This window comes from Demequina sp. B12 (genome assembly GCF_028823635.1).
GTDB lineage: Bacteria > Actinomycetota > Actinomycetes > Actinomycetales > Demequinaceae > Demequina.
On the sequence record NZ_JAPEHU010000001.1, the window covers coordinates 856,106 to 913,776 of the forward strand.

At 64.3% G+C, this 57,671-nt stretch carries 53 protein-coding genes (2 of these 53 running past the window's edge); 37 read left to right on the forward strand and 16 right to left on the reverse strand.

The genetic code is table 11. From position 1 onward, the window contains the following. Positions 1-412 carry the 5' portion of a MerR family transcriptional regulator gene (locus ON058_RS04180; protein WP_274667755.1) on the reverse strand. 362 nt of this gene lie to the left of the window's left edge, so the window shows 412 of its 774 coding nt (coding positions 1-412); the start codon lies at positions 410-412; the stop codon falls past the left edge of the window. Positions 413-439: 27 nt separating this feature from the next. After that, complete coding sequence (locus tag ON058_RS04185; protein ID WP_274667756.1) at positions 440-1,357, reverse strand: DUF2268 domain-containing protein; 918 nt, start codon at positions 1,355-1,357, stop codon at positions 440-442. A 145-nt stretch (positions 1,358-1,502) separates the two neighbouring features. Between ON058_RS04185 and ON058_RS04190 the strand changes: the two genes are divergently transcribed. Next, on the forward strand, positions 1,503-1,934 hold the full coding sequence (locus ON058_RS04190) for a VOC family protein (protein WP_274667757.1): 432 nt from the start codon (positions 1,503-1,505) through the stop codon (positions 1,932-1,934). Between the two features lie 8 nt (positions 1,935-1,942). Here the strand turns inward: ON058_RS04190 and ON058_RS04195 are convergent, their stop codons facing one another. The 3 genes from ON058_RS04195 to ON058_RS04205 form a co-directional block, all read right to left on the reverse strand. Next, entirely contained in the window at positions 1,943-2,854 is a 912-nt protein-coding gene (locus tag ON058_RS04195) for a pseudouridine synthase (RefSeq protein ID WP_274667758.1), read from the reverse strand. Positions 2,855-3,218: 364 nt separating this feature from the next. Then, positions 3,219-3,437, reverse strand: a complete 219-nt coding sequence (locus ON058_RS04200; protein ID WP_274667759.1) for a hypothetical protein — start codon at positions 3,435-3,437, stop codon at positions 3,219-3,221. 904 nt (positions 3,438-4,341) lie between these two features. After that, positions 4,342-4,560, reverse strand: a complete 219-nt coding sequence (locus tag ON058_RS04205) for an SCO4848 family membrane protein (protein ID WP_274667760.1) — start codon at positions 4,558-4,560, stop codon at positions 4,342-4,344. Positions 4,561-4,797: 237 nt separating this feature from the next. On the opposite strand from ON058_RS04205, the gene ON058_RS04210 reads away from it, so the two are divergent. Together ON058_RS04210 and ON058_RS04215 are read left to right on the forward strand one after the other, a co-directional pair. Further along, on the forward strand, positions 4,798-5,319 hold the full coding sequence (locus tag ON058_RS04210; protein WP_274667761.1) for a toxin-antitoxin system HicB family antitoxin: 522 nt from the start codon (positions 4,798-4,800) through the stop codon (positions 5,317-5,319). After that, positions 5,316-6,158, forward strand: coding sequence for a DUF4097 family beta strand repeat-containing protein (locus ON058_RS04215; protein WP_274667762.1), 843 nt, complete (start codon positions 5,316-5,318; stop codon positions 6,156-6,158). The genes ON058_RS04210 and ON058_RS04215 overlap by 4 nt, the downstream gene beginning before the upstream one ends. Before the next feature lie 7 nt (positions 6,159-6,165). Here the strand turns inward: ON058_RS04215 and ON058_RS04220 are convergent, their stop codons facing one another. Beyond that, positions 6,166-6,705 carry a CGNR zinc finger domain-containing protein gene (locus ON058_RS04220; protein WP_274667763.1) on the reverse strand — a complete coding sequence of 180 codons (540 nt, stop codon included), beginning with the start codon at positions 6,703-6,705 and terminating at the stop codon, positions 6,166-6,168. Between the two features lie 60 nt (positions 6,706-6,765). Here ON058_RS04220 and ON058_RS04225 point away from each other — a divergent pair, with 60 nt between their 5' ends. After that, the gene (locus ON058_RS04225; RefSeq protein WP_274667764.1) at positions 6,766-7,818 is read left to right on the forward strand and encodes a DMT family transporter; all 1,053 of its coding nucleotides are present in this window, start codon (positions 6,766-6,768) and stop codon (positions 7,816-7,818) included. Between the two features lie 82 nt (positions 7,819-7,900). Here the strand turns inward: ON058_RS04225 and ON058_RS04230 are convergent, their stop codons facing one another. Continuing rightward, positions 7,901-8,251 (reverse strand): DUF952 domain-containing protein, encoded by a 351-nt coding sequence (locus ON058_RS04230; RefSeq protein WP_274667765.1) that lies wholly within the window; start codon positions 8,249-8,251, stop codon positions 7,901-7,903. A gap of 187 nt (positions 8,252-8,438) precedes the next feature. Here ON058_RS04230 and ON058_RS04235 point away from each other — a divergent pair, with 187 nt between their 5' ends. From ON058_RS04235 to ON058_RS04255, 5 genes are all read left to right on the forward strand, one after another. Then, on the forward strand, positions 8,439-11,291 hold the full coding sequence (locus ON058_RS04235) for a LuxR C-terminal-related transcriptional regulator (RefSeq protein ID WP_274667766.1): 2,853 nt from the start codon (positions 8,439-8,441) through the stop codon (positions 11,289-11,291). A 419-nt stretch (positions 11,292-11,710) separates the two neighbouring features. Continuing rightward, a complete protein-coding gene (locus ON058_RS04240) occupies positions 11,711-11,908 on the forward strand; it encodes a hypothetical protein (RefSeq protein ID WP_274667767.1) in 198 nt (65 codons plus the stop codon). A gap of 40 nt (positions 11,909-11,948) precedes the next feature. Beyond that, entirely contained in the window at positions 11,949-14,135 is a 2,187-nt protein-coding gene (locus tag ON058_RS04245) for a glycosyl hydrolase family 18 protein (protein WP_274667768.1), read from the forward strand. A gap of 190 nt (positions 14,136-14,325) precedes the next feature. Next, a complete protein-coding gene (locus tag ON058_RS04250) occupies positions 14,326-16,305 on the forward strand; it encodes a glycosyl hydrolase family 18 protein (protein ID WP_274667769.1) in 1,980 nt (659 codons plus the stop codon). Beyond that, positions 16,299-16,889 carry a hypothetical protein gene (locus ON058_RS04255; protein ID WP_274667770.1) on the forward strand — a complete coding sequence of 197 codons (591 nt, stop codon included), beginning with the start codon at positions 16,299-16,301 and terminating at the stop codon, positions 16,887-16,889. The genes ON058_RS04250 and ON058_RS04255 overlap by 7 nt, the downstream gene beginning before the upstream one ends. An 85-nt stretch (positions 16,890-16,974) precedes the next feature. Here ON058_RS04255 and ON058_RS04260 read toward each other — a convergent pair whose 3' ends face one another. Next, positions 16,975-18,807, reverse strand: coding sequence for a phosphoenolpyruvate carboxykinase (GTP) (locus tag ON058_RS04260; protein ID WP_274667771.1), 1,833 nt, complete (start codon positions 18,805-18,807; stop codon positions 16,975-16,977). A 115-nt stretch (positions 18,808-18,922) separates the two neighbouring features. On the opposite strand from ON058_RS04260, the gene ON058_RS04265 reads away from it, so the two are divergent. The 3 genes from ON058_RS04265 to ON058_RS04275 are packed head-to-tail and all read left to right on the forward strand — an operon-like array spanning position 18,923 to position 21,766. Then, positions 18,923-20,353 carry a helix-turn-helix transcriptional regulator gene (locus ON058_RS04265; RefSeq protein ID WP_274667772.1) on the forward strand — a complete coding sequence of 477 codons (1,431 nt, stop codon included), beginning with the start codon at positions 18,923-18,925 and terminating at the stop codon, positions 20,351-20,353. Beyond that, entirely contained in the window at positions 20,353-21,072 is a 720-nt protein-coding gene (locus tag ON058_RS04270) for a class I SAM-dependent methyltransferase (RefSeq protein ID WP_274667773.1), read from the forward strand. The genes ON058_RS04265 and ON058_RS04270 overlap by 1 nt, the downstream gene beginning before the upstream one ends. A 40-nt stretch (positions 21,073-21,112) precedes the next feature. Next, positions 21,113-21,766, forward strand: coding sequence for an FMN-binding negative transcriptional regulator (locus ON058_RS04275; RefSeq protein ID WP_274667774.1), 654 nt, complete (start codon positions 21,113-21,115; stop codon positions 21,764-21,766). Here the strand turns inward: ON058_RS04275 and ON058_RS04280 are convergent. Next, positions 21,716-22,315 carry a hypothetical protein gene (locus ON058_RS04280; RefSeq protein ID WP_274667775.1) on the reverse strand — a complete coding sequence of 200 codons (600 nt, stop codon included), beginning with the start codon at positions 22,313-22,315 and terminating at the stop codon, positions 21,716-21,718. The two genes, ON058_RS04275 and ON058_RS04280, sit on opposite strands and share 51 nt — an antisense overlap. 124 nt (positions 22,316-22,439) lie before the next feature. On the opposite strand from ON058_RS04280, the gene typA reads away from it, so the two are divergent. From typA to ON058_RS04310, 6 genes are all read left to right on the forward strand, one after another. Next, the gene (typA, locus tag ON058_RS04285; protein ID WP_274667776.1) at positions 22,440-24,341 is read left to right on the forward strand and encodes a translational GTPase TypA; all 1,902 of its coding nucleotides are present in this window, start codon (positions 22,440-22,442) and stop codon (positions 24,339-24,341) included. A 153-nt stretch (positions 24,342-24,494) separates the two neighbouring features. Continuing rightward, entirely contained in the window at positions 24,495-24,845 is a 351-nt protein-coding gene (locus ON058_RS04290) for a hypothetical protein (RefSeq protein WP_274667777.1), read from the forward strand. Positions 24,846-24,987: 142 nt separating this feature from the next. Beyond that, the gene (locus ON058_RS04295) at positions 24,988-27,012 is read left to right on the forward strand and encodes a VanW family protein (RefSeq protein ID WP_274667778.1); all 2,025 of its coding nucleotides are present in this window, start codon (positions 24,988-24,990) and stop codon (positions 27,010-27,012) included. Between the two features lie 69 nt (positions 27,013-27,081). Continuing rightward, positions 27,082-27,405, forward strand: coding sequence for a ferredoxin (fdxA, locus tag ON058_RS04300; protein WP_274667779.1), 324 nt, complete (start codon positions 27,082-27,084; stop codon positions 27,403-27,405). Positions 27,406-27,410: 5 nt separating this feature from the next. Beyond that, a complete protein-coding gene (gene dapC, locus ON058_RS04305; RefSeq protein WP_274667780.1) occupies positions 27,411-28,532 on the forward strand; it encodes a succinyldiaminopimelate transaminase in 1,122 nt (373 codons plus the stop codon). 57 nt (positions 28,533-28,589) lie between these two features. Further along, positions 28,590-29,879 carry a citrate synthase gene (locus tag ON058_RS04310; RefSeq protein ID WP_274667781.1) on the forward strand — a complete coding sequence of 430 codons (1,290 nt, stop codon included), beginning with the start codon at positions 28,590-28,592 and terminating at the stop codon, positions 29,877-29,879. 129 nt (positions 29,880-30,008) lie between these two features. Here ON058_RS04310 and ON058_RS04315 read toward each other — a convergent pair whose 3' ends face one another. Then, entirely contained in the window at positions 30,009-30,881 is an 873-nt protein-coding gene (locus ON058_RS04315) for a hypothetical protein (RefSeq protein ID WP_274667782.1), read from the reverse strand. A gap of 12 nt (positions 30,882-30,893) precedes the next feature. Beyond that, entirely contained in the window at positions 30,894-31,838 is a 945-nt protein-coding gene (gene dapD / locus ON058_RS04320) for a 2,3,4,5-tetrahydropyridine-2,6-dicarboxylate N-succinyltransferase (protein WP_274667783.1), read from the reverse strand. A 116-nt stretch (positions 31,839-31,954) separates the two neighbouring features. Here dapD and dapE point away from each other — a divergent pair, with 116 nt between their 5' ends. From dapE to ON058_RS04335, 3 genes are all read left to right on the forward strand, one after another. Next, entirely contained in the window at positions 31,955-33,070 is a 1,116-nt protein-coding gene (gene dapE / locus ON058_RS04325) for a succinyl-diaminopimelate desuccinylase (RefSeq protein ID WP_274667784.1), read from the forward strand. 84 nt (positions 33,071-33,154) lie between these two features. After that, positions 33,155-33,928, forward strand: a complete 774-nt coding sequence (locus ON058_RS04330) for a TIGR00730 family Rossman fold protein (RefSeq protein WP_274667785.1) — start codon at positions 33,155-33,157, stop codon at positions 33,926-33,928. Between the two features lie 172 nt (positions 33,929-34,100). Next, entirely contained in the window at positions 34,101-34,268 is a 168-nt protein-coding gene (locus ON058_RS04335; RefSeq protein ID WP_274667786.1) for a DUF3117 domain-containing protein, read from the forward strand. A 130-nt stretch (positions 34,269-34,398) separates the two neighbouring features. Here the strand turns inward: ON058_RS04335 and ON058_RS04340 are convergent, their stop codons facing one another. Continuing rightward, positions 34,399-35,031, reverse strand: a complete 633-nt coding sequence (locus ON058_RS04340) for an O-methyltransferase (protein WP_274667787.1) — start codon at positions 35,029-35,031, stop codon at positions 34,399-34,401. 80 nt (positions 35,032-35,111) lie between these two features. Between ON058_RS04340 and sigE the strand changes: the two genes are divergently transcribed. The 12 genes from sigE to ON058_RS04400 all read left to right on the forward strand — a co-directional run bounded on the left by sigE (position 35,112) and on the right by ON058_RS04400 (position 49,844). Beyond that, positions 35,112-35,756 (forward strand): RNA polymerase sigma factor SigE, encoded by a 645-nt coding sequence (gene sigE, locus ON058_RS04345; protein ID WP_274667788.1) that lies wholly within the window; start codon positions 35,112-35,114, stop codon positions 35,754-35,756. Beyond that, positions 35,753-36,628: an anti-sigma factor gene (locus tag ON058_RS04350; protein WP_274667789.1), complete on the forward strand. Its 876-nt coding sequence runs from the start codon at positions 35,753-35,755 to the stop codon at positions 36,626-36,628. The genes sigE and ON058_RS04350 overlap by 4 nt, the downstream gene beginning before the upstream one ends. Before the next feature lie 18 nt (positions 36,629-36,646). Then, positions 36,647-38,107, forward strand: a complete 1,461-nt coding sequence (locus ON058_RS04355; RefSeq protein ID WP_274667790.1) for a S1C family serine protease — start codon at positions 36,647-36,649, stop codon at positions 38,105-38,107. Between the two features lie 19 nt (positions 38,108-38,126). Then, the gene (locus ON058_RS04360) at positions 38,127-38,507 is read left to right on the forward strand and encodes a Sec-independent protein translocase TatB (RefSeq protein WP_274667791.1); all 381 of its coding nucleotides are present in this window, start codon (positions 38,127-38,129) and stop codon (positions 38,505-38,507) included. A 68-nt stretch (positions 38,508-38,575) separates the two neighbouring features. After that, positions 38,576-39,598 (forward strand): tryptophan--tRNA ligase, encoded by a 1,023-nt coding sequence (gene trpS / locus ON058_RS04365; RefSeq protein WP_274667792.1) that lies wholly within the window; start codon positions 38,576-38,578, stop codon positions 39,596-39,598. Between the two features lie 5 nt (positions 39,599-39,603). Next, positions 39,604-40,677 (forward strand): YihY/virulence factor BrkB family protein, encoded by a 1,074-nt coding sequence (locus ON058_RS04370; protein WP_274667793.1) that lies wholly within the window; start codon positions 39,604-39,606, stop codon positions 40,675-40,677. Positions 40,678-40,798: 121 nt separating this feature from the next. Next, positions 40,799-41,563 (forward strand): DUF4190 domain-containing protein, encoded by a 765-nt coding sequence (locus tag ON058_RS04375; protein ID WP_274667794.1) that lies wholly within the window; start codon positions 40,799-40,801, stop codon positions 41,561-41,563. A gap of 179 nt (positions 41,564-41,742) precedes the next feature. After that, on the forward strand, positions 41,743-42,813 hold the full coding sequence (locus ON058_RS04380) for a hypothetical protein (RefSeq protein WP_274667795.1): 1,071 nt from the start codon (positions 41,743-41,745) through the stop codon (positions 42,811-42,813). After that, entirely contained in the window at positions 42,803-44,554 is a 1,752-nt protein-coding gene (locus ON058_RS04385) for a hypothetical protein (protein ID WP_274667796.1), read from the forward strand. Before ON058_RS04380 ends, ON058_RS04385 begins: the two co-directional genes overlap by 11 nt. Next, the gene (locus ON058_RS04390) at positions 44,547-45,332 is read left to right on the forward strand and encodes an ABC transporter ATP-binding protein (protein ID WP_274667797.1); all 786 of its coding nucleotides are present in this window, start codon (positions 44,547-44,549) and stop codon (positions 45,330-45,332) included. The genes ON058_RS04385 and ON058_RS04390 overlap by 8 nt, the downstream gene beginning before the upstream one ends. A 5-nt stretch (positions 45,333-45,337) precedes the next feature. Further along, positions 45,338-46,555 carry an ABC transporter permease gene (locus ON058_RS04395; RefSeq protein ID WP_274667798.1) on the forward strand — a complete coding sequence of 406 codons (1,218 nt, stop codon included), beginning with the start codon at positions 45,338-45,340 and terminating at the stop codon, positions 46,553-46,555. 55 nt (positions 46,556-46,610) lie between these two features. Beyond that, on the forward strand, positions 46,611-49,844 hold the full coding sequence (locus ON058_RS04400; protein WP_274667799.1) for a glycoside hydrolase family 2 TIM barrel-domain containing protein: 3,234 nt from the start codon (positions 46,611-46,613) through the stop codon (positions 49,842-49,844). A gap of 88 nt (positions 49,845-49,932) precedes the next feature. Here ON058_RS04400 and ON058_RS04405 read toward each other — a convergent pair whose 3' ends face one another. The 4 genes from ON058_RS04405 to sdhC are packed head-to-tail and all read right to left on the reverse strand — an operon-like array spanning position 49,933 to position 53,315. After that, a complete protein-coding gene (locus tag ON058_RS04405) occupies positions 49,933-50,700 on the reverse strand; it encodes a succinate dehydrogenase iron-sulfur subunit (RefSeq protein ID WP_274667800.1) in 768 nt (255 codons plus the stop codon). Between the two features lie 15 nt (positions 50,701-50,715). Beyond that, on the reverse strand, positions 50,716-52,491 hold the full coding sequence (gene sdhA / locus ON058_RS04410; protein ID WP_274667801.1) for a succinate dehydrogenase flavoprotein subunit: 1,776 nt from the start codon (positions 52,489-52,491) through the stop codon (positions 50,716-50,718). Then, on the reverse strand, positions 52,492-52,941 hold the full coding sequence (locus ON058_RS04415) for a succinate dehydrogenase hydrophobic membrane anchor subunit (RefSeq protein ID WP_274667802.1): 450 nt from the start codon (positions 52,939-52,941) through the stop codon (positions 52,492-52,494). Next, positions 52,941-53,315, reverse strand: coding sequence for a succinate dehydrogenase, cytochrome b556 subunit (sdhC, locus tag ON058_RS04420; protein WP_274667803.1), 375 nt, complete (start codon positions 53,313-53,315; stop codon positions 52,941-52,943). The genes ON058_RS04415 and sdhC overlap by 1 nt, the downstream gene beginning before the upstream one ends. 52 nt (positions 53,316-53,367) lie before the next feature. Between sdhC and ON058_RS04425 the strand changes: the two genes are divergently transcribed. The 4 genes from ON058_RS04425 to ON058_RS04440 all read left to right on the forward strand — a co-directional run. Continuing rightward, entirely contained in the window at positions 53,368-54,456 is a 1,089-nt protein-coding gene (locus tag ON058_RS04425) for a mannose-1-phosphate guanylyltransferase (RefSeq protein ID WP_274667804.1), read from the forward strand. 207 nt (positions 54,457-54,663) lie between these two features. Further along, positions 54,664-55,749 (forward strand): BMP family protein, encoded by a 1,086-nt coding sequence (locus ON058_RS04430; RefSeq protein ID WP_274667805.1) that lies wholly within the window; start codon positions 54,664-54,666, stop codon positions 55,747-55,749. A gap of 128 nt (positions 55,750-55,877) precedes the next feature. Further along, positions 55,878-57,398 carry an ABC transporter ATP-binding protein gene (locus tag ON058_RS04435; RefSeq protein ID WP_274667806.1) on the forward strand — a complete coding sequence of 507 codons (1,521 nt, stop codon included), beginning with the start codon at positions 55,878-55,880 and terminating at the stop codon, positions 57,396-57,398. After that, on the forward strand, positions 57,395-57,671 hold the start of the coding sequence (locus ON058_RS04440) for an ABC transporter permease (RefSeq protein ID WP_274667807.1). Its footprint extends 953 nt past the window's final position; 277 of the gene's 1,230 nt are visible here — the first part of the coding sequence; it begins with the start codon at positions 57,395-57,397; its stop codon lies beyond the right edge, outside the window. Before ON058_RS04435 ends, ON058_RS04440 begins: the two co-directional genes overlap by 4 nt.

The following is a 57,671-nucleotide window of genomic DNA, read 5'->3' on the forward strand; positions in this document are numbered from 1 at the left end:
CCCATCGGTCCACGACCTCCGCTTCATAGCGGTCATTGAACCCATCGAGCATGACGTCCATGCGAGGTTCGCGTCCCTCTCGGCGCATCGCAAGAGCGTGTTCGACTGCGGCGATGCGCCGCGTCAACCTGTGGTGCGCTTCACGCAACTGGTCAAGGTGTGTGGCAATCGCATCGGCTTCCGCGTCAGGAGTGTCCGTGCGGTCCACCACCGCCGCGATATCAGCGAGCGTCATCCCAGTGTCGCGAAGAAGCAAGATGCGTTGCAGACGAGCCACCGCCGTGGGGCCGTAGTAGCGGTAGCCCTGATGGCCGATGCGGTCAGGCTCCAGCAGCCCAATCTGGTGGTAGTGGCGCAGGGTTCGCCCGCTGATACCGGCCCGCCCAGCGAGCTCGTGGACAGTCCACTCCACGCGTGCCTCCTGCAACTCGATGTGGAGTCAGTTTTCCAGAGACGTCAGCAATCCCTGAGGGCCACGTGCATGATCAATGATCTCTGAGGTTGCCACCGCAACATTCGCCGCTGCAGTTGAGCCGACGGCGTCCAAGTAGTCACGGACGATTCGCTCTCCAGCGGCGTACCCGGCACCTGTGGGAAGCCCCACCGGCTCAGGGCCAAACAGCCGTGCGCTCGCGTCTCCGTGGATCCATGCGGTGAAGTGCTGCATGCCCGTGATGTCTAGCCCGGTCGCGACCGTGGTGACCACCGCATCGTCCGCACGTGTGGCCGGACTGACAAAGTGCGTGAGTCCACGGTCTCCGTACAGTTCAGTTGCGAACACGTCCGCAAGACCCTCGGCGATCACTTGCTCGCCAACAGTCACCGTGGCTGGGTCCCACACCACCCCGCCAGGGGAGTAGCGGACGTTGTGATGCAGTTCATGAACGGCGATCGCTTCCAACCGGTCCAGAACCTCAGGCGTTGGCCACACTGTCATGACGATGAACCCGCTGATCCCGCCAAACGCAGACAGCCCGCGGATCTCTTCCATGAAGTGAGCATTGGTGTGATCGCCCAGCACCAGTAGCACTGTGATGTCAGGCACCGTGATCAGTGGCGCCGCGTCCCGCAGCGCGTGTGCGCCCGCGTCCAGAGCGGCGCTGATCCGCGCCCACGCATCGGCTTCCTCAAGCACCGCAAGTGCCGCAAGTGCCGACGCCACGGCATCGGCGCCCGCATCGGTCGTGAAACCCAGGCTTTGACGATGGACATCCGCCATGTCCACGCCGCCCGGAACAAAGCTGTACATGTTGGCCAGGGGAGCCCACATGTCGCGGAGCAGGTCACCACGTTCAGCATCAGGCGCCGCCAACGCGGCTCGCATCGCAGATGCGCTGTCAATCACGGTAAAGGTCATAGTGAGGGACGCTAGGCCTTGACGTAACGTCAAGGTCAAGTAGGGGTGTGGCGCAAGTTCGACCGGCCGATGCGGCGCGCGCCCCACGCCGTCGCCTTGAGCGGGTCGCGTGGCTAAGGTGGGCACGGACGAAAGGGAGTCACCGATGACCTCCAAACTGGGCAACATCACCATGTATGCGGACAACCCACAGCGCCTCGCGATGTTCTGGGCTGGAGTCTTTCATTACCCGCACCGGGACTGGGAGGAGCCCCTCAAGAGTCAGCTCCTGGCCTCCGGGCTTACGCCAGAAGACCTCGACAAGCGTGCCGTAGCTGAGCCTCCGGAAGGTGAGCCCGGCGTCAGGTTCTTCTTTCAGCACGCGGACCGCACCAAGACCGGACGCAACCGACTCCACCTCGACATCCACGCCACCCCAGGCCACCGGCCCACACGGGAAGAACTCGATGCGGAGAAGGACCGGCTTGTGGCGCTAGGCGCGGAGGTGGTGCGCTTCATCGACCAACAATGGGGCGACTCCACTGAGGTGTATTACCAACTACGCGACCCCGAAGGCAACGAGTTCTGCTTGCAGTAGGTGACCGGCTACGGCCACTGGAGTTCGCATCGGCTCTCAAAGTCGCGACGTTTCCCGTCAACGGGATCGGTGAACGACAGTTGCCGCGCCACTAGCTGCAAGGGCTCGCTGAAGTCATCCGCAGGAACCCCTCGCACGGTCGGATAGAACGCATCCCCCAGGATCGGAAGCCCCAACGACGCTAAATGAACACGGAGTTGGTGAGTCTTGCCCGTGATCGGTGTGAGGCGGTAAAGCGCCACCCCGCCGCGGTGCTGCGCGAGTTCAATGCGTGTTTCGGCATTCGGCTCTCCCGGCACCACACGCGCCTGAAGACTGCCCCGTTCCTTCTCGATCCGGTTCCTCACCGTGAGGGGGAACTCGAGCCCAGGGCCGTATGGTGCCAGTGCCTCATAGGTCTTCGCCGCGCGGCGTGACTGGAACACCCCTGCATACGCGCCCCTGAACTCGCGGCGGGTCGTGAACAACAGGAGCCCCGCCGTCGCGCGGTCAAGGCGGTGCGCGGGCGCAATCTCCGGTAGGTCCAGAAGCAGACGCAACTTGACTAGGGCGGTCTCCTGAACGTGCGCGCCACGGGGCATCGTCGCCATGAAGTGAGGCTTGTCCACCACCACATACCGGTCCGTGTGCTCGATCACGCGGATAGGGAAAGGTATCGGAGGTTCCGGTTCCAGCGGACGGTGAAACCACACATACGTGTGCGCCCGGTACGGCTCGTCGCCCGTCCACGGCTGCCCGTGCTGGTCAACGAACTCCCCAGCGGCCAGACGGTCCTGAACCTTAGCTTTGGCGGGCAACCGCGTCAGAAGAAAGTCGCGCATCGTCTCCCACGGAGGAGCGGTGCCAGACTCGATGCGTGGGGTGCGAATCCACGCCGCATCTAACCCGTGCTGTTGGGGCAGGGGAGAGCGGGGCGGCATGACAGGAATCGTATAGCGCGCACGGGGCGAGTGGACCCTGGAAAGACATTGACCTCAGCGCGCACTATGCGCCCTGACATCCATGTCCCTCCAGGGACCGCCGCGAGTCAGCGATGGCCTTGCGGGTCGCATCGGCCCTGCTCCTGGCCCGTTGAGTGCGGCTGTCCAGGTGGGGTTGTGCGGCGTTCGAGCGACGCTTTTCTTGCATCGCCTGATGCAACGCCTCGTTCCCCATGCCTGCGCCTCGAGCGCGAGATTTCCTTCGTTTACTTGCCATGACGGTGTCCTTGTCTGTCGACACTGGGGGATGGGGGCCGCAGCCCCGCCTGGGGTTGGGCCAGGCGGAGCCGCGTCAAGGGTGGCATTACGCCACCGTGGCGCCCGAGGCGTGGGCCTCAGCCCTCGCCTGAGCGGCGCGAGCACGGACGTACGCACGTCGCAGAGCCACGATGTAGGCGGCCCGCACGCGACGAGCAATCGTGCGGCGCAGCGAGTCCCGGCGAGCGGTGCCCACCGGAGTGATGAGTTGCCGGTGCTCGGCATGATGGACTTTGAGCATCGATTCGGGATCGATGGTGTGCATGAGTGTTCCTTGATGGGTGGTGCGAAAGAGGGGCCGATGCGTGGGTGCGCCGACGATTTTTGACGAACGCTGACGCACACTGACAAGGGCTAGCGACGCGACAATGTCGCGCTGATGGGCCTTCAGGCCGGGGCTGGTCCCTCGCTACACAGAGAGTGCGGGACCGGGGTCGGTAGCGTTAGCTACGACCGAGGGGCAGGCGCACGGCAATGGCCGCAACGGCGATTGATGTTTTCATCATGGTCATGCACCTCCTCATCCTCGTCAGTACGTCCAGCGGACGACTGGAACACGGCGACACTACGCCGAGCCGCCACTGCGGGCAAGTGCTCTTTGCCGAACTGTGACCAAAAGTAGGATTGGTGGCCACGCAAGGGCGTTTTCGCCCGCTACCAGCCACTCCACGTCACGTGTGGCCGGTAGGTTGCATGAGATGACTGACAACGCTCTGCGATCTCCGTACTCGTGACGGCCGCCTGTGATCGGACCTCCGCCCGTCAACTCCGCACTTGTGCCCCAGCAGTCATTGAGTGTCACATTCGCGCGGGGGATTCGATGGGTCATTGCAAAGGGGTTTGTTGCAACATCTCGTATGGGGTGGCGAGGTCGAGTCGTTCTCGGGGTCGGCAGCGATTGCCTGGTGCGCGTGTCCGCAACTGACTGAGATTTGGGAGCCGATGCGTGACTCGCCGGTGTGTTGCGGGTCCCGCGGGGTTCAGTTCAGTCACTTTGGGACGGCGGGGAGCGCACCGAGGACGGAACGCACGGGGAGTGCGGGGAGTGCGGGGAGTGCTGGGCCCTGGCAGTCATCAGATGTTGCAACGACCCCTAGAACCCGCCCGCGAAAGGTGACACCAGATTCCTGCCACCACGCTCGGCAAGGAGGGGTGCATGGGGCTGAGGGTTAGCCCAGGATGAATCCTACGGCGCCGCCCACGCCGGACAGGCCGGCAAGCACGTAGGCCATCAGGATGAGCTTGCGGTGGACCTTGTAGTACTGGGTGCGGTTGCCTTCTGCGTCGGTGGAGCGTTCGTCTCCGGCGATGCGCTTCATGAACGGGGGCCACACCATGAAGGCGAATGCGGCGTTGGTGAGGAGAAGGATCGAGAGCACGATAGTCACAGCGGCACCCTAGCCGAGTCTGTGGGGTCGCGGTGCGGGGCGCTGCAGGGATCCTGCTTCGCGGTGCGGCCACCGATGCGTGGTCCGGGGTGACGAGCCCCGGCGGCCGCACTCGCGTGCGTATTGGGACCAACGTCCCGTGTGTTCAGTCTATTCCGAGATTCGGGAACTTTTTTCACGGTCTTTCTTGCGCCCGCTCCTTGTGCGCTGGTGTCACAGTGGTGTCATACTGACATCATGGAACTTGAGCACTACACCGAAGAGCTTCAGCGGCAGCTCGCGATTGCCGCATCGGCCGGCACGCCTGAAACCCAAGAGGTGGCTGAGCGATTGGGTGCCGCCTTGGAGGCCGCCGCCCGCGTAGTCCTGGTGGAGGCCCTGTCGGAGGCGGCGGGAGAGATCTCTCGCGACTTGGCGCCCGGCTCTGTCGACGTTCGGGTGCGTGGCAAGGATGTGGACTTCGTCGTGGCGAATGTTGAGGCGGGCGGGGAGGTGAGCGCAGTCCCGATCCCGGTGAACAACGCGCCTGCCGCGCCTGAGGACGCGGCGCCCGTGGAAGGGGCCGATGACGCAGGCACGTCCCGTACGACGCTGCGGCTTCCTGATGGGCTCAAGCAGCGTGCTGAGACCATGGCGGCCGCTGAGGGTTTGTCGCTGAACACGTGGTTGGTGCGCGCGGTGACCGCGGCGACCCGGCCTGCCGGCCCACAGTCACGGCGGGGACGTGCGGCCGCTAGCTACACGGGGTGGGTCCGATGAGCGCCCCGGAGATTGCTGGAGTCCGAGTCGACATTCGGGCGGGGCGTGTGGAGGTCACCGCTGTCCCGGGTCGCACCGAGGTCTCCGTGGTGGTCAATCCTTCGAACCGTTCCCGCGCGGGTGACCGGGAAGCAGCGCAAAACGCCCATGTGGAGCGCGTGGGTGATCAGGTAGTCGTGACGGTTCCCACTGCCAAGACGTCGATGTTTGGACGGCCCGATGCTGTGGACGTGATCGTGGAGGGGCCGGAAGGTCTGGATGTGGATGCGAGCACCAAGTACGGCGAAGTGCGTCTGACGGGACCGCTCGGTGATGCCAAGGTCGCCGCCTCCTACGGGGCTGTGCGCGTGGAGTCTGTGCGTGCTCTTGAGGTGAGTGGCGGCCATGGTGCTGTGAACATCGGCCGCATTGAGGGCGAGGGCGTCGTGGCGTTGACGAACGGTGCGGCGCGTATCGCTGAGGCGCACGGTGCGCTGTCGTTGCGCGGAACGAACGGTGCGCTCGCGGTGGAGTGGTGTGGCGGCGGTGCCACGTTGGAGACCACGAATGGCGCCATCAAGGTGGGGACCGCGGACCGCGGGGTGGACGCCAAGACTGCGCACGGCTCCATCAAGGTGCGTGAACTGCGCGGCGGCGTGTCTCACATGGAGACCTCCATGGGGTCGGTGACGGTCGGGGTGGGGCGGGGTGCTCCGCTGTGGCTTGACGCTGCCTCAGATCATGGAGAGGTGCGCACGGACATGAGCGCTGACCATGGTCCGGTTGAGGGTGAGGTTCCTGTGGAACTCCATGTGCGGACGGGTTATGGCTCGGTGAAGGTGCACCGGGCTGTCGCGTAGTGCGCCTTTAGTCTTCGTCTTCTGCCTGGCGGGCTCGGTACGCCTGGACCGCCGCACGGTTGGTGCAGGTGGGGGAGCAATACTTGCGCGACCGGTTGCGTGAGAGGTCGAACACGACGCCTTCGCAGTCGTCCATGGCGCACCGGTCAAAGCGGCTCATCTCGTCTGCGCGGATGACGTCGATCATGCCCATGGCAGCTTCCACGAGGACACGTTCGGCTAGGGGGCGGTCGTCTGCTGCCGCGTGGATGTGCCAGTCCTGGTCTCCGTGCCTTACTACCTGGGGAAGTGCCTGGTACTCGGACAGGATTGCGTTGACGAGGGGGACGGCACCGTCACGCGATGCCTTGAACATTCGGCGCAGTTGGGTGCGCACAGCGCGCACTTCGACCAGGTCTTGCGCGGTGGGTCGTGCGCCCGTGTATCCCCAGCTGTCGTAGAACTCCACGAGCTCGTCAAACGTGGTCAGGGTGTCGGGCTCGAGTTCCGAGTTCGCGAGCCACACGCCGGTCTCAAGCGCAAGCGCGGTGTCATCAGCGAAAACCATGTTGACACATTACCAGTGAGTGCCTTACTGTCATGAGTCATGACCGCTATGGCTCATGACATGAGCTCCTCCCGTCTTGCCTCTGGACTGGGCTTCGCCCTGCTCTCAGCGGCGGCTTTCGGCATGTCCGGAAGCCTGGGTCGGGGCCTCATGGACATGGGCTGGACCGCAGGTTCGGCAACGCTGGTGCGCGTTGCCATCGCCGCGGCGGTGCTGACCCTCCCCGGCATCGTCGCGCTGCGCGGCCGCTGGCACCTTGTGCGCCGCGGCATCGGATCGATCGTCGCCTACGGCATCTTTGCCGTGGCGGGCGCGCAGTTGTGCTACTTCTTCGCCGTCCAACATCTGGATGTCTCTGTTGCGTTACTCATCGAGTACCTCGCGCCTATCGCGGTGGTGCTGTGGATGTGGATGCGCCATGGCAGCCGGCCTACGCGCCTTACTCTCGCAGGTGCGGCGTTGGCCTTTGGCGGCCTGGTGCTCCTCCTTGATGTGTTGGGCGGCGGAGAAGTGAGCCTTGTGGGCATCGGCTGGGCGCTGTGCGCCATGGTGGGTGCGTCGGTCTACTTTGTGATCTCCGGCGACGAGCGCAATGGTCTGCCACCGTTGACGCTCGCTGCCGGGGCACTGCTGGTGGCGCTCGTGATCTTGTCGATCGCGGCGCTCACCGGCGTTCTTCCCATGGCTTTTGCTGCGGGCACCGTGGAGTTTGCCTCCTTCGTTGCACCGTGGTGGGCGGTTGTGCTCATGCTCGGTGTGGTGACGGCAGGCGTATCCTACGTGGCTGGGATCGCTGCCGTGCGGCGTCTTGGCGCACGTTTGGGATCGTTCGTGGCGCTGACTGAGGTGCTCGCTGCCGCGCTGTTCGCATGGCTCCTGTTGGCGCAGGTGCCGGGACCTATGCAGCTGGGTGGAGCGCTGTTGGTGTTGGCAGGTGTCATTGTCGTCAAGCTCGGGGAGAAGCGCATCGAACCGGTGCGTACTCCCGACGACGCCCTTGAGCCACAGGAACGCGCAGAGCGGCCCGTCGAGGTGCCCGCTGTTCCTGGGTCGGCAGGAGTGCCGGCGCCGGTGACCCTGCTTCCCGGGGACTTGGGTAGCGCGACACGCTAGCGCGCCCCGCTCCCCGCGCCCCGTCTGGTCAGGGGGCATTTACCTTCTCAGGAGGGCCGATGCCTCGGCCGGGCGCATACGGCTACTCGCCCCAAGTGAAACGCCCGTTCACGAACGTGGCGGGGTGGACGTGGGTCACCCAGGCAGGGTCAAGCCGCCCGTAAATGTGCGGATAGAACTGGCCGTTGCCGCCGTCTTCATCAATGACGCGGGTTCCTGCCTGTTCGACGGCGGCCCGGGAGATCTCCAGGACGCACAGTGGCTGCGGATCGTCGGCGTAAAAGGCCTCCGCGACGGATGCGAGTTGGTCGGCGCCAGAAGCGTGGAGGTAACCCACTTCCGCCAGTGTCGCGTCGCGGGTGGACTGGTCGTAGTAGCCGCGTGCCGTCGCTGCATCCCAGGTAGATACGTGGGCGATGTGGAAGATCGTCATGCGTCAATTCTCATAGATCTTCGGAGGGTCTTGGCGTCGAAACGATTTGCCGCCATACTCTGACTATCCCTTCTCAGATTTATGAACATATCCCGCTTCACCATTGGACTTGTCAGTCCAGGACACTTGTAGCGGGCTGCTGTGATGCGCCGCATTACTGTGGCATGCGGGGTTGAAGGGGTCAACGATGGCGACGACTACTGAAGTTCCCACCGTGCCTTGGCATGCCCGCAGGGGGTTAGAGACCCCCCTCGATCTTCCGGATGCACGGCAGGCTGAGGTCGAACACGCGTTGACGCTGGTCGATCAGGGCTTTGGTGCGATTCTGTGGACCGCTGAGCACGGCATGGGCCGTTCCACTCTGCTGGACGCGCTCGCGACGACCATCGCGGCGACCGCAAAGAATGGCGGGCCACTCGCCGTCCGGATCTCGCCTGACCGTCTTGACCGGGAGCGTTCCAAGGACTCCTTCCTTGCAGCAGTGTTGAGCCAGGTGGAGCGGCTGGGCGGTAACAGCGACATCGAACTGCCAACAGAGCGCGGACTTGAAGCGGCGATCGCTGCGCAAGTTCGCCAGGTCGCGGGAGAGCGGACGCTCGTGTTGCTCGTTGACGATGTGGACGAGTTCTCCGCCGATGCCTTGGATGCCTTGGTTCACATGTTGGGCTACGACGGCAGTGCCACAGTTGCGCTCGCCACGGCCCACATCTCTCCCTTTGGCGAGCGGCCTCCACACGATGTCGAGGTTCGTGAACTCCCCGGTGTGTCCACCGAGGGGGCGTTGCGTGTGCTGTCGGAGGCAGGGTCCACGAAGGTGGCCCCTCATGTTGCCCGGGCTTTGGCGGACCGGCTGGGAGGCAACCCTGGGTGCATCGTCCAAACCGCACGGCGATTGAGCCCGCACCACCTGCAGGGTACGTCGCTGCTGCCAGACCCGCTCCCGCTTGTGCCCGCCGTCAAAATGGCCCTCGCGCCCACGATTGCGGACCTCACGGAGCGTGACCGTGCGGCGTTGCTGATCGCCTCGATCGCTGTGGTGGACCGCATCGATACGCTGACGGCGGCTACGGGAGAGGACGTCAGTTTCTTTGTGGCTGGTCCGGTCGCGCCGCACCTGAACTTGTTGTCGGGCGGTTTCACCTTCGCGGATGCGCGGATGCGGGCGTTGCTGCATGGCGAGGCCACCCTTGCGGAGCGGACTGCCGCGCATGAGGCATTGGCTCGGGCCCATGGTGAGGCAGGGGAGCAGGAACTCGCGTCGTGGCACACGGCCCTGGCCCGGATCGCCGGTGAGCCGTCCGTGGTGCCGGATCTGATCTCGTTGTCGCTGCGTCACTTGCGCCACGGCGATACCGCGTGGGCACATGCCGTGGCCCGCGAGGCCGTCGGCCATGCCTCGGGGGACCAGCGCCTACTGGCGTGCGAGATTTCAGGCTTGGCCGCGGTGCTGAGCGGACACATCCACGACGCGGCGCATTGGCTTCCGCATGCGGCCCGGTCGGGAGATTTGTCTGTCAGGGCACGGTCGCTGCTGGCCAATGTCATCACGTTGACGTTGTCGGATGGCCGTGTTCCGGACGATGTCGTGGAACGCACTCGTGCGGAAGCGGAGTCCGCTGCGGAGGACGACCACAGTGAGCGGATCCGCAACGACGTGGCGCGTGGACTCTCCGCAGCCGCCTGTCTGCACATGGAGCGCGGCTCTACGTCGGCAGCTTGGCGACGGGTGGAGGAAGCCCAAGCGTTGATCCGCGATGGCCGCTGTGGCGGGCGGGACGGGACGCGACTTGCCCGCGCTTGGCTGTCCATCTATGCCGGTGAAAGCGGCGGAGAGGTGGACCTTCCGGTGCAGTCGGCGCTCGCGGATGACGAGGCTTTGAGTGCGGTGGCGCGCGGTGTGGCGTTGATGGCTGACGACGACTGTGATGCGGCCGCGCGGTTGTTGGCGAGCGCTGTGGCGCAGTTGTCGCCGGTGCGCCATGGTGCGCGGTGGTTTGACGGTGCGGACCGCGCGGCATCACCGATCGTGATTGCGCACCTGCGGGTGGTGCAGTCGTTGGTGGAGTTCCGCGCCGGTGACGTGGCGCGTGCTGCAGAGACGATGCGCGGCGCCGCAGAGCATCTGCCCGTGGGTGTGGTGCTCGCAGGCTTGGGCGTGACCTTGAGCAGACGCATCGACATGGTGCGTGATGGCGCGGTGGGGAACGTGAGTGAGGCGCTTGCGGTGACGTCACCGTGTGCTGCAACCACCACGGTGCGGTTGGGGCTTCTGGTGGATCGTGCCATGGAGGCGTCGTTTGATGGCGACCACATTCAGGCGGCGACGCTGCTGGAGGTCGCCGCTGAGCGTGAGATGCGGGAATCCCAGGTGGGGCTGTCGGTACCGGGGCTCGACATCGTGGAGTCGTGGGCGATGGCTGGTCGTTCACATGAGGCCCACCGGGCGCTCATGCGTTTGCGGTCGCGTACGGGGACGCTGTCTGCGATTGGCCGTGCGACTGTGCTGACCCGTGCGGAGTTGGCGATCGCGACGGACAGTGACATTGACGAGCGCATCGAGGCCGCGAATCGTGCGGCACGGGACTTGACGGGGGCCTATGACCGGGGGCGCACGGAGTTGAGCATCGGCCGGGCGCTTGCGCGTCTGGGGCGTAGTGAGCAGGCGTTGTCGTACTTGATGTCGGCGCAGGACTTCTTCGATGAGTCAGGCGCCGATGCCTGGGCTGCGCTGGTGCGCGAAGAGGTGCGTGGTTTGACTGATCCAACGACGGCGTCGCGTGCCGTGGCTGAGGGCGAGGGTGCCGTCGAGTTTGAGCCGGCATCGCGCACGGATGACGGTTGGGATGCGGAGCTGACGGAGCGTGAGCGGGAAGTGGCTCAGCTGGTGGCGCAGGGGTATGCGAACAGGGATGTGGCGGAGCGGCTCTATGTGTCTGTCCGTACGGTCGAGGTCCATTTGGGGCGCGTGTATCGCAAGCTGGGCCTGAGAAGCCGCGTGGAGCTCGCAGTCCTGGCCCATCGCTTCACTGACGACGCGTAGCGGTGGCTCTGCACGGCCACTTCCACGTACGGGTACTTACGTAGGGGTAGTTAGTGAGGTTTCCTCACAAAATGTGGTGAACGCTGATTACAAGGGCATGAACTCTTTCCTAACGTGGGGCGACGGTTCCACGACGTCCGCCTGCAGGTGCGGACAGGAAGAGAGGCAGCAACGATGCTTCCCACCATCCATCGAGCGCGCAGAGGAGTCGCCGCCACTGCGGTCACGGCCCTACTCGGCGCCTCACTTACTGCGGTGGCGATCACAGCCACGGCGACCGGCGCGAATGCTGCCGAGTGTGCTCCCGCATGGAGCGCAAGCGCGACAAACTACACCGGCGGCACAGTCGTGTCGCACGAGGGTCAGAACTGGAAGGCCAAGTGGTGGCCCGGCAGCTGGGAAGTCCCTGGTGCTTCTCAGTGGAACGCGTGGGAGTCGCAGGGTGCGTGTGGCACCACGAGCCCCACCCCCACGCCTACCCCCACGGACACGACGTCTCCGACGCCGACTCCCACCCCTACGCAGACGGCAACGCCGACCCCCACTCCTACGCCAACCCCCACGCAGACGACGACGCCCACGCCGACTCCGACGCCGACGGCAACAACAACGCCTGACCCGAACGCCAACCCGGATGAGGTCTGCCGCCCCGATGGCATGGCACAGACTCCCGGTGTCAACACTCCCTACTGCGACATCTACGACCAGGATGGTCGGGAAATCCTGCCCAACGGACTGGACCGTCGCGTGATCGGGTACTTCACCTCATGGCGCACCGGCAAGAACGGCCAGCCCTCGTACCTCGCGAACGACATTCCGTGGGACAAGGTTTCCCACATCAACTACGCGTTCGCACACATTGACGACAACTGGAAGGTCTCGGTCAACGAGAACGTTGCCGGCAACGCTGCAACCGACATGACCTGGCCTGGTGTCGCTGGTGCAGAGATGGACCCGACTCTTCCCTACGACGGGTACTTCAACCTGCTGAACAAGTTCAAGAAGGACAACCCCGGAGTCAAGGTCATCCCCGCAGTGGGCGGCTGGGCTGAGACCGGCGGCTACTTTGACGGCGAGGGCAACCGCGTCGCTAACGGTGGCTTCTACACGCTCACCGAGTCCCAGGCCCGAATCGACACGTTCGCTGACTCTGTCGTGGACTTCATTCGTACTTACGACTTCGACGGCATCGACATCGACTACGAGTACCCGACGTCGAACAACCAGGCTGGTAACCCCGACGACTTCGCGTTCTCCGACGCTCGTCGCGGCCAGCTGTTCTCCGGCTACGTGGACCTTATGAAGACGCTGCGCGAGAAGCTCGACGCCGCCGGTGCTGAAGATGGCGAGTACTACATGCTCACCGCCGCAGTTCCGTCCTCCGGCTGGCTGCTGCGCGGCATGGAAGTGAACCAGGTCACCGAGTACCTCGACTTCGTCAACATGATGACCTACGACCTTCACGGTGCGTGGAACGAGTACGTGGGCGGCAACGGTGCGCTCTACGACGACGGCAAGGACCCCGAACTCGCCGCTGCCGGCGTGTACGGCGCCTACAAGGGCATCGGCTACCTCAACGCTGACTGGTCCTCGCACTACTGGCGTGGAGCCATGCAGGGCGGACGCATCAACCTCGGAGTGCCGTTCTACACGCGCGGCTTCCAGGGTGTTACTGGCGGCGAGAACGGCATGGGCGGACGAGCCCCTGCTCCCGCAGGGTTCAACTGCCCCGCCGGTACCAACAACAAGTGCGGTTACGGTGCCGAAGGCATCGACAACCTCTGGTACGACTCGGACCCGCAGGGCAACGCAATCCCCGCAGGTGTGAACCCCATCTGGCACGCGCTCAACCTCGAAAACGGCATCACCGGTGACTACGTCGCTGACTACGGTGTGACCGACACCCTCGAGGGCGACTACGTCCGCTACTTCGACTCCGTCACCAAGAACGAGTGGTGGTGGAACGAGCAGACCAAGACGTTCCTGTCTGGTGACTCGGCTGAGGCGATCTCCGCTAAGGCTGACTACGTTGCCAACGAAGGCCTAGGTGGTCTGATGATCTGGGAGTTCGCCGGAGACTACGAGTACAACAGCACCAAGGGTCAGTACGAGATGGGTTCCACCCTGGTGGACCTCATGCACTCAAAGTTGTCGGCCACGACGCCCTACGGCGCCACCAAGGCCAACGCTGACCGAGTGATGCCGACCGAGGCACTCGACATCTCGATCGCGTACACCGAGTTCGCCCTGGGCGACAACAACTACCCGATCGCTCCCAAGGTGGTCTTCACTAACAACGGCTCCACCGACATTCCTGCCGGTGCCACCGTCTCCTTCCAGTACGCCACCACCGACACCGGTGAAATGAGCGACTGGAGCGGATTCGGTACCACCACGACAGTGAAGGGTCACACCGGAGACAACATCGGTGGGCTCGACGGAGACTTCCACACTGCGACGTTCACGGTTCCCGCAGGCGGCATTCCCGCCGGTGGCGAGATCGTGAACAACGTGAAGTGGACGCTCCCCGTTGCTCAGTTCTCTAACGTCATCGTCACCATCGACGGCGTCGACTACTCCACCACCTACGACCACCTCCGCGGCGCAACCGTGGTGGAGGCCGGAAGCGGCACGGGTGGCGGCGACGGCGGCACCGGTGGCGGAGACAACGGCGGCGGCACGGGCACCTGCTCGGCTGCAGCCTGGGACTCCGTAACGGCCTACTCCGGTGGAGCGCGTGTCAGCTACAACGGACACGAATGGACCGCTCGCCACTGGACGCAGGGTGACACCCCCAGCAGCACCAACACGTGGGGCCCCTGGGCCGACGCTGGCGCGTGCTGATCTAGACGGCGGTGGCGGACTGTGACCACCCGGTCCGCCACCGCACCTCATCTTCCGAGCGACCTGCTCGGAATGCGCGCCGCTGGTTCCCTCAGCCCGGCAGTGCGCCGCCGGCGGACCCCGATCGAGTTTCACTCGCATCGGGCCGCCGGAACTCTCGAAGCACACACGAGATCAAAGGAAAAGAGACATGACCTCATCGAAGAGGACGAGTCGCATCGGCGCATGGGGCCGATTCGGGTCGATCGTTGCTTCGCTCGCTGTCGTCGGCACCGCCGCGATGGCAGTGTCCGCAACAGCAGCCCCGACGGTGCCCACCGCAGCGCCGGTGACCACCCAGGCTGTTTCGACACCGAATGGCGACAGCAGTATCAACGGCTACCGCAACGTGGGCTACTTTGCCCAGTGGGGCGTCTATGGCCGTGACTTCAAGCTCAAGCAGCTGCAGGACTCCGGTGCTGCTGCTGACTTGACGCACCTGAACTACGCGTTCGGAAACATTCACTATCAGACGCTTGAATGCTTCATCGCAAACAAGGCCCAGGGAACCGGCCCCAACGGCTCCGATGGCGCCGGTGACGCATGGGCAGACTTCGGCATGGGCTACACCGCAGCAAACTCTGTTGCGGGTGTCGCCGACACTTGGGATCAGCCCCTCGCCGGTAGCTTCAACCAGCTCAAGCAGCTCAAGGAGCAGAACCCCAACCTCAAGGTCATGATCTCCTTGGGCGGGTGGACGTGGTCCAAGAACTTCTCGAAGGCTGCCGCCACCCAGGCGTCGCGCGAGAACTTCGTGTCGTCCTGCATTGACCTGTACATCAAGGGCAACCTGCCCACCATCGACGGTCGCGGCGGCGCTGGCGCTGCTGCTGGCGTGTTCGATGGAATCGACATTGACTGGGAGTGGCCTGGATCGAACGCTGGTCTTGAGGGCAACTACGTGGACGAGGCCAACGACAAGGAGAACTTCCGTCTCCTGCTCGCCGAGTTCCGCAAGCAGCTCGATGAGTACGGCGCACAAACGGGCGAGAACTACTTGCTGTCGGCCTTCCTCCCTGCGAGCCCCGCGGTGATTGACGCCGGTGGCTGGTCCGACCCGCGCATCTTCGACTCCTTGGACTTCGGTAACGTCCAGGGATACGACTTGCACGGTGCCTGGAGCCCGTCGCTGACCGGTCACCAGATCAACCTCTACGACGACCCGAACGACACCCGTCCTGCGGGTGAGCAGTTCTCCGTCGACAAGGCTGTGTCGAAGTACATTGCGGATGGCGTTGCTCCTGAGCAGCTCGGTCTGGGTATGGCGATGTACGGCCGTGGTTGGAAGGGCGCTACCTCCGCAGACGCATGGGGTACCGCAAACGGCGGCGCTGCCGGTACGTGGGAAGCCGGTATCGAGGACTACTACAAGCTGAAGAACGTCGGCACGTCGTACTACGACCCCGAGGTCGTGGCATCCTGGCGCTTCGATGGCACCAACTGGTGGTCGCTCGATGACGACAAGACCATCCCTGCCAAGGCGGACTACATCCGTGAGAAGGGCCTGGGCGGCGGTATGTGGTGGGAGCTCGACGGCGACCGCAACGGTGAGCTCACCAAGATCCTGATGGACGACCTGGAGGCCGGACCTGCTGGTCCGATCGAAGGTGGCCCTGTGGTGACTCCCACGCCTACCTCGACCCCGACGTCGACCCCCACGTCGACTCCGACGGTTGACCCCACCACCACGCCCACGTCGACTCCGACGGTTGACCCCACCACCACGCCGGGTGAGTGCCCGGCGGCATGGACCGCTAGCGGTTCCTACCCCGGTGGCACCCAGGTCACGCACAACGGCAAGATCTGGCAGAACAAGTGGTGGTCCACTGGTGAAGAGCCTGGCGCTTCGCAGTGGGGTCCGTGGGTTGAGCAGGGCGACTGTGGCTCGACCACGCCGGATCCGACTCCGACGACTACGACCACGTCGACTCCCACGTCGACGCCTACGCCTACCGTGACGGCCACCACCCAGCCGGGTGAGTGCTCCGCTGCGTGGACGGCTAGCGGCACCTATGTGGGTGGCGACCTGGTTTCCTACAACGGCCACAACTACAAGGCCAAGTGGTGGAACACCAACGAAGCACCTGGTGCGTCGCAGTGGGGCCCGTGGACGGACCTCGGCGCTTGCTAAACCGCACTACTGCGCGGGCGCTCCCCGTTGCCCTTGCCGTGAGCTTGCTCGCGGCGGGGTGCACGGGGAGCGCTCCCGCGCCGGGGGACTCGGTTCACGAGGCTGACACGCAGTCAGACGCTCCTGTGGAGCAGGCGACGGTGCAGATGCCTGTGGGCCCCCTCGAGATGGACGCCGCAGAGTTCTGGACTCCGGGACAGACCGACGGTGATGTGACGATCGTGCGTTCGGGCGGGTGCGAGGACGATGCCCCCTGTCCGTCGTTCGCGGTGATTACTGGCGAGACCGCTGCTGCGATCAACCCCGCCGAACCGTATTTTGACGACGGCATTGGGTGCCCTGTGCCGGGGACCGCGGGGTCGAGCGGCGAACTGTTGACGCAGCACCCGGCGACTGTCGCACGCCAGCAAGGCACGATGTACATGTTTGAGGTGACCTGCACTGATGCTGATGGCGTCGAACAGGTGACGCTCCCTCAGAACCAGTGGACTCTCGAAACCGACGACGGCACGATCTTCATCGTCGACCGGTGGTCGTTTGACGGAATGTTGGCCAAGGTCGCGGAAGCGACGTTGGCGACGTGACCCCACGGGCCTGACACACACGTCAGGAGGGCCGATGCGGTGATGGCTCCCGCATCGGCCCTCCCTTTTTGTGGTGGAGGGGACGTTAATGAGGCAGGTCGTGGAGCCGTGCGATGAGGGCCTCATGCTGCGCGGTGATGGCCTCCGGGACGGCCGGACCGTAGGACTGCAGGAAGGCGCTGGTGTCCTCCGCTTCGGCGAGGAGCTGCTCCCGGTTGGTGGCGAAGAGCCCTTCCCAAGCGGTCCGCGTCACTCCGGCGGCGGCGTAGTTGATGGAGCCGTCGACGGGCGCGCGTCCGAGCGCGGTTTCGCGATATGCCGCTGAACCGTCGACGCGCTTGATGATCCATTCGAGCACGCGAGCGTTTTCGGTGAAACCGGGCCACAGGAACGCGCCGTCGGGACCCTTGCGGAACCAGTTGACTTGAAAGATAGCTGGCGTGGGGCCGTGTGCGGCGAGGCGTTCTCCTACGCTGAGCCAGTGTGCCCAGTAGTCGGCCATGTGGATTCCGGAGAACGGCAGCATCGCGAAGGGGTCGCGGCGCAGTTCGCCAACGGTTCCTTCTGCTGCGGCCGTGCGTTCGGAGGCGAGCGTGGCGCCCAGGTAGACGCCGTGTTCCCAGCTGGTGGACTGCGTGACCAGGGGGACGTTGGTGGCGCGACGTCCGCCGAAGATGATGGCATCGACGGGTACGCCGGCCGGGTCGTCCCAGGTGTCGGCAATGGTGGGGCATTGCGCGGCGGCCACGGTGAACCGTGAGTTGGGGTGGGCCGCCGGGGTGGTGCTGTTTGGGGTCCAGTCGCGGCCTTGCCAGTCGGTGAGGTGTGCGGGAGGGGTGTCGGTGAGTCCTTCCCACCAGACGTCGCCGTCGTCGGTCAGTGCGACGTTGGTGAAGATGACGTCGTGGTCCAGCATGTCGACGGCGACTGGGTTGGTCGTGGCGCCGGTCCCAGGTGCGACTCCGAAGAAGCCGGCCTCAGGGTTGATGGCACGCAGTCTGCCATCGTGACCGGGGGCTAGCCAGGCGATGTCGTCGCCGATCGTTTCCACCGTCCAGTCGGGCAGTTGGGGTTGAAGCATCGCGAAGTTGGTTTTGCCGCACGCGCTGGGGAAGGCGGCTGCGACGTGGAACACGCGTCCGCGTGGGTTGGTGACTTTGAGGAGCAGCATGTGGGCTGCGATCCAGCCTTGGTCGCGTCCCATGGCGGAGGCGATCCGGAGTGCGAAGGCCTTCTTTGCCAGGATCGCGTTGCCGCCGTACGCGGAGCCGTAGGACCAGATTTCGCGGTCTTCTGGGTAGTGGACGATGTATTTGGTGGGGTTGCACGGCCAGGGTGAGTCGGGTTCGCCGGGGGCGAGTGGGGCGCCCACGCTGTGAACGGCTGGGACCCAGTCGGTGTCGGGTCCAATCTGTTCGAGTGCTGCGGTGCCCATCCGGGTCATGGTTCCAGTGCTGACGACGACGTAGGGGGAGTCGGTGACTTGAACGCCCACTCTGGACAGCGGACTGCCTACGGGGCCCATGGAGAACGGGACCACGTACATGGTGCGGCCGCGCATGGAGCAGGTGAACAGTTCGGTGAGGGTCTCTCGCATGTCGCGGGGGTCGACCCAGTTGTTGGTGGGGCCGGCGTCCGCTTGGTCATGGGAGCAGATGAAGGTGCGTGATTCGACGCGTGCGACGTCGTCGGGGTGGGAGCGGGCGAGGTAGCTTCCGGGGCGCTTGAGGGGGTTGAGGGGTATCAAGGTGCCCGTGGAGACCATCTGGTCGATCAGCCTTGACCGTTCGCCTGGAGTGCCATCGCACCAGTGGATGCGGTCTGGCTCAGTGATGGCGGCGATGCTTTCCACCCAGGCCACGACGCGGGAGTCTGCGACGGTGGGCGGGAAGTGCTGGGCGACTGAGGTGACGGTCATGGTGCCTCCTGCACGCGAGAATCTTGGCTGTGTCTTCACCGTAGGCAGGACTATGGGGGCTATCTCCAGTTCATTCGCCGTGAAGTTTCGCGATTCTTTGGCTATCGTGAAATTTATGGCGGAACTTGCAACATTAGGCAGGCGGGTGCGGCACTTCCGCTCACGCGCAGGGCTCACGCTCGATCAACTGGGGCACGCCTGCGACACGGCGCCCAGCCAGTTGTCGTTGATCGAAAACGGCAAACGCGAGCCCCGGTTGTCTCTCCTGGAGAGCATCGCTGCCGCGGTAGGCGTGAGCGTCGCAGACTTACTCGATCCACAAGCGCCCACGGGACGGGACGCCTGGGAGATTGAACTCGAGCGGGCACAGGACTCTCCGGCCTACCGTGAGCTGGGCCTGCCCCGGCTGCGGCCGTCTAAGACGATGCCGGAGGAGACGTTGCGCGCACTGGTGGGGCTTCACCGCGAACTTGACCGGCGTGCCCGGCAAGCGGTGGCCACTCCCGAGCAGGCACGGCGTGCCAACACCGAGCTCCGTGCCCGCATGCGGGAGATGGACAACTATCTTCCGGATGTTGAACTCCTTGCGGAGGAGGCGGTCGCTGCCGTGGGCCACAGCGGGGGAGCTCTCACTCACCGCACTGTGGCGGAGATGGCCGAACGCGTGGGGCTCACCATTGTTCACACCGATGACTTGCCGCATTCCGCGCGCGCGGTGGTGGACATGGAGCACGGGCGTATCTACATTCCCCCTGCCTCTATTCCGGGCGGCCATGGGCTGCGGTCGTTGGCTTTGCAGGCAGTGGCGCAAGCCGTGCTGGAGCATCGCGAGCCCGTGGACTATGCCGACTTTCTTCGCCAGCGTCTTGAAGCGAGTTACTACGCTGCGGCGTGCTTGATGCCGCGCCCGGTTGCGGTGGCGTTCCTTGAAGAAGCCAAGCGTGCGCGTCGTATCGCGATTGACGACTTCCGTGACGCCTTTGGGGTGACTCATGAGGCTGCGGCGTTGCGGTTCACCAACTTGGCGACTGCTCATCTGGAGATGCCGCTGCACTATGTGCGGGTCGCCGGGGACGGCACCATCCAGGGCGCGTATGAAAACGACGGGCTGCCGTTGCCGCTCGATGCGACCGGTTCCACGGAAGGAGAAGTGGTGTGCCGCTTCTGGAGTGCCCGCCGCGCCTTCGCTCGCACGACCCGCACCACAGAGCACTACCAGTACACGGATACATCTGCGGGGACGTTCTTTGAGGCGACTCAGACGGGAATCGGTGCGGAGGAGTACTCGATCACCGTGGGCGTCCCTTACGCAGAGTCCAAGTGGTTTCGGGGTAGGGAAACTCCCGCCCGGGAACGCTCCACCTGCCCTGATGTCACGTGTTGTCGACGTCCTCAGGACGGTTTGGCGGAACGGTGGCACGGTAAGTCCTGGGCATCCCCACGGGTCCGGCCGTATCTGTTTGCGCCATTGCCGCACGGCACCTATCCGGGCGTGGATGACCGCGAGTTACACGAGTTTCTTCAGGCACACGCAGAGGAGATCTGATGAGTGGCGCGTTGGGTACAAGCTTCGGAGGCGCGTCCCAGGATTACGTCCGCGGGCGTCCCAGCTACCCACCGGAGGCGGTCCGTTGGTTGGTGGGTGCCGCTGCGGTGCAAGTGGTCGATGTTGGCGCCGGTACGGGCAAGTTGACCCGCGTGCTGGTTGATCTGGGGCACCAGGTGACTGCCGTGGATCCCGATGCCGCCATGCTGGCCGCGTTGACACAGACAGTTCCCGGTGTGCCCACGGAGGTGGGGACGGCGGAGCAGTTGCCGGTACCTGATGCCAGTGCCGATGTCGTGGTGCTGGGACAGGCCTGGCATTGGGTTGAGCCGGTGCGGGCCAGCGCAGAGGTGGGCCGGGTGGTGCGTCCCGGGGGCACGCTCGGTTTGATCTGGAACATTCGAGACGACTCCGTGCCGTGGGTGCGGGCGTTGTCGGAGGCCATGCACGGCTCTGCGGCAGAGCGGCTCATTGCGGGGGACGGGCCGCGGGTCGGGGCTCCCTTTGGGGACCTGGAGCCAAAGACGTGGAGGTGGACGCGCCCGATGACTCACGACGATGTCATTGCGATGGTCCGTTCGCGAAGTCACTACATCGCTGCGGACTCGGCTGGCCGCGCGGCGATCGACGCGAACGTCGCTGCGGTGCTCGCCGGACAGCCGGGCGACACCGTTGACATGCCTTACGTGACCCACGCCTTTCGTGCTCGGCGCGACTGACGCATCGGCCCAGCGCAAGCGCTGCACCTAGGCTGGCGGCATGTACGTGCCCCGTTTCAACGTGATGCAAGCCGATGCCGTGCGTGAGTTCGTTTCCGCTGTGGGAGCCGCTCAACTGGTCACGGTGGGGCGTGACGGAGCGCCGCAGGCCACGCAAGTGCCGATCCTGTGGCATGCGGGTGTGGTGGAAGCGCACCTCGCACTCCAGAACCCTCACGTGGAGCACTTGCAGGACGGTCAGGAGGCGCTGCTCATCGTGGCCGGACCGCAGGCCTACGTCACGCCACGCTGGTACGCGGCGAAGGAACGCCACGGGCGCGTGGTGCCCACCTGGAACTACTCCACGGTCCAGTTGCGTGGCACAGTGACCGTCAAGCGTGACCTGGAATGGCTGCGGAGGTCCGTGACTCGGCTGTCTGACGCTCACGAGTCACATGAACCGCAACCGTGGGGCGTGGACGAGGCTCCGGAAGCGTTCATCGATGGTCAGTTGCGGGGAGTCGTGGGTGTGGAGATTGCCGTCACTGAGGTGTATGCGAAGGACAAGCTGAGTCAAAACAAGTCCGCGACCGACCGGGCCGTCGTGATGGACGGGTTGGCCGCTCGTGGCGGCGAGTCTGCAGCGGTCGCAGACCGGATGCGTTCACACGAGGAAGAAACCCACCGTGGCCGCAGCGAACGCGGCGACAGTTAGGCCTACGCCCACGGGATCCCAACGGCGTTCCGTGGGGGCACGGTCTGCCCACTTTGACTCATCGGCGGAACGGTGAGGACCTTCAAGCCACTGTTCCTCCGCGCCACGGATCATTGCCACCAAACTCGCGCTCGCCTGCTCAGAGGGAGGCTTCTTCCGGTCGCGACGGTTGGGGTCCGGCGCCGCGAACGCTCCCACCTTCGAACCGTCGTCCACCACTAGTTCCAGGCCCCACCGGGTCTCCAGGTCCTTGAGACGTGCAAACGGCACCGTGACGGTCTGCAGCACGTTGTGCACGACGACGGCATGCTCATTGACCACAATCACCGGACGGAAGAACAACGCCGCGCTGACGAGCGCGATCGCCAGCCCCCATGCGAGGGGTGGCCACGACTGAGCGAGCCCATCAGCAGCGATGGACAGTACTCCCAGCAGCACGCCCGCGGTGACGCCCACGCCGCCCCAAATGGGCGCACTACCAGCGCGGTAGGCGTCGACGGGGTCCGTCGATGAGGTTCGCTGAGACGGCACGATGCGGCGCTTGAACATGACTCCATGGTGGCACGCATGCGCGCACGGAAGTCTGGTGACAGGCGCCACACGGGCGCGCCCGCTAGAATGTACCGGCGCTCCGTTCGGTGCGCGCTCCCACTCTCAACGAAACGAGTCCCTTATGACCGTGCGCTCAGACCTGCGCAACGTCGCCATTGTCGCTCACGTCGACCACGGCAAGACCACCCTCGTGGACGGCATGCTCGTCCAGGGCGGCGCCTACGGCGACCACGCCCACATCGAAGAGCGCGCAATGGACTCGGGAGACCTGGAGCGCGAAAAGGGCATCACCATCCTCGCCAAGAACACGGCGATCCGTTACACCGGGCAGGCAGCCGGCCCCGAGGGCGTCACGATCAACGTGATCGACACCCCCGGTCACGCTGACTTCGGTGGCGAAGTTGAGCGCGGACTGTCCATGGTCGACGGCGTGGTGCTCCTCGTGGACGCCTCCGAGGGTCCCCTCCCACAGACCCGCTTTGTGTTGCGCAAGGCGCTCGCGGCCAAGCTTCCGGTCATCATCGTGGTGAACAAGGTGGACCGCCCCGACGCTCGCATCGACGAGGTTGTCGAAGAGACCCACGACCTGCTCCTGGGACTGGCTTCCGACCTCCACGACGAGGTCCCCGACCTCGACGTCGACGCTTTGCTCGAGGTGCCCGTGGTTTACGCATCGGCCAAGGCCGGACGCGCCTCGCTCGAACAGCCTGCCGACGGTGCACTGCCGGACAACGACAACCTTGAGCCGCTGTTCCAGACCATCATGGAGCGCATCCCCGGACCTACCTTCGACGAGGGCCACCCGCTGCAGGCCCACGTCACCAACCTGGACGCCTCGCCCTTCCTGGGCCGCCTTGCGCTCCTGCGTGTCTTCAACGGTGAACTGCGTAAGGGTCAGCAGGTCGCGTGGGCACGCGCCGATGGCTCGCTCCAGAACGTCAAGATCACCGAACTGTTGGAAACCAAGGGCCTCGAGCGTGTCCCCGCAGAGGTCGCACGCCCCGGTGACATCGTCGCTGTCGCAGGTATCGAAGACATCACCATCGGTGAGACGCTGACGGACGTCAACGACCCCCGCCCCCTGCCGCGCATCACGGTCGACGACCCGGCAATCTCGATGACGATTGGTATCAACACCTCGCCGTTGGCCGGCCGCGTCAAGGGCGCCAAAGTCACCGCACGCCAGGTCAAGGACCGCCTCGACAAGGAGCTCATCGGTAACGTCTCGTTGCGCGTGCTGCCTACCGAGCGTCCCGACGCGTGGGAAGTCCAGGGTCGTGGCGAGCTCGCGCTCGCGATCCTCGTGGAGCAGATGCGCCGCGAAGGCTTCGAACTCACCGTCGGCAAGCCCGTCGTGGTCACCAAGGAGATTGACGGCAAGAAGCACGAGCCGATGGAGCACATGACCATCGACGTGCCGGAAGAGCACTTGGGCGCTGTGACTCAGCTCATGGCAGGCCGCAAGGGCCGTATGGAGTCGATGTCCAACCACGGCACCGGCTGGGTTCGTATGGAGTTCATCGTCCCCGCGCGTGGCCTGATTGGCTTCCGCTCGATCTTCCTCACGGAGACGCGCGGCACGGGAATCGCTTCCTCGATCTCGCACGGCTATGCACCGTGGGCCGGTCTCATCGAGTACCGCACCAACGGTTCGCTCGTCGCCGACCGTCAGGGAGCCGTCACCACGAACGCGCTCCTGACGCTCCAGGACCGCGGCACGTTCTTCGTGAAGCCCACCGAAGAGGTGTACGAAGGCATGGTCGTGGGAGAGAACTCTCGCAACGAAGACATGGACATCAACATCACCAAGGAAAAGAAGCTGAACAACATCCGTTCGGCCACCGGTGATGAGTTGGAGCGTTTGACGCCCCCGCGCACCCTCACGCTCGAAGAGTCGCTCGAGTTCGCTCGTGAAGACGAGTGCGTCGAGGTCACGCCGGAGAACATTCGCATCCGCAAGGTCATCCTTGACGCGACCGAGCGCGGCCGTGCGGTCTCGCGCGCTAAGCGCCAGGACGGCTAACCCTCATCTGTGAAGTGGGCCGGTGCCCGGGTACGTCACGTGCCCGGGCACCGGCCTTTTCTGTTCAGGAAGGCCGCGTTGCGCCGGTCACGGATCTGTCACGTTCGGGTGGGGTTCGTCAGTGCGTCACAGTGAGCGCCTATCCTTGAGCGCATGAAGGACTCTGTGGGATACGTGATTGTGGCCTTGGCTGGCCTCCTCACCGCGACGGTGGGTGCGGTGGCCTACCGCTCCGTTCCCCCATGGGGTGTGGTCATGGCCATAGTGATGGTCCTGGCGGCAGCGGTGTTCGCACGGGCATGGCTGTCATGGACGGGACTGGGCGTGTTCGCAGGCCTGTGGGTGCTGCTGACCGCGGTGTGGTCTGCCAATGGGCCAGGCAACTCTGTGTTGATTGCCCAGGACGGCTTGGGAATTGCTTGGCTTGCGGGATCGGCTGTCGCCATCGTGATTGCTGCCGTGATCCCGGTAAAACTGCTGGTAGGGGACGATGTCACGACGTAGAGATCTTGAGCGGCACGAGGCGCAGGCTCAGATTGCGAAGCGGCGAAACTCTGCCGCACACCGCTCCATGCGAAGCCGAGCTTCGCGTGGAGTGGGGGCTCACTCGGATCTGACTCCGCCCCGTCCAAGTGCGGCGCCGGTGGTGGTCGAAAGGACCCCAACGGCGGAGTTGGTCGCGCCCACGTGGCTGGCAGCGGAAGCGCAGCCCAGTCCGGCCGATGCTTGGCGTCCTCACGGTGCCGAGCGTGTGAGTTTTGTGGCCGCCGCGGGAGCGGGCGTTGCCGCTGGGGCAGAGGGCGACGATGCGCCGGAAAGCAGCGACTCTGGTGCTGCTGGCGGCGTCGACGAGACCCAGGTGCTGGACGAACCGTGGGTGGCCACGACATCCGAAGCCGATGAGCGTCCTACAGCGGTATTGCCGCCCACGGTCGAGCCGGTCGCGACGGAGCCTGCGGAGGCAGCTCCTGTCCAGTCGCAGGAACCGGACAAGAAACGACGTGGGCGAGGTGCAGTCATCGGCCTGGTGGCCGTGGCGTTGCTCGGCGGCGTCTATGTAGGTGCAGCCGCACTGATGTCGAGCACCGTGCCGCGAGGCACCAGCGCATTGGGTGTGGACATTGGGGGAATGTCCACGGGCCAGGCGATTGCCGCCGTCAACGATGCCGCTGACGAGCGCGCCTCGGACGATGTCGTGGTGAGTGTTGACGGCGACACGGGAACCGTTGTCGCCGGCGAAGCAGGCTTGGGTGTCGATGCTCAAGCCACCGTGGAAGCGTTGGTCGGTTTCTCCCTGGACCCCGCGCTCATGTGGTCGCGCATTGTGGGCGGGGGAGACGCCGATGTGGTGGCGACCGTAGATCAGGACGCCCTGCAGGCCGGTATGGAGGACGTGGCGTCGCAGTTGGATAGCGACCCAGTTGACGCCGTGGTGGAGATTGTTGGCACCGCTGCCATCGTGACTCCGGGTGCGACGGGCGTCATCGTGGACAGCGACGCGACTGCTGCCGTGGTGTCACAAGCGTGGCCCGACGCTCTCGAGGTCGACGGCGTGGCGGAGATCACTGAGCCGGCCATCACGGATGCTGACGCACAAGCCTTTGCCAACACCACCACGAAGGTGACGTTGGCGGGGCCGGTCACACTCGCATCGGCCGAAGGTGACGTCTCCATCAGCGCTGAGGACATTGCAGACAACGCCACCGTGGAGACGGCTGATGGTGTGCTGACGCTGGTCATCGACGGCGCGCCCATCGCTGCGGATGTGGTGGACGCCAATCCTGATCTCGTGACCGAGCCACAGGACGCGAAGCTGTCGTTCGATGACAGTCAGAAACTCAAGGTCACCAAGGGCGTCGAGGGTCAAGACGTCGATGCTGCGGCTATGGGCGCGGCGATCGTTGATGCTGCGAACAGCACGACCCGCTCGGGGGAACTGCCGGTCACGGTGACCGAGCCCGAGGTCACCTCCGAAGACCTGGGGGTCGATGACCTCAATGAAGTCGTGGCGTCCTTCGACACGCCCCTGACGAACGAATACATCCGGACGCAGAATCTCATCACTGCGGCCGCTGACGTAGAGGGCACCGTGGTGCTCCCTGGCGAGGAGTTCAACCTCGCCCAAACCTTGGCGCCGGTCACGGTCGAAGAAGGCTACGCAGAGGCGCACGTGATCGTGGATGGTGTGTTGACCAACGGGATGGGCGGCGGCCTGTCGCAAATGGCGACCACGGCGTACAACGCTGCGTACTTTGCCGGCTACAACATCACGCAGCACCGCCCGCACTCGGTATGGTTTACCAGGTATCCCGCGGGCCGCGAGTCGACCCTGTGGGGTGAGACCATCAACGTGGTGTTCGAGAACGACACCCCTTACGCGGCAGTCCTCAACAGTTATGTGTCGGGCGGCCGGCTCTACGTTGACGTGTGGTCCACGCCGCATTTCACGGTAGAGACGTATGCGTCGGACAAGACCAACATCCGTGAGCCTGGCGTCAAGGAAGTGACATCTGCGAACTGTGAAGCCAAGGGCAAGGGCCAGCCGGGCTTCACCATCACGAACACGCGCAAGATCTTCCTTGACGACGAGCAGGTCGACGAGGACTCGTATACCTGGACCTATGCTCCCGATGACGCAATCAAGTGCGTCAAAGAAGAGGACGACGACTAGTGTGCGCTGTGGCGCATGCCACAGCGGTATGATGGTGCCGCTCAAGCACCCCTATGAGGAGGAGACGAAGTGACCTACGTCATTGCATTGCCTTGTGTAGATGTGAAGGACAAGGCCTGCATTGATGAGTGTCCCGTCGACTGTATCTACGAGGGTGAACGCTCGCTTTACATCCACCCCGACGAGTGCGTGGACTGTGGCGCATGTGAGCCTGTCTGCCCCGTGGAAGCCATCTACTACGAAGATGACGTCCCGGACAAGTGGGCCGAATACTACGACGCCAACGTTGAGTTCTTCTCCGAGATTGGTTCGCCTGGCGGTGCCGCCAAGATGGGCCTGATCGAGCACGATCACGACATCATCAAGGCGCTTCCCCCGAACCCGAACGGCTAAGCAGCATGGGCCTGCAGCCGCGCGCCCTGCCTGATTTTCCCTGGGACAGCCTGGTTCCTTTCCGGGAACGTGCGCAGGAACACCCCGACGGTGTCGTTGACCTGTCCGTGGGGACCCCTGTAGACGCTACTCCGGAGTTGATCCAGGACGCGTTGCGTGCTGCGGCCGATGCTCCCGGCTATCCCACCACGCTCGGTACCGCGGACCTTCGCGCTGCCGTCGGCGAATGGTACGCCCGTACCAGGGGAGTGCCCGGGGTCGGGCTTGATGGCGTGCTGCCCACCGTGGGCTCCAAGGAACTGGTCGCATGGCTGCCAGCCCTGCTTGGCCTGGGTGCCGGAGACGCAGTGGTGTTTCCCGCATCGGCCTATCCCACTTATGCGGTGGGCGCCACGCTGACGGGGGCAACCCCGGTTGCGGCCGACGATCCGGACGCATGGGCGGACCGCACGGACGTGAAGCTGGTGTGGATCAACTCGCCGTCGAACCCCACGGGCGAGGTGTTGTCCAAGGAACAGCTCCGGCGGATCGTGCGGCAAGCACGCGCCGTGGGCGCTGTCGTGGCATCGGACGAGTGCTATGCCGCACTGCCGTGGAGTGAGCCGTGGGTGACAGACGGCATCCCCAGTGTGCTTGACCCTGAGGTCTGCGACGGCAGCCATGAGGGCTTGCTTTCGGTGTACTCGCTGTCCAAGCAGTCCAACCTCGCGGGCTACCGCGCCGCATTTGTGGCCGGTGACCCAGCACTCATCAAGGCCCTGGTGGAAGTACGGAAGCATGCAGGCATGATCGTGCCGGCACCCGTGCAAGCGGCCATGACGGTAGCGTTGCGAGACGATGCTCACGTGGCTGCGCAGCGGGAGATCTACCGTGCGCGGCGCGAGGCACTCCTGCCAGCGGTACAAGGTGCGGGGTTCCAGGTGTCGGGCTCTGAGGCCGGCTTGTATTTGTGGGCCACTCGGGGCGAGGATTGCTGGGATACGATTGCCGCCCTGGCAGACCAGGGAATCGTTGCAGCACCAGGTGTGTTCTATGGTGAGGCTGGCGCACAGCACGTGCGCATCGCATTGACGGCATCGGATGAGCGAATTGCACAGGCGGTCAATCGTCTGTACAAACTTAAGTAAACTCAGACCCAAGCGAACGCATACAAAGGCGCTGCGGCGCACGGAGGGACGCACCTTATGACTCGAGTTGTCGACGCACGCCTGACCGTAGACGGCACTACCCGGGAACTTCCGATCGAGCGCGCCACGGTCGGGAATGACGGAATGTCTGTCTCGACGCTGCTGCGCGACACCGGTCTTGTCACCGTGGACCCAGGCTTCATGAACACCGCTTCGTGCGAATCCGCCATCACCTACATCGATGGCGACGCAGGGATCCTGAAGTACCGCGGCTACCCCATTGAGCAGCTCGCGGAGAACTCCACGTTCCTTGAAGTGGCCTACCTGCTGATCCACGGCGAGCTCCCCACGGAAGACCTCCTCAACGCTTTCAACAACCGCGTGGCTCGCCACATGCATGTCCACGAGGGCATCAAGTCCTTCCTGGGCGCCTTCCCGCGCGACGCTCACCCCATGGCGGTGCTGTCCGGCGCTATCTCGGCGTTGGCGACGTTCTACCCCGACTCCGTTGGCAACTCGGAGGAGGAACTCGAACTCGCGACCGTGCTGCTGCTCGCTAAGTCCGCAACGGTCATCGCCTACCTGCAGCGCCGTGCCAGCGGTGGTGACCTGATCGAGCCCCGCCAGGGCGGCCACTACGTGGACGAGTTCATGCGCATCTGCTTCTCTGGCGCGGACGGTGAACTCGACATCGACCCCACCATGCGCAAGGCACTTGACCTGCTGTTGATTTTGCACGCCGACCACGAGCAGAACTGCTCGACGTCGACCGTCCGCATCGTGGGTTCGTCCCAGGCCAACATCTACGCGTCGATCGCTGCCGGTGTGGGTGCGCTCTCCGGCCCGCTACACGGCGGAGCGAACGAGGCCGCCCTGCGGATGTTCGACCAGATCAAGGAGTCCGGCGACACCGTTGAGCAGTTCGTGGCGAAGGTCAAGGACAAGGCCGAGGGTGCCCGCCTGATGGGCTTCGGGCACCGCGTCTACAAGTCGTATGACCCCCGTGGTGCGCAGGTGAAGAAGGTCGCGAACCAGATCCTTGCGGAACTGGGCGGCAACAACGAGACCTTCGAGATGGCTCAGCGTCTTGAAGAGATTGCGCTGTCGGACGAGTACTTCATTGAGCGCAAGCTCTACCCCAATGTGGACTTCTACACGGGTCTGCTGTACTCGGCGATGGGCTTCGACACCCCCATGTTCACCCCGCTGTTTGCGCTGGGACGCATGCCCGGCTGGATCGCCCACTACCGCGAGATGCTTGCCGACCCGCGCACCAAGATCGGCCGTCCGCGCCAGATCTACACGGGCGAGACGGACCGCACCTACGCGCCTCTTCAGGACCGCTAACCCTCATCCGCCGAATGGCTCCATTTGGCTGTTTTAGCTAGCTATAACAGCAACTTTGTGCCACTCGGGCCGGTTGTAGACGGCCGTCGCCCGCGCGGCGATGCCGTGCGGGCGAGTTCGTTCCGCAATTTACGGGACGGCAGTGCGCAAGGAAACCAGGGTTCCGGAGTCCGGGCTAGCCGTGGGCTCCGAGCCGTCCCTGACCCACGCATCGGCCCGCCCCACTGACGCGGTGACCGCCTCGGAGGACGCCACCGATACAGCCCAGGCTTGAAGCGCGGCGTCGGATGTCTCCTGCCCGTCCGCGGCGGTCAAGCGCAGCGTGGTGTCGGTGCCGTCAGCGCCCACGATCTCGACTGTGTATGCCCGCGTGCCAAAGTCAGCCTCGACGCGCTGGACAAAGGCTCGCGGGGTTGTCGGCTCGCTCGGTGACGGAAGATCGCACGACACTGTGCCGCCGTTGCCCGTCAGCGAAGATGCCCACAACCGGCCCTCTTCCTCATGGTCGGCGTAGGCCAGCGGGAAGCCCGACCGTTGCACGTCCTGCGCGGCGACCGTGATCTCTTTGGTCGACCACTCCGACACCTTGATGAGGGCTTCATAGAACTTGTCAGTGGAGTAGTAGGGGTCCATGATCTGCTCGATGGTGCCCCAGCCTTGGGACGGGCGCTGTTGGAACAGGCCGATGCTGTCGCGGTCCCCGTAGTCAATGTTGCGTAGCGATGACTCTTGAATAGCGGTTGCGATCGCTATTGTGCCGGCGCGCGCGGGCAGGCCCCAGCGGCTGGAGCCTGCCACGATCAGCGCAGCGTTGTTGGCCTGTTCTGCGGTCTTGGAGTCGCTGCGGTCGCCAAGGGTGACGGTGCATCGAGAGGACGCGGACTGTACGTCTCCGAACTGTTCCCATAGCCGGGGAACCCAGATGATGGCCGCGATGGTGACGATCAGGATCAGCGCGAGCGCCAGCGTCCCTGCGCCCCGTTTGCGACGCGCAGCAGCCATGGGGGAGTCCGGCTAGTTGGCGTGGAGTGCTGCGTTGAGTTCGACGCCCTTGCCCTGACGCATGACTGCTTCGAGCGCGCCAGAGACGGAGTTGCGGCGGAACAGGATGCCGTTGAGGCCGGCGAGTTCCTTGGCCTTCACGACGCGTGGGTTGCCGTCCTCGTCTGTCTGGCCCACGAGCAGGACCTTGGAGCCGGCGGTGACGTACAGACCTGCTTCGACGATGCAGTCGTCGCCCAGGGGGATGCCCAGGCCGGAGTTGGCGCCCAGGAGGGAGCGCTCACCGATCGAAATGACTTCCTTGCCGCCGCCGGACAGGGTGCCCATGATGGAGGCGCCACCGCCGACGTCGGAGCCGTCTCCCACGACCACGCCAGCGGAGATGCGGCCTTCGACCATGGAGTGGCCCAGGGTGCCGGCGTTGAAGTTCACGAAGCCTTCGTGCATGACGGTGGTGCCTTCGGCGAGGTGGGCGCCCAGGCGGACGCGGTCGGCGTCGGCGATGCGTACCCCGGTGGGGACCACGTAGTCCACGAGGCGGGGGAACTTGTCGATGCCGTACACCGTGAGCTGCTGTCCGGCGGTGCGGAAGCGCAGGCGGGTGGCGTCGAAGCCGTCGATGGCGCAGGGGCCGGCTGAGGTCCACACCACGTTGGTGAGGGCGCCGAACACGCCGTCGAGGTTGAGACCGTGCGGCTGTACCAGGCGGTGCGAGATGAGGTGAAGACGCAGGTAGGCGTCCTCGACGGATGCGGGCGCCTCGTCGAGGTCGATGACGGTCAGCACGGCACGCACGGTGACGGCACGCAGGGAGTCTTCGCGTTCGGCTGCGGTGAGGTCGGCGGGGATGTTTGCGCTGGGTGCCTCGCCTAGGGCGGGGGAGGGGTACCAGGTGTCGAGGGCAACGCCGTTCGCGTCGTAGGTGGCCAGTCCGTATCCATAGGCAGGTCGCGTCATGGGCACCAGGGTAGTCGAGTGCGCGCGTGGTCTGGCCGGGTAGGGAAGACCCACGGTGCTGTCTCAGGGCAGTGAACAGTCGTTGAACGGCTGTGAACCCTCGCTAGGCTGACAGCATGACTGAGGCGCGCGACTATTCGATTGACGTATTTGCCCCTGTGGACCAGTTGGCGGCTGCGCTGATCGATATTCCGTCGGTGTCCGCGGACGAACGGGCTATTGCCGATGCGGTGGAGACTGCGCTACGCGCCTTGCCGCATCTCACGGTCACTCGTGACGCCGATGCGATGGTGGCGCGGACGGAGACCGGCGCGGGCGAGCGTGTGGTGATCGCGGGACACCTGGACACGGTGCCGATCAAGGACAACGTGCCCGGCCGTTTTGAGGGCGAGGGGGCCGATGCTGTGCTGTGGGGCCGCGGCAGCGTCGACATGAAGGCGGGCGTGGCGGTGATGCTGTCGCTTGCTGCCCAGCTGGATGCGCCTGCGCGAGACATTACTTGGGTGTTCTATGACCACGAAGAGGTTGAGGCCACCAAGAACGGTTTGGGCCGATTGGTGCGCCACCACTCGGACCTGTTCGATGCGAACTTTGCTGTGCTGTGCGAGCCTACGTCGGCTGCTATCGAGGGCGGTTGCAATGGCACGTTGCGTGCGGAGATCACGGTCCCGGGTAAGGCCGCTCACAGTGCGCGGGCGTGGAAAGGCATCAACGCCATCCATCGCCTGGCGCCTCTGCTGACGACGCTTGGCAGCTATGAGCCGGCGACGGTGAATGTTGACGGTCTGGACTACCGCGAGGGCCTCAACGCTGTGGGCGTGCGGGGTGGAATCGCAGGGAACGTCATCCCTGACGCCGCTACCGTGACGGTGAACTATCGCTTTGCGCCGGACAAGTCCCTGGATGAAGCGAAAGCTCACGTGGTGGATGTGGTGAATGGTGCGGGGCTGGAGGAGCACACGCTGGTCTGGACTGATGAGTCGGCCGCATGCCGTCCGGGCTTGGACGCTCCGCTGGCGCAGAGTTTCGCTACGGCGGTGTCCGCGGCTGGTGGGGGTGCGCCACGGGCCAAGGAAGGGTGGACGGATGTGTCGCGCTTTGGGGCGATGGGGATCCCCGCCGTGAACTACGGTCCCGGAAACCCTGAACTCGCGCATGCTGACGACGAACGCTGTCCCGTCAGCGAGATCTTTGCCTGCCGGGCCGGGCTGGAAGCCTGGCTGACGGCATAACCGCCGCCAGCATCGGCCCGTGGCGGGGGCGGCGGCGCACGGCCGCACGACTTTGACTCGATCAACTACCGCAAGGAGATCAGCATGAGTGACTACCGCAAGGGCCCTGTCCTGCTGCGGGGCAAGAATGTGCCCAAGACCTCAACGTCGGGACGGTTGCTGGCCGGGCAGGAGCACCCGGATTGGCTGCACGAGGACCCCTGGCGTGTGCTGCGCATCCAGTCTGAGTTTGTGGAGGGCTTTGGTGCGCTCGCGGAACTGGGCCCAGCCATCTCTGTGTTTGGGTCTGCGCGGACCAAGCCGGGCGCCGACGACTACACGCAGGGCGAGACCATTGGCCGCCGCCTGGTGGAAGAAGGCTTCGCCGTCATCACTGGTGGTGGGCCGGGTGTGATGGAAGCCGCGAACAAGGGTGCCAGTGAGGCTGGCGGTGTGTCCGTGGGGCTGGGCATCGAGTTGCCGTTCGAACAGGGCGTCAATGCTCACGTGAACTTGGGCATCAATTTCCGTTACTTCTTTGCGCGCAAGACCATGTTTGTGAAGTATGCGCAGGGTTTCATTGTGCTTCCGGGTGGTTTTGGCACTCTCGATGAGTTGTTCGAAGCTCTCACGCTGGTGCAGACCCGCACCATCACCAAGTTCCCTGTGGTGCTCGTGGGCCACGCCTACTGGGACGGGTTGGTGGATTGGCTGCGGGATTCGGTCATCGCTGACGGGAAGGCTGCGCCCACGGACCTCAACTTGTTCCAAGTGACGGATGACATCGAGGAAGCGATTCAGATCTGCGTCGAGTATTCGCGCGGGGAGGGCACCGGTCCGGAGGCCGCGTCGAGCCCACCCGGCATTGAGCCGATGTAGCTGGCGCCACCCGTCACATGGCTCCATTTGGTGGTCTTAGTCAACTGAAACAGCCAAATGGAGCCAAGTGACGGGTTGAAGCGACCTGTTTTGGGAGCGGTGCAGGTGCGTCGTAGAATGTGTGCAGTGCCACGTGTTGCGTGGACACGCCAAACTGCGAGGAGAAGCACATATGGCTGCGATGAAGCCCCGTACCGGTGACGGCCCCATGGAGGTCGTAAAGGAGGGCCGCGGGTATGTGATGCGTGTACCGCTTGAAGGTGGCGGTCGCCTCGTCGTGGAAGTTAACGCGGACGAGGTCGCGGCATTGCGCGACGCATTGGCGGGGGCCCTTCAGTAGTCCGCTGGAGCCACCCACAGACATCCCCACCTAGCGGGACAGTAGAGAGCATCGCGTGCGCGGTGCTCTCTACTTTTTGTGTAGCGGGCCGATGCGTGCGGCAGGTCCCGTACGTGGGCAGGCTCCGCGGTTAGGCGTTTTTGATTGCCACGAGCAGGCCGTCTCCTGAAGGCAACAGCACGGTCGTGAGCGACTCGTCTTCACGGATGGCCTTGAGGGTGGTGCGAATCGCGGTGGTTTCCTGGTCTCGTTGCGCAGGGTCGGGGACGCGGCCGTGCCACAAAGAGTTGTCGATCGCGATGAGGCCGCCCACTCGTACGAGGCGCAGTGCCTGCTCAAAGTACTGCGGGTACTCCACTTTGCGGGCGTCGATGAACACCACGTCGTAGCCGCCGTCGGTCAGGCGCGGGAGAACGTCAAGGGCACGTCCCGTAATCATGCGGGCACGTTCGGGGGCGAAGCCAGCATCGGCCAGGGTTTTACGAGCGGCCTTGTGGTGTTCGGGTTCCACGTCGATGGTGGTGACCACTCCGCCGTTGACCATGCCGCGCAGCAGATACGTAGTCGAAACGCCTGCGCCGGTGCCGATCTCCACGGCCGAGCGTGCTCCCGACGCCTGTACCAAGAGTTGCAACGCTTGCCCCGCTCCAGCCAGGACGGGAATGCAGCCGAGTTGTTCGGCGACGTCTCGAGCGCCCAGCAAGACGCGGTCTTCGGTGAGGAAATCCTCGCTGTATGCCCAGTTCGCTGCTTCAACGCTCATGGTGCCTCCTTCTGCTTCTAGCATCGTAGTGCGCACCAGGGGACGTATGTCTCAGCAAACTCCCAGCATTGCGTGGGAACATGGACACGTTGGCATCCGTTGACCGTGACGTGGAGGAAGGCACTGATATGACTCAGATCGAGACTCAGAGCAACAGTCCTTCTGCCGCGCCTTCGACCGCCCCCCAGGAACTGACGTGGGAGCGCATCGTCGAGGAACACTCCGGTCGCGTGTATCGCTTGGCCTATCACCTCACAGGAAATCAGCATGATGCTGAAGACCTGACTCAGGATGTTTTCATCCGCGTGTTCAACTCCTTGTCGCAGTACAAGCCGGGCACGTTCGAGGGATGGCTACACCGCATTACCACCAACCTGTTCCTTGACCGAGTGCGTCGCAAAAAGCGCATCCGATTCGACTTCATGGCCGATGACGATGTTGCTGTTGCCACGTCGGACAGCTTCGACCGCCACGAGCGGTCGGGACAGCCCGAGGACGCCTTCGACATGGCCCACCTTGGCGACGACATCGTTGCCGCGCTCGCTGACCTTCCGCCCGAGTACCGCGCTGCCGTGGTGCTCAGCGACATTGAAGGTCTGAGCTATGAGGAAATTGCTGCCACTCTCGGCATCAAGATGGGCACTGTCCGGTCCCGACTGTCTCGCGCCCGCGCGAAGCTCCGTGAGTCGTTGGCTCACCGTGCGCCGGTGCGAGGTGGCGTGTGACTGAACCTCACCTGGGACAAACCCTTCACGATCTTCTGGACAATCGGCTCAGCGCCCAACAGGCAGCCGATGCCATGGCTCACATTGGTGCGTGTGGCGAGTGCCGAACCAAGTGGGATGAGTTGCGGGCTGCGCGCGAAGCGCTGAAGACATCGTCTGCCGGCATCGACATGCGGTTCGCCCAACAGTTGCTGGACCGCGAACGCATGGCTCAGATTGCACAGTTTGAGAGCAAGTCACAAGTGCGGGCCGCTTCCGGCCAGGCGCATCGTCCCGTGATGGCGCTGATGCTCGCTTTGATCCTCATTTCCTCCGGCGTGGTGGCGTGCTACGCCGCCGGTGCCCCGCACGTGGTGGGGGTCGCAATTGCCGATGGTGCGGGCCAAGCCGCTTCCGGCGAAGGCAGCGCGACCGCCTCAGCTGATGCTGACGTGGCGTACATTTCCTCGTCAGCCATGCGCGATGGCGAGGCGCTCGCGAACTGGTCTGCACCCGACTGGGACGTTGCAGATTTGGTCCCTGTTGAGGCGCGGGTGTTGCAAGACGCTCAAGGCCGAGCCATGTTGGTGGCGTGGGTGGTGTCGGGCGCACACACGGTGACTGTGACGGAGCAGCGCGGTGAACTTGATCTCGATGTCGCCCAGTATTTCCCGACCGTAGACTTCGCGAACGGCCCCGCGTATTGGGTCAATGACGACCCGATGCAGGTGGTGTGGGATGCGGGTGACTTTGTGATGTCGGCCACGTGTCACTGCACCCTGTCCACTCTTGAGGCGACCGCTGCCTCATTCCCCTCGGCCGATGGCCCTGGCCTCCTCGATCGACTAGGAGACGGCGCTGTGCGGATCGCTAACGTCGTCACAGGCGACTGACTTCTCTGAAGGAGCATCATGACTGACAACCCCGTCGCGGCCCCGCGCGACCCACAATCGTCCGACTCTGCGCCCCAAGCGGCATCGGCTCCGGACTCCACGGCGCCCATCGAGGACGCGTCCGCGCCTGAGGCTCCTGCCGCGCCTTCGCCTACCGCTTCTTCACCAGCCGCGCCCGCGCCTACGCAGTACGACACGGAGAAGATCGAGGCGGCGGCCGCAGCTGAGCCCGCCACTACTCAGCCGTTGCCGCCCACGGCGCCAGCCCCGCACAGTGGTGCCGGAGTCATGGCTCAGGCCCCTGACGGCACGTTCTCGACCGCTCAGCCCGCCTATGACGCCAGCGGCTACAACGCTCCGCCCGCACCAGCAAAGCCAGCGAAGGACAAGCCTGCACGCGTGGGCAAGGGCGCTGTCGCGGGGATTACCGTGGGTGCGCTGCTCCTGGGTTTGGGTGGCGGAGTGCTCGGTGCGTGGGGGTACGACGAGTTTGTCGGTAGCCCTGAGGCTCAGATCGCGACCTCGACCACGGAGGCCGTGGACCGTCCCGATGGTTCCGTGGCTGCTGTGGCGGCCGCAGTGATGCCGTCGACGGTGTCGATCGAGGCAGCTTCCAGCCAGTTGGGGACGTCGACGGGCTCCGGCTTCGTGATTCGTGAAGACGGCTACATCCTCACGAACAACCACGTTGTCGAGGGCGCCAGCGACATTACGGTGGTGTTCTCGGACGGTTCTGAGCAGTCCGCAGAGCTCATTGGCGCCACCAGCGACTATGACCTCGCCGTGATCAAGGTCAACCTCACCGGGCTGACGCCGCTCGTGTTTGCGGACTCCGATGACGTGGTGGTGGGCGACGGCACCATTGCCGTGGGCTCGCCCTTGGGTCTCGAGGCAACCGTCACCACGGGAATCGTCTCTGCCTTGCACCGTCCGGTCACCGCTGGCGACAACACCGAGGGTTACGCCTTCATCGACGCCATCCAGACCGACGCCGCCATCAACCCCGGTAACTCCGGCGGTCCGCTCTTGAACTCGCAGGGCGAAGTCATCGGTGTGAACTCTGCGATCGCCACCCTTTCGAACTCGACCGACACGACAGGCTCGATTGGTTTGGGCTTCGCCATTCCTTCGAACCAGGCCAAGCGCACTGCCGAGGAACTCATCGAGACCGGCACCGCCACGTACCCGATCATCGGTGTGCAGCTCGACCGGACCTATTCCGGTGAAGGCGTCAAGGTGGTGGATGCTGACGGTGCCGTGACCGCGGGTCTGCCCGCGGACGAGGCCGGCATTGAAGCGGGAGACGTGATCACCGCGATCGATGGTCGCCCCATCACGCAGGTCGATGAACTCGTCGTGGCCATCCGTGCGAAGGCCCCCGGCGACGAGATCGTGCTCACGGTGTTGCACAACAACCAGGAGACCGATGTCACGGTGACGTTGGCATCGTCCGCGACCCTGGACGCACAGCAAGGCTGATACGCGGCACAATAGACACGTGCTGGGCATTAACGGAGGCGAACTCCTACTCCTTGTGCTGATCGGAATCATCGTGATCGGCCCTGAGCGCATGCCCGAATACGCGCGCCAGTTCCGCGAGTGGGTGGTCCGTGGCCGCGACATGGTGAATGACGGCAAGGAACAGTTCAAGTCCGAGGTCGGCAGTGATGTGGACTGGAAGCAACTGGATCCGCGTCAGTACGACCCGCGACGTATCGTGAAGGAAGCTCTCGCTGAGCCCACGGCGGCACAGCGAGCTTCCGCCACGTCCGCCCCCGCCGGAACCGCGACCGGGGCTGCTGCGGCCGGTGTCGCTAGCGCATCGGCTCCTGGCTCCACTGCCGTGCCTCCCGCACCCTTTGACGACGAGGCAACGTAGCGGGCTTCCTGGCGGGCAGGCGCTGCCGTTGAACGCAGGTTGCGCAGGTACCCGGCCGATGCGGAACAATGGCAGGCATGAAACCTCGCGTGTTCTCGGCTATGCAGCCCACAGCAGACTCTCTCCAGCTCGGCAACTTTCTGGGTGCCCTTGTGGAGTGGGTCAAGCTGCAGGACACGCACGACGCCATCTACGGTGTCGTGGACTTGCATGCGCTGACTGTCGCACCTGACCCTGAGGTCTTGCGCCGCCGGTCGCGTGTGACCGCAGCGCAGTTCTTGGCGGCTGGTGTGGACCCCTCCCGGTCGATCGTGTTCCTGCAGTCCCATGTGCCCGAGCATGCGGAACTCGCGTGGTTGCTCAGCACCTTCACCGGCATGGGTGAGGCGGGCCGTATGACGCAGTTCAAGGACAAGTCCGCCAAGGTGGGGGAGTCCGGCACCAACGTGGGCCTGTTCACGTACCCGATCCTGATGGCCGCGGACATTCTGCTGTACGACACGAACGTTGTACCGGTGGGTGAAGACCAGCGTCAGCACCTTGAGCTGTCCCGTGACCTGGCGATGCGCCTGAACTCGCGCTTGGGCGAGGACACCGTGACGGTGCCTGAACCGCACATCGTCAAGGAAACAGCCAAGATCTTTGACCTGCAGGACCCCACCAAGAAGATGTCGAAGTCTTTCTCTAGCCCCAAGGGCATCATCGAGATTCTGCAGGACCCCAAGTCCGTCGCGAAGAACATTAAGTCTGCGGCGACCGACTCGGGTTCCGTGATCTCGTTTGACCGCGAGAACAAGGCGGGAGTCTCCAACCTGCTGACGATCTACTCGGCGCTTGATGGCCGCAGCATCGACCAGTTGGTGGCCGACTACGAAGGCAAGATGTACGGCCACCTCAAGGTGGATTTGGCGGAAGTCGTCGTCAACTACCTCACGCCCGTACACGATGCCGCCATGGAATGGATCGAGTCGCCTGACCGTTTGGACGCGGTACTGGCCGATGGTGCGGCAAAGGCAAGTGCCATCGCCTCGCAGACGCTGAATCGACTTTACGACCGGGTGGGATTGCTCCCACCTGCACACCGGAGGTAACCGCCATGAGCGAGCGTGACCCGCAGCCTGCCGCTGACGCATCGGACAAGGACGATGCCTCGGCCCTGCAGCGCGGCAAGGAAGCCCTCGCTGAGACCGGAGCGGTCGAAGGGGCGAAGGCTGCGATTGAGACGGCCAAGTCCCGCAAGGAGTGGTTTGACAACACTCACCCTGGGCGCACGCTGGAACGCATCAAAGAAGGCAACGCGATGCTGCTGGCCGGAGGAATCGCGTACTTCTCACTGACGTCGCTCGCGGCCGCAGTCGTCATCGGTGTCACGCTGTCGAGTTTCTTGGTGCGATACAACGCGGCGTGGAATGAGGCGTTTTATGGCTTCCTCGATGACGTGCTGCCCGGAATCGTGGGCACTGGCGACGATGCCCTCATCAACCCTGAAGAACTTGACCCCCAGACCCTGACAGGTGTCGTGGGTGTGGTGTCGTTCTTGGTGCTGTTCAACACTGCCACGCGGTACCTGCGCGGAAACCGGATCGGTGTGCGCATCATGTTGGGCAAGGCGGCGGCCCCGCCAGCGAAGGGAAAGATGCGCGACTTCATCGCGCTGTTCTCGTTGTTCTTGGTCGTGGTGTTGGGCGTGGGTTTGCAGGTGCTCGCGTCGCGCTTCTCCGTCACCGTGGCCAGTTGGTTTGATCAAGAGTGGATCTCTGAAGGTGTGATCCGTACCCCGGCGATTGTCGTTGGTGGGTTCCTCGACATGGCATTCGTGGGTCTCATCATTGTGGTGTTGGGCCGGTACCGGGGGCCCAAGAAGTCGCTGTTGTGGGTGCTGCTGGTATCGGCGGTTGCCATCGGAGTGCTACGCCAGGCGGTGTCGCTGATCATCGCGACGGTCTCCGACAATCCCGTCCTTGCTCCGTTCGCAGCGATCGTGACGGTCATGATCTTCGCCGACTTCATTGCCCGGATCATCATGGTGGGCGCGGCCTGGCTGGGCACGGACTTTGACGTGCAAGAACAGGACCCGGAACTTGAGGTCGAGGAGATGGATTCCCCGGCGCGCCGCGAGCACGGCTCCGTGACAACCACGCGCGCCACGCAGCGATCCGATTCGGCGTAGGGACCCTCAGCAGCGCCGGACGTGGCGTGGCATTGGGCGCGCTACCAGGGAAAGCGTAGGTGTCGGGGCCCGCGGACACGATATCCTCGGTCGTCCGCACTGCTCAAAAGGAGCCCTTTCTGTGACTGAGAACGACCCCTTCCTGCGCCCTGCCTCCGCTGCACAATGGGAACCGGCTGCGCCTCAACAGCCGACCGCTGAGACCGGCCCGTCCTCCACTGCGCAATATGCGCCCGCTCAGGGCGCGCCCGATCTGTCTGCATACCAACCGCAGGGGTCTGCGACGCCGCCGTTGAACTATGGAGCGCCTCAGGCACAGCCGGCATCGGACCCCTTTGGCCAGGCCAGCGCTGCTCCCGCTTCCGATCAGTTCGCGGGCCGGCAGGGCTTCGCCCCCCAGGCCCCACCTGCGTACCCCGCGCCTGCCTCGTACTCGTCGTCCAGCGGTAGCGACACCGACGGCGTCTCGATCGCCGCGCTCATCACTGGAATCCTGGGCCTCGCAATCGTGCCGCTGATCCTGGGCGCCGTGGGACTGCGCCGGACTGCCCAAGGTGCTCGCAAGGGCACCTGGATGGCGGTGTCTGGCCTCGTGCTCGGAGTGATCGCCACAGTGGTCTACACCTGGTTGCTTGCCTTCGCGCTTGCAGCGACGCTGGATTATGCGGAAGCCACCGGCGTCAGCTTTGACGTCGAGGCTGGCTACGGAGACGACGCCTACCTTGATGGGTTGTACGAGCAGTGTGCGGCGGGAGACGATGCGGCCTGCGACACGCTGTTTACCGACTCGCCGATAGGATCCGACTACGAGAGCTTCGGTGAAGAATGCGGCGGCCGCGGCCTGCCCGCAGGGCAACTCTGGTGCGATCCGAATAGCGGTTTCTAGCTCCCCACTGACACGTGAAGGCGTGGCGGCGACTCCGTGCCGCCGCCACGCCATCCCCAGTTTGTCCGGAATGCTTGACTCCCTCTTCTACAGCCGGTAGACATAGGGCAGTCGGGGGCTTTTGGGGGCAATACTGCGGGGGCTGTCGACTCACCCACAACAAGGGAAAGAGGACAGCGATGTTGCGTTCATGGGTAGGGGGAGTCTCGGTTGCGGCACTGGTGCTCGCAATGACGGGATGTACCAACGATGCCGGAACCGAGGACGGGGAACACACCTCCCTGGCCTCTGTGATGGGGTGGGACTCCGACGGCGGCGAGGACACCTGGGAGGACGACCAACGCGCCATTGAAGAGGCCGTCGCCGCATGCATGCGGGACGAGGGATGGGAGTACATCCCGGTCGACACGAGCGTGCAGTTCTCCGAGTACTCGGATGAGGACGAGCTAGAGCGCCTGGGGCGCGAAGGATTCGGGATCACTTACTACACGCTCTACGGAGACAGTGATGCCTATGTGGATGACTGGGTAGACCCCAACGAGGACTACATCGCCAGCTTGGACGGAGCCGAGATGGAGGCGTACTACGCCTCGCTGTATGGCTCTGAGGAAGAGATCGAAGCCACACAGACGCTCGAGATCGACCCGGAGACGGGCGAGGAGTACTACATCTCCGAAGGCTACGGAACCGGCTGCCAGGGAGAAGCGTATGAACTCATCGAGGGTGACGGCGCCGCGCAGTCGGAAGAAATGTGGGACGCGCTTGACGTGTACTACGAGGAGCTCGAGCAGCGTGCCCAAGCGGACCCACGAGTGCAGGCAGCGGAGGAAGACTGGGTTCAGTGCATTAGTGATGCGGGCCACGACTTCGACAGCCAAGAGCAGCTGTGGGAAGACGGCTGGAACGACATCCAAACTCGTCACGACGAGATCCTGGGCGATGACTACTATCGCGATCCCTTTGAGGGCATGACTGACGCGCAAATCGAGGACTTCATGTCCTCCGCAACGCAGGAAGAACTCGAAGAGATGTGGGATGTCACCGTCGAACTGACGGCAGACCAGGAAGCGCAACTCGAGGCGTTGTTGGAGGAAGAAGCCTCACTCGCGGTCGCCGACTTTGAATGCTCCAACGCCATGTGGACCGAACTCGAAGACACCTACGCGGAGCTGGAAGAGCAGTTCGTGCTCGAACATCAAGACGAACTGAATGCACTCGCCGCGCAGTTTGGCACCAACGATGAACCGTAACCGCACCGTTGCGGCCGCGCTGGGCCTCGTCATCGCGGCCGGTGGGGTGGGGTGGGCCGCAGGGTCCTTCATTACGTCGCCAGCGGAGGCCGCAGCTCAGGCGCGGCCTCCGGAGGCGTCGCTCATCACGGTGGCGGTGGAGCAGCGGGTGCTATCTGCGGACGTTGTGGCACGCGGCAGCATTGATTTTGACGACCCGGTGGCGCTCGCGCTGTCTGGCCCACTGGGCTTGGCGGAAGAAAAGCAGATCGTCACCATGATCCCTGATCAGGGAACTGAACTTGCTGAAGGCAGTATCGCGGTTGAAGTGTCGGGACGGCCCGTGATCCTTCTCGAAGGCGATCTCCCTGCCTACCGCGACTTGCGCCCCGGGTCATCGGGGGCCGATGTCCTGCAGTTGGAAGAGTCGCTCAAGCGGTTGGGGTTGCTCGACAAGGCCGATTCCGACTGGGACGCCGCAACGGGAGCCGCTGTGCAGGCCTTGTACGCACAGTCGGGGTACGCCGCCAATGCCGAGTCCGAGGAAGACCAGGCGCAGTTGAGCGCATTGCGTGACGAGGTGCGTGCAGCGACACAAGCGGTCAATGACGCAAGCCGGTCGATTTCTGATTCGAGTTCGGGAGCGACGTCCGTCGTGACCGAGAGTCGCCACAGTGTGGCCGATGCTCAGGCGGCGCTCGCTGTTGCTCAACAGGAGCGGAGCGCTGCGGTGACGGCGGCGCAAGGGGCAGTCACCGTGGCGGAGGCTGCACATGTCGATGCCGCTGCAGCGGCAACGGCCGTGACGGCTGTGCGCGACCAAGCGGTGCGGGCCAATGTTCATCCGGACACGGGGGAAGTTCCGACGGCTGCTGAACTCAGTGCGCTGGATGCTGAGGTCGCCACAGCCAACCTGGAGGCAACGGCGGCTGCAACTGCACTGACCGATGCGAAGGCCGCGAAGACGCTCGTGCAGACTCAGCAGGACGCCGCCGTTGCTACTGCGCAGCGGGCCGTGGACCTGGCCAAGGAGCGACTCACAGAAGCTCAGGCGCCAGTTGACACTGGAGATCTCCAGCGAGGCAAGGAAGACGCGCAGCGTCAGCTCGCGGATGCGGCTGAGGCGCTTCAGAAGCTGGAAGCGACCACGGGCACATGGGTTCCTTCCGGAGAGATCATCTTCGTCAAACGCCTCCCAGTTCAGGTTGCACGGACTGATTTGGCGCGTGGAGACGCCATCGAGTCAACGTTCATGACCGTCTCTGGCCAAGACATCGCGATGACGGTGAGTTTGACGGAGGCAGAAGCCGCCCGCATCGAAGTGGGTGACCCCGTCATCGTTGACGAACCGGATCTCCTGGAAGCCCCCATCGAAGCCGCGGTGTCCGAAGTTCCAGACCCCGCGGGTGAGTCAGGCCGGGTCCAAGTGACGGTGCTGCTGGACTCAGTGCCGGAGGAACTCTTGGGTGCCAACGTCCGGGTCACCATTCCTGTGTCCTCCACTGACGGTGAAGTCCTTGTGGTGCCGGCCGCGGCGTTGTTCGCGGTGGCCAATGGCGATACCCGGGTGGAGGTTGAAGATCCCGACGAACCCGGCGCAACCGAGTACGTGACGGTCACCACAGGCCTGGCGGCGGACGGCGTGGTCGAGGTCCAGGCCGTCGAGGGCGACCTTGTTGCCGGTGCCAGAGTGGTGGTGGGGCAGGCGCCGTCCGCCTCGGATGAGTCGAGCACAACACCGACGCCAGGCGACGATGGCTGACGGGGCGGAACCTGACACCGCTGCACCTGACACCGCTGCACAGTCGAGCGGCACTGACGTGGTGCTAAGTCTGCGCTCCATCGCGAAGACGTACTTGGCGGGAGATGTGGAGGTCGCCGCGCTGCGGGATGTGGACGTTGAGGTGTCCCGTGGCGAGTACGTGTCGATCCTTGGCCCGTCAGGGTCAGGAAAATCCACCCTGCTCAATGTGCTGGGTCTCCTGGACCGTCCCACCGCGGGCTCGTATGTGTTCGAAGGTATGGAGGTCACGGACCTGGACGAGCAGGAGCGCACTGCGGTGCGTGGCCGGCGCATCGGGTTCGTCTTTCAGGCCTTTCACTTGTTGTCTCACCGGACAGTGGAAGACAATGTGGCGCTCTCCATGCTGTACACGGGTGTGGGCACCGCGGAACGCCTCCGCCGCGCCAAGCAGGCGCTTGAGTCCGTGGGGCTGGCGCACCGTTCATCGTTCTTGCCTACGCAACTGTCGGGTGGCGAGCGGCAACGAGTCGCGATCGCCCGTGCCATCGTCACCGATCCTGCCGTGTTACTCGCTGACGAACCCACGGGAAACCTGGACTCAGTGACGTCAGAGTCGATTTTGGCGTTGTTCGATGATCTGAGGCGCCGCGGGTTGACCATCGTCATGATTACGCACGACGCCCACGTGGCGGCCCGCGCCGATCGCGCCGTCCACATCCGGGATGGCCGGCTCACCGAGCTCCCTCCTGCGGCGATTGCTGCCCCGGCACGCGCTAGTGCGCGGGGGCAGAGGTGACGCGCGTGAAGGGGACCACGTTGTCGTGGCGGGACCTGGTGTCCGAGGCGGTGTCCGGGCTCGCGTCCAGGCCCACGCGCACGTTGCTCACGGTGGCAGGCACCGTCCTTGGCATTGCTGCGCTGGTGGCGACGTTGGGGCTTGCGCAGACCGCGTCGAACCGCATTGTGGGGACGTTCTCCGAGTTGGAGGCGACGAGCGTGGTGGTGACAAACGAAGGCGGCAATGGCGGCGCCGGGGACACCCGCGCTGCGTTCCCTGAGGACCATGAGGACCGGCTGTCACGGTTGAACGGCGTTAACGCTGTGGGCGCGTTGGGTGAGATCAACATTGAAGGCGCCACCGTGTCAACGGTCGCGCTCGACGATCCTGCGGGCCAGGATGCGCACCATCTATCCGTGATAGCGGCATCGCCGGGATTGCTTGCGGCGGTTCAGGGAACGATGGGTGCAGGCCGGTGGTTCGATGCGGGCCACGAGACACGCGCAGACAACGTGGTGGTGCTGGGGCCAGGGGCCGCGAACCGGCTTGGTGTGTTCCGAGTGGACCAGCAACCCGTGGTGTTCATCGGGAAAGCACCGTTTGTCGTCATCGGTGTCCTGGACGATGTGGCACGTCAGGCCAGCATGCTTGACGCCGTCATCATGCCGGAGGGAACCGCGCGGAGGAGTTTTGACTACACCAGCGCCGATACGGTTCAGATTGACGTGCTGGTGGGGGCCGGTGAACTCATTGCGGAGCAGGCCCCCATTTCTTTGAACCCCAACGCGCCCGAGACGTTCTCTTCGCGCACCGCGCCGTCTCCGGAGTCGATGCGCAACCGAGTACAAAGCGACACCAACGCACTGTTCTTGGTCCTTGGTGCCGTGTCACTGGTAGTCGGCACCATCGGCATCGCCAACGTGACCTTGGTATCTGTTCTTGAGCGGGTCGGGGAGATCGGTTTGCGGCGCGCCGTGGGCGCACGACCGCGGCATGTGGCGACCCAGTTCTTGCTGGAGTCCACGACCATGGGGCTCGCGGGTGGGGTGATTGGCGCGACCATCGGAATCTTGATTGTGGTGGGCGTGAGCGCCTTCCAGCAGTGGACCCCCGTGCTGTCGCCGTTGATTCCCGTGGGAGCTCCGCTTCTGGGCGTCGTCACGGGCCTTGTCGCCGGTGTGTATCCGGCCCTGCGGGCGGCCTCGCTGGAACCGGTCGATGCGCTACGCGCTGGCACGTAGAGTGCAGGACCTGGGTGGGTGCAGAGGGATATCTTCCTGAAGGTACCGTGGGCGTGTGAACGAGCACACCCTGCCCGAGAAGGACACGTCTCACGACGCCGGGCCAGCGCGTAGGAGTTGGGGGCGTGCCGCGGTTGCGGCAGCAGGTACAGGAGCCCTGGCATTGGTGGCCGTCGTCGCGTGGGCTTTCTGGCCGCAGTCCGCTGGGCCGTGGGACGCGCAGCCAGGTGTCTTTGAAGCGAACCGGCTGGAGGCCACCGTGCGCACGGTCCCCGTGGCCGATGCCACGGCAGCAATCACCGGGAAAGACGCCACCTCTCCTTGGCTCCAATCGTTGAACGGACCGTGGTCGTTTACGTGGTCGCCCAGTCTCAGCGATGCCCCTGAGGACTTCATGGATCCACAGGTAGCCGTCACGGACTGGGACGTCGTTGAAGTGCCGCACATGTGGCAACTGGACGGCTACGGTGATCCCGCGACGGGGGACCTCGTCTACCTCAACGAAGCCCACCCGTGGCAGGGAGAGGAGCGCCTCGATCCTCCTGCGATTCCCACTGATGGTGCGTCCGTCGGCTCCTACCGCCGTGACCTTGCGATTCCACAGGACTGGGCCGACCACAGAATCGTGCTCGCGTTCCAGGGAGTGAAGTCCGCGTTCACTGTGTGGGTCAACGGACTTGAGGTGGGCTACAGCGAAGACAGTTACGCGCCCGCCGAGTTCGACGTCACCGACATGATCGCCCCTGGCCACAACACCGTCGCGGTGCAAGTTCATCGGTGGTCGGACGGGTCGTGGCTGGAAAACCAAGACCAGATTGACCTGTCAGGCATTTTCCGTGACGTCGAGATCTACGCGACACCCACGACGTTCCTTGATGACCACACCATCACCACGGACGTCGCCGATGACCTCGCCAGCGCCACTGTGACTATTGATACAGACGTCTCAGGGGCATCGGCCGCCTCCACGATGGTGACGGCAACCCTGTACGGGCCGGACGGCACCGCTGTAGGGCAGGCACAGGATCAAGGCGCAGATGCGAGCCTTCAGATCGATGTCGACGATCCGCTGCTGTGGTCAGCGGAGACCCCCCACCTGTATTCGGTGGTGTACGAACTGAGCAATGAAGCGGGAGACATCACCGAGACTGTGGGAACCCGCGTGGGCATCCGTGAACTCGCCATCGTTGACGGCGTCATGACACTCAACGGAATGCCGCTCGACATCACAGGCGTCAACCGTGGAGAGATGCACCCTGACACCGGCCAAGTGATGACCGAGGAAACTATGCGGGCGGACCTCATCGCCATGCGCCAGGCCAACATCACGGCGGTGCGGACCTCCCACTATCCGGCGCATCCGCAGTTCTATGCGCTCGCGGATGAGATTGGCATGTACGTCATGGACGAGGCCAACGTGGAGACTCACGAACTGCGCCCATTCCCGGGGAATGCTCCTGAGTGGACGGCTGCGGTGACGGACCGTGTGACCACCACGTACGAGCGCGACAAGAACCATGCGTCCGTACTGTGGTGGTCCCTGGGCAATGAGGCGGGGCCGGGAGACGTCTTCCAAGAGGCCGCGGACTGGCTCCGTGAGGCGGACCCGAACCGGCTGGTGCACTACCAAGACGACTCCACCGTCGCCGACATTGACGGGGTGTTCTATCCGAGCGTGAGTGACGTCCGCGCGCGTGCGCAGGTATCCACAGGACGGCCATGGATCATGACCGAGTATCAGATGGTGATGGGCAATGCCGTGGCCGGTATGACCGAGTACTGGGACGCCATCGACACCAACGCAGAAATGCAGGGCGGCTTCATTTGGGACTGGGCCGACCAGGCCATCCGAGTGCCCCTCGACGGCGGCTTCACGGCCCTTCCCGTAGGGGACCTGGATCACGCGGACACGTACCTGTCGTACGGCGGCGACTGGGGCGACGGACCCACCGACGGTGCGTTCTCGCTCAACGGTCTGGTGAACCCGGACCGAGTGCCGCAACCGGAGCTGGCAGCAGTGGCTGCGGCGTACGCGCCGGTCACGGCAGACACCTCTGCTTGGGCGGCTGGAACGGTGCGGGTCTGCAACGAGCACCTATTCACCGATCTAGCCCAGCTCGGTTCGCGGTGGGTCGTGGAGGCAGACGGCGAACCCACCGCTAGCGGCGGCCTACCGTGGGCGCTGGGACCGGGTGAGTGCGGAGACCTTGCGTTCCCCTCAGAGGCACACGCAGCTTTGGCGGAAGCCACGGAGAACGCCGATGCCGTGGTGACCTTGACGCTGACCGTAGCGCTCGCGGAAGCGACCGCCTGGGCCGAAGCAGGCCACGTGGTGACAACGTCGCAGTACGTGGTGAACGACCCGGCGCTACCCACGCAGGTGGAGGAAGCGACGGAGACGCTCTCGGTTGTGGAGAGCGGCGACCAACTCCGTGTCACCGGCGAGCGCGTGGATGTCCAGGTGGACCAGGTCACGGGCGAGGTCACGCGTGCGACGCTCGATGGGGTCGATGTCATCGAGGGAGGTCTCGCCCGGGACTTCTGGCGGGCACCCACGAGCAACGACCTGATGAACGGTCTCGCTGACGGGGCGTACACGTGGCAGTCTGCGGTCAAGGAACCGGAGCAGGTGACCGTCACGGAGTCCGCCACTGCCGTCACCGTGGAAGCGCGCTACTCCCTGAACGTCGCGGGCAGTCCTCCCGCCACCTTGGTGACAACCGTGCGCGGCAACGGCACCATCGAAGTTGAAGCGATTTACGAAGGGTCAGCCACATCACGAGAGGTGCCTGCGTTCGGAACTGCACTGGAGTTGCCGGGATCTTTCACGCAGATCGAATGGTGGGGCAGGGGACCAGGTGCCTCCTACAGTGACCGCACGGAGGGAACGTCGCTGGGGCGGTGGACGTCCACCACGGACGAGTCTTTGTTCCCCCACGTAGTTCCCCAGGCCGATGGCAACCGCACGCAGGTGCGGTGGTTCGCGGTGACCGACACGACCGGGCAGGGCGTCCTGGTGACTGCTCTGGACTCGCCCGTCGAAGCGTCCGCGCTACCGGCCAGCGACACGGCTATCTCCGCAGCCCGCCACCCTCACGAGATTGACCGCGATGGGAAGACCTACCTGGCCGTTGACGCTGCACAGTCCGGTATGGGCTTCACCTGGGGAGAGAACCCCGTGCCGGGCTACTCTGTGAACGCCGCGGAACCTCACAGGGTGACGTTTGTGCTGAGTGCCCTGGGCGCCGGAGACGATGCGGGGTCCGCAACCACGGCACTCACCCAGTAGCGCCGTCGTCGGCTACCTAGCCTGAACACACCAGTGGCCCGGTTCCTGCGTTGGAACCGGGCCACTGGGCTTTCAACAGAGAAAGTCTCTAGATCTCTCCAGTGTTCAGCGCATGCTTCACTTCGGAGATGGCCTTGGTGACCTCAATGCCACGGGGGCAGGCTTCCGTGCAGTTGAAGGCCGTGCGGCACTTCCACACGCCCGCCTTGTCGTTAAGGATTTCCAGGCGGTCCCACTCGCCCTCGTCGCGCGAGTCAAAGATGAACCGGTGGGCACCCACGATGGCCTGAGGCCCAAAGTACTGGCCGTCCGTCCAGAACACCGGGCAGCTGGTGGTGCAGGCCGCACACAGGATGCACTTGGTGGTGTCGTCGTAGCGTTCCCGGTCCTCGGGGGACTGGAGACGTTCGCGTTCCGGGGTGGGGCCTGACGTCATGAGGAACGGCATGATCTCGCGGTAGGAGGCGAAGAACGGCTCCATGTCCACGATCAGGTCCTTTTCCACCGGCAGACCCTTAATGGGTTCCACCATGATGGGCTTGGCGGGGTTGAGGTCCTTCAGCAGCGTCTTGCAGGCAAGCCGGTTGCGGGCGTTGATTCGCATGGCATCCGAGCCACAGACACCGTGGGCGCAGGAGCGACGGAACGCAAGCGTGCCGTCCTGCTCCCACTTGATCATGTGCAGCGCATCAAGCACACGGTCCGTGGCGTGCGCCTCGATCTGGAACTCTTCCCAGTACTCGGTGCCAGGTTCGCGCCCGTCAAGGCCGTCGGGGTCAAAGCGCAGAATCTTCAGCGTGACCGTCATCGTGGGGATGGCGTCCGTTGTCACGGGTGCGTCAGCAGGTGCAGTCATGTGTCCTTCCCCGTCCTAGTACTTGCGTTCCATGGGCTGGTATTTGGTCACCACAACGGGCTTCCAGTCCAGGTCCACAGTGCCGTCTGCTCGCTTGTACGCCATGGTGTGCTGCATGAAGTTCTCATCGTCACGCGTGGGGAAGTCCTCACGGTAGTGACCACCGCGCGACTCCTTGCGAGCTTCAGCACCAGCGATGACGACTTCCGACAGCTCCAACAGAAAGCCCAGTTCAATGGCTTCCAGCAGGTCCGTGTTGAAGCGGGTTCCACGGTCGTGAATGGCGATGGCCTTGTACCGCTCCTGGAGGTCCTTGACTACGGCGTGAGCCTCAGCGAGCGACTCTGCGGTACGGAACACCTGGACGTTACGGTCCATGGTCTCCTGCAGTTCCTTACGGATCTGTGCCACACGCTCGGTGCCCTCGCCGCCAACGGTCTCCCGCAGGGAAGCGACCAGGCCTTCGATCTGAGCCGAAGCATCGGCCGGAAGTGCAGGCGTCTCCGCAGTGGCAACGGCGTACTCGGCCGCGGCAATACCGGCACGGCGTCCGAACACGTTGATGTCGAGCAGCGAGTTAGTTCCCAGGCGGTTGGCTCCGTGAACGGAGACACACGCGCACTCACCGGCGGCGTACAAACCCTTCACCACGTGAGTGTTGTCGCGCAGCACTTCACCCTGCACGTTCGTGGGGATGCCACCCATCGCATAGTGAGCGGTGGGGTAGACGGGCACCGGCTCGGTGTACGGCTCCACACCCAAGTAGGTGCGGGCGAACTCCGTAATGTCCGGCAGTTTCTCGTCGATGTGGCTGGGCTCCAAGTGGGTGAGGTCCAGCAGCACATAGTCCTTGTGGGGTCCGCAGCCGCGGCCCTCACGCACCTCGTTCGCCATGGCGCGCGCCACCATGTCACGCGGTGCCAAGTCCTTGATGGTGGGGGCATAACGCTCCATGAAGCGCTCGCCCTCCGAGTTACGCAGGATGCCGCCCTCACCGCGGGCTGCCTCGGACAAGAGAATGCCCAGACCTGCCAAGCCTGTGGGATGGAACTGGAAGAACTCCATGTCTTCCAGCGGGATACCCGCACGCAGCGCAATGCCCATGCCGTCACCGGTCAGGGTGTGAGCGTTTGAGGTGGTCTTGAAGACCTTGCCCGCACCACCAGTCGCAAAGATCACCGACTTGGCGCGGAACGTGTGCACCTCGCCGGTCTGCAACGAGTACGCCACGACACCAGCGGCGGCGACCTCGCCGTCCTCACCGGCAGCCTGCGGGTCACCGTCGAGGATCAAGTCCAGGACATAGAACTCGTTGAAGAACTCCACCTCCTGCTTGATGCACTGTTGGTAGAGAGTCTGCAAAATCATGTGGCCGGTACGGTCAGCTGCGTAGCAAGCGCGGCGCACTGCGGCCTCGCCGTGGTTGCGGGTGTGTCCACCGAAGCGGCGCTGATCCACCCTGCCCTCAGGGGTGCGGTTGAACGGCAAACCCATCTTTTCGAGGTCGAGCACAGCATCGATGGCTTCGTTACAGAGGATCTCCGCAGCATCCTGGTCCACCAAGTAGTCGCCACCCTTGATGGTGTCGAAGGTGTGCCATTCGGCGTTGTCATCTTCCACATTGGCGAGCGCGGCAGCCATACCGCCCTGGGCTGCGCCCGTGTGCGACCGCGTGGGGTACAGCTTGGTGATGACAGCGGTCTTCGCACGCTGCGAGCTTTCCAGCGCCGCGCGCATGCCAGCGCCACCGGCGCCCACAATCACGACGTCGAACTCGTGCTCAGTGGCCATTTAGATGTCCTCACAGAAACTTGGGAGCAGGCTCGGGTCCGAACCGGCAGGGCAGGGATCAAAGGTGAAAAGCACCAGGGTTCCGAGGATAACGATCACGACGGTCGAGATGCGCAACGCCCAATGCAAGGTCGCGGCGATCCACGGAGTCTGGGCGTAGTCATTGATGATCATGCGCATGCCGTTGGCGCCGTGAATCATGGCCAACACCAGCATCGTGAAGTCGAACCACTGCCAGAACGGGTTCGCGAGCTTGCCGGCCACGAACGCAAAGTCGATCTGGTTGATGCCGTCACCCATGACGAGATTCACGGTCAGGTGAACGGCAATCAACCCAATGAGCAGCACGCCGGACACGCGCTGGAAGATCCACGACCACCGCTGAGCGCGCCCCAGCGTGGAGTGGCTCACCGCCTTCTTGGGAGCTTTGAGTTCAGGAGCGCCAGTCATCACGCACCCCCGAAGGCGTGCATGAGGTGACGGGGGAGGAATCCAGCCATGACGATGGCGAAACCAATCCAGACCCCCCACACCAGCATCTTTTGGTGGCGCAACGCCCACGTCCAGCGGTCGACCGCGATGACTCGCAAGCCGTTGAGCGCGTGGAGGGTGATGGCGGCCACGAGGCCAGCCTCAATGAACGTATAGAGCGGGGTTTTGTAGTGGCCGATCACATCGTTGTAGGCCTCTGGAGACACGCGCACCAGCGCAGTGTCCAGGATGTGTACCAACAGGAAGAAGAAGATGGCGACGCCAGTTGTGCGGTGCACAACCCACATCCACATCCCTTCGGCTCCTCGGTAGAGCGTGGGCAGCGGCGACACGGACTCTCCTTCGAATTCCGGGGTGTCTTGCCGACCATCCTAAAGTGTTCTCATGGCATCTACGACCAGCGTTCAAGGTTTCATCCCGGACTTCGTGTCCGTCATTCCCGCAGGTGGAATCGGGTCGCGGTTGTGGCCCATGTCCCAGCCGCACCGGCCTAAGTTCTTGATCGACCTCCTGGGCTCGGGTGCCACGCTCATCCAAGACACGGTGACGCGGCTTGCGCCGCTGTCGGAGACCACGCTTGTGGTCACCGGCGAACGCCACGCCCCAGCGGTTGCCGCTCAGCTTCCTGACCTTGACGCATCGGCCCTCCTGACCGAACCCTCCCCGCGGGACTCGATGGCTGCCATTGCCCTCGCTGCCGCCGTCATTGAGGAGCGGCACGGTGAACGCATCATGGGTTCATTCGCCGCCGACCACGTGATTCCGGACGCTGAAACGTTCCGCGACACGGTGCGCGTTGCGGTCCAGGCCGCCCGCACCGGCAAGGTTGTGACGCTGGGCATTGCGCCGGATAGTCCCTCGAGCGCCTTTGGCTACATCAAGGCAGGGGAGGCGTTGGCCGATGCGCCGGGCGCCTTCGCGGTCGAAGCCTTCACTGAGAAGCCGGACCCGGAAACCGCAGCACGCATGCTCACCGAGGGGGGCTACACCTGGAACGCCGGAATGTTCGTGGTGTCGACCACAGTGCTGCTTGACCACTTGGCACGCCTCCAACCCACCCTCGCTGCCGGCGTCCGTGAGATCGCGCAGGCGTGGGACACCGAACACCGCGCCGACGTCCTCGCCCGCGTGTGGCCCACCCTGACCAAGATCGCGATCGACCATGCCATCGCAGAACCTGTTGCCGCCGAAGGTGGAGTCGCCACTGTCCCCGGCGCCTTCACCTGGCACGACGTCGGCGACTTCGATTCGCTTGCCGGGCTGCTCAGCGCTCAACCCGACGGTGTCGTGCGGATCAACCGCGAGGCCCCCATCTGCACGGTGGACGCCCCCGGCGCGCTCGTCGTGGGCGGTGCCAAGCCCCTCGCCATCGTGGGGGTAGCCGATGCCGTGGTTGTGGAGACGGACGAGGCAGTCCTCGTCACCACTCGCCACGCGGCACAGCGGGTGAAAGACGTCTCCTTCGACGCCTAAAGTGCGCAAAACGTGCATTCCTGGCGAACTTTGCAGAGACTTTGCACACGCTTGCATCCCGAACGGTCCAAACCCTTCGATTGATACAGAACCGTTGCCTGTCTGCAACAAGACCAGCGAGAACAGGAAACGTTTCCTGCGTAGCATGAGAAACAACGCAACCGCCTGGCGTACCCAACAGGCGATTCGATAGTGAGGAAGCAACAGATGCGCAATTCGATTCGCATTGGTGCAGTGGCGGCAGCATCCGCCCTTGTCCTGGCAGCGTGCGGCTCCGCACCCGAGGACGAGACCACCACCACCGACTCCACCTCCGGCACGGAGAACACCGCCGCCGCTGAGTCGGTCGACTTCAAGGCCTGCATGGTGTCCGACTCCGGCGGCTTCGACGACAAGTCGTTCAACCAGTCCGCCTTCGAGGGCCTCGAGCGTGCAGAGTCCGAACTCGGTGTCGAGATCGTCACCGCCGAGTCGACCTCCGAAAGCGACTTCGGCCCCAACCTTGAGGCGCAGGTCGCCGCAGGTTGCGACCTGATCATCACCGTCGGCTTCCTGCTCAGCCAGGCCACCGTCGACTCCGCGCTTGAGAACCCCGACGTTCACTACGCGATCATCGACGACCTCGCCGACAACGACTTCGACGGCACCATCGACGCCCCGAACATCAAGCCCATCACCTTCGAGACCGACGAAGCTGCCTTCCTGGCTGGCTACGCCGCCGCTTCCGCGACCGGCTCCGGCACGGTGGGTACCTTCGGTGGACTCGAGATCCCCTCGGTGACCATCTTCATGAACGGCTACGCAGCCGGCGTTGAGTACTACAACGAGAACGCTGGCGGCGACGTCCAGGTGCTCGGACTCGACTCCTTCTCCGGTGGCTTCGAAGACCAGACCCAGGGCCAGAACATCACCCAGGGCTTCCTCGACCAGGGCGCAGACATCGTGATGCCCGTTGCTGGCCCCGTGGGCCTGGGTGCCGCATCGGCCATCCAGTCCGCAGGTGACGCATGGTTGATCGGTGTGGACTCCGACTGGACCCAGACCGCACCCGACTACGCAGACATCGTCTTCACCTCGGTGCTGAAGAACATCGCCAACTCGGTGTTCGACACCATTGATGAGACCGTCAACTCCGGCTTCTCGACCGACCCGTACCTGGGCACCCTCGAGAACGAGGGCGTGGGCGTGTCCGACTTCGCAGACGGCACCGTCTCCGACGAGGTCCTCGCCGAGCTCGACACCATCCGCGAAGGCATCATCGCGGGTGACATCGAGCCCTCGCTGGCCGAGTAACTCACACAACTCAGGGGGCAAGTAGCCCCGACTTCACGCGAGGGGCGTGCCGCTTGGACGCGGCACGCCCCTCGTGCTTGACTGGAAGTGCGTCCGATGACGGGCGCAACGCTGAGAGGATCACACGCGTGAAACTGGAGTTGCAGGGCATCACAAAAAAGTTCGGTGACTTCACCGCGAACGATGCCATCGACCTGGTCGTACAGCCTGGAACCGTCCACGCCCTGCTAGGGGAGAACGGTGCAGGTAAATCGACGCTGATGAACGTGCTGTTCGGCTTGTACGACGCCGACGGCGGACAAATCCTGCTGGATGACGAACCCCGCGTCTTTGCAGGTCCCGGTGACGCGATGGACGCGGGAATCGGCATGGTGCACCAGCACTTCATGCTGGTGCCGGTGTTTACCGTCGCAGAATCGGTCATGTTGGGAAATGAAGACGTGACAGGCCCGGCAAAGCTGCTGGACCTCAACGCCGCCCGCGCCAAAGTGAAAGAACTGTCTGACCGCTTTGGATTCGCCATCGACCCGGACGCCGTCATCGAAGACCTGTCCGTGGGCGCACAGCAGCGTGTCGAAATCATCAAGGCGCTTTCGCGCGACGCTCAAATTTTGATCCTGGACGAGCCCACCGCTGTGCTCACCCCCCAGGAGACCGACGAACTGCTCGACATCGTGGGACAGTTGCGCGACGCGGGCACCGCAGTCGTCCTCATCACCCACAAGCTTCGCGAGGTCAAAGCCATCGCGGACGACATCACCGTGATCCGTCGCGGCAAGGTTGTCGGCACTGCTGAACCGACCGCCTCCCAGGAGGAACTCGCCTCGCTGATGGTGGGCCGTGACGTGTCGATGACGGTCGCCAAGGATGCTGCCGACCCCGGCGATCCCATGCTGCAGGTCCACAACCTGACGGTCGTGGACGGCGTCACCGAGATCACTTTGCTGGACGGCGTCACCTTCGAGATTCGCGCAGGCGAAATCCTCGCGGTCGCAGGTGTGCAGGGTAACGGCCAAACCGAACTGGCAGAGGCCATTGCGGGGCTGACGCCCACCGACGCGGGACACGTCACGCTGGACGGCGAAGACATCACCGGACACTCCATCCGCAAGGTGCTCGATGCGGGAGTCGGCTTTGTTCCCGAGGACCGCACCGAAGACGGCATCGTCGCCAACTTCACGATCATCAACAACCTGATCCTCGACATCTACGACCGGGCTCCGTATTCGACTCGTGGCACGCTGAACGGCAAGGTGCTGGTCGACAACGCGGAGAAGCAGGTCGAGAACTTCGACGTGCGCACCACGTCCATCAATGCCCTCACGGGCTCGCTGTCCGGAGGTAACCAGCAGAAGGTGGTGCTGGCCCGCGAGCTTTCGCGTGACCTCAAACTCCTGATCGCCTCCCAACCCACGCGTGGGCTCGACGTGGGGTCGATCGAGTTCGTTCACAAGCGCATCATCGAAGAGCGCGACAACGGAGCCGCCGTTCTCATCGTGAGCTCCGAACTCGACGAGGTCTATGCCCTGGCAGACCGCATCGCGGTGATGTACCACGGGCGCATCGTTGACATCGTCCCGCCGGACACCGACCGAGACACGCTCGGCCTCATGATGGCCGGTGCCCACAAAGAGGAGGAAGCCGCGTGAGCGAGCAAGTTGTGACTCAACCTGGCGGCGAGTCTCCCGCACCCGATGAGGACCGCCGCGACTGGGCGGGCACGTGGCGTCAGATCACGGAAAGCTCCGGACTGGTCGTCGCGATGGCCATCTTTGCCGCACTGGTGATCGCCGGCCTGCTGGTGATCCTCGTCGACCCCGACGTCCAAGAAGCTGCCGGATACTTCTTCTCCCGGCCCGGTGACACGTTCGCGGCCGCCTGGGAAGCCGTGTCCTCGGTGTACGGCGCCATCTTCCAAGGCG

What these genes read in the sequence shown, in the direction of transcription:
- ON058_RS04185 (WP_274667756.1), bottom strand. Translation starts at nt 1,357, where the DNA reads ATGACCTTTACCGTGATTGACAGCGCATCTGCGATGCGAGCCGCGTTG.
- ON058_RS04190 (WP_274667757.1), top strand. Translation starts at nt 1,503, where the DNA reads ATGACCTCCAAACTGGGCAACATCACCATGTATGCGGACAACCCACAG.
- ON058_RS04195 (WP_274667758.1), bottom strand. Translation starts at nt 2,854, where the DNA reads ATGCCGCCCCGCTCTCCCCTGCCCCAACAGCACGGGTTAGATGCGGCG.
- ON058_RS04200 (WP_274667759.1), bottom strand. Translation starts at nt 3,437, where the DNA reads ATGCACACCATCGATCCCGAATCGATGCTCAAAGTCCATCATGCCGAG.
- ON058_RS04210 (WP_274667761.1), top strand. Translation starts at nt 4,798, where the DNA reads ATGGAACTTGAGCACTACACCGAAGAGCTTCAGCGGCAGCTCGCGATT.
- ON058_RS04215 (WP_274667762.1), top strand. Translation starts at nt 5,316, where the DNA reads ATGAGCGCCCCGGAGATTGCTGGAGTCCGAGTCGACATTCGGGCGGGG.
- ON058_RS04220 (WP_274667763.1), bottom strand. Translation starts at nt 6,705, where the DNA reads ATGGTTTTCGCTGATGACACCGCGCTTGCGCTTGAGACCGGCGTGTGG.
- ON058_RS04225 (WP_274667764.1), top strand. Translation starts at nt 6,766, where the DNA reads ATGAGCTCCTCCCGTCTTGCCTCTGGACTGGGCTTCGCCCTGCTCTCA.
- ON058_RS04230 (WP_274667765.1), bottom strand. Translation starts at nt 8,251, where the DNA reads ATGACGATCTTCCACATCGCCCACGTATCTACCTGGGATGCAGCGACG.
- ON058_RS04235 (WP_274667766.1), top strand. Translation starts at nt 8,439, where the DNA reads ATGGCGACGACTACTGAAGTTCCCACCGTGCCTTGGCATGCCCGCAGG.
- ON058_RS04245 (WP_274667768.1), top strand. Translation starts at nt 11,949, where the DNA reads ATGGCACAGACTCCCGGTGTCAACACTCCCTACTGCGACATCTACGAC.
- ON058_RS04250 (WP_274667769.1), top strand. Translation starts at nt 14,326, where the DNA reads ATGACCTCATCGAAGAGGACGAGTCGCATCGGCGCATGGGGCCGATTC.
- ON058_RS04260 (WP_274667771.1), bottom strand. Translation starts at nt 18,807, where the DNA reads ATGACCGTCACCTCAGTCGCCCAGCACTTCCCGCCCACCGTCGCAGAC.
- ON058_RS04265 (WP_274667772.1), top strand. Translation starts at nt 18,923, where the DNA reads ATGGCGGAACTTGCAACATTAGGCAGGCGGGTGCGGCACTTCCGCTCA.
- ON058_RS04270 (WP_274667773.1), top strand. Translation starts at nt 20,353, where the DNA reads ATGAGTGGCGCGTTGGGTACAAGCTTCGGAGGCGCGTCCCAGGATTAC.
- ON058_RS04275 (WP_274667774.1), top strand. Translation starts at nt 21,113, where the DNA reads ATGTACGTGCCCCGTTTCAACGTGATGCAAGCCGATGCCGTGCGTGAG.
- ON058_RS04280 (WP_274667775.1), bottom strand. Translation starts at nt 22,315, where the DNA reads ATGTTCAAGCGCCGCATCGTGCCGTCTCAGCGAACCTCATCGACGGAC.
- typA (WP_274667776.1), top strand. Translation starts at nt 22,440, where the DNA reads ATGACCGTGCGCTCAGACCTGCGCAACGTCGCCATTGTCGCTCACGTC.
- ON058_RS04290 (WP_274667777.1), top strand. Translation starts at nt 24,495, where the DNA reads ATGAAGGACTCTGTGGGATACGTGATTGTGGCCTTGGCTGGCCTCCTC.
- dapC (WP_274667780.1), top strand. Translation starts at nt 27,411, where the DNA reads ATGGGCCTGCAGCCGCGCGCCCTGCCTGATTTTCCCTGGGACAGCCTG.
- ON058_RS04310 (WP_274667781.1), top strand. Translation starts at nt 28,590, where the DNA reads ATGACTCGAGTTGTCGACGCACGCCTGACCGTAGACGGCACTACCCGG.
- ON058_RS04315 (WP_274667782.1), bottom strand. Translation starts at nt 30,881, where the DNA reads ATGGCTGCTGCGCGTCGCAAACGGGGCGCAGGGACGCTGGCGCTCGCG.
- dapD (WP_274667783.1), bottom strand. Translation starts at nt 31,838, where the DNA reads ATGACGCGACCTGCCTATGGATACGGACTGGCCACCTACGACGCGAAC.
- dapE (WP_274667784.1), top strand. Translation starts at nt 31,955, where the DNA reads ATGACTGAGGCGCGCGACTATTCGATTGACGTATTTGCCCCTGTGGAC.
- ON058_RS04330 (WP_274667785.1), top strand. Translation starts at nt 33,155, where the DNA reads ATGAGTGACTACCGCAAGGGCCCTGTCCTGCTGCGGGGCAAGAATGTG.
- ON058_RS04335 (WP_274667786.1), top strand. Translation starts at nt 34,101, where the DNA reads ATGGCTGCGATGAAGCCCCGTACCGGTGACGGCCCCATGGAGGTCGTA.
- ON058_RS04340 (WP_274667787.1), bottom strand. Translation starts at nt 35,031, where the DNA reads ATGAGCGTTGAAGCAGCGAACTGGGCATACAGCGAGGATTTCCTCACC.
- sigE (WP_274667788.1), top strand. Translation starts at nt 35,112, where the DNA reads ATGGACACGTTGGCATCCGTTGACCGTGACGTGGAGGAAGGCACTGAT.
- ON058_RS04355 (WP_274667790.1), top strand. Translation starts at nt 36,647, where the DNA reads ATGACTGACAACCCCGTCGCGGCCCCGCGCGACCCACAATCGTCCGAC.
- trpS (WP_274667792.1), top strand. Translation starts at nt 38,576, where the DNA reads ATGGCAGGCATGAAACCTCGCGTGTTCTCGGCTATGCAGCCCACAGCA.
- ON058_RS04370 (WP_274667793.1), top strand. Translation starts at nt 39,604, where the DNA reads ATGAGCGAGCGTGACCCGCAGCCTGCCGCTGACGCATCGGACAAGGAC.
- ON058_RS04380 (WP_274667795.1), top strand. Translation starts at nt 41,743, where the DNA reads ATGTTGCGTTCATGGGTAGGGGGAGTCTCGGTTGCGGCACTGGTGCTC.
- ON058_RS04385 (WP_274667796.1), top strand. Translation starts at nt 42,803, where the DNA reads ATGAACCGTAACCGCACCGTTGCGGCCGCGCTGGGCCTCGTCATCGCG.
- ON058_RS04390 (WP_274667797.1), top strand. Translation starts at nt 44,547, where the DNA reads ATGGCTGACGGGGCGGAACCTGACACCGCTGCACCTGACACCGCTGCA.
- ON058_RS04405 (WP_274667800.1), bottom strand. Translation starts at nt 50,700, where the DNA reads ATGACTGCACCTGCTGACGCACCCGTGACAACGGACGCCATCCCCACG.
- sdhA (WP_274667801.1), bottom strand. Translation starts at nt 52,491, where the DNA reads ATGGCCACTGAGCACGAGTTCGACGTCGTGATTGTGGGCGCCGGTGGC.
- ON058_RS04415 (WP_274667802.1), bottom strand. Translation starts at nt 52,941, where the DNA reads ATGACTGGCGCTCCTGAACTCAAAGCTCCCAAGAAGGCGGTGAGCCAC.
- ON058_RS04425 (WP_274667804.1), top strand. Translation starts at nt 53,368, where the DNA reads ATGGCATCTACGACCAGCGTTCAAGGTTTCATCCCGGACTTCGTGTCC.
- ON058_RS04430 (WP_274667805.1), top strand. Translation starts at nt 54,664, where the DNA reads ATGCGCAATTCGATTCGCATTGGTGCAGTGGCGGCAGCATCCGCCCTT.